A 50,893-nucleotide genomic window follows, 5' to 3' on the forward strand; every position below is an offset into this window, starting at 1 on the left:
TTCGAAGCCGAAGGCAGCATCGAGCTCGACCACAACCTGCGCACCCGCGAGCAGCCGTTCGGGGCCAAAGCGCCCACCGGCCCGGCCAAGCCCCCCGTGGGCGACGGAAGCATCAGCGACAACTAAAGGCTACCCAATGAATTTCTAGGTTCCATGCCACAGCGGGACCGGGCGCTAGCGGTACATAGTAGCCGCTAGCGCCTGGTCCCGCTGTGGCGTATTGTCCTTCCATTTGGCACAGCGAATTAGGTGTGAAATTAATGGAGACATACCACCGGTTTTGCCCTCGCACACTAACCCTTGATACTGGGGGTGAGGGGCTAAGCAGCGGAAAACGAGCTTTCTGCCGGCTAGCTTCCAAGGTGTAGCAGCAAGCTGGGCGCAGGTACCGGAAAGACGAATATTTGGCGGCTTCCCGTTCCGGAACCCTGTTTGCCTCGGCGGCCAAACAAAAAAAACAAGCAGGGTACGGATAACGCGGCAAAGGCTTAACTTGCGGGCCTTGTTGGAATAGCAGGCTAATGCGTAGCCTATTTCGATTGCCTTTAAACTCTTCATTAAATCCCCTTCAATAAAGTCAAATTATGAATCCTGAAAATCTACAAAAAAACGAAGAACAACCCTACGACCCCAACTTTGAGGCCCAGGATGAAGAGGTAATGTCGGGTGGCAACAATCGTTTGCTGTACATACTGGTTGGGTTGGTAGTGGCCCTGGTGATTGGCTACGTGGCCCTGCCCAAAGGCGAGGGCGACGGAATGGCTTCGGTAACCCCCACCTTTATGCTGGACGATGCCGCCGTAACGGGCGTAACCCCAACTTCGGCCGACAGCATCGCGGCGGGTCTGAAAGCTGCCCCCGTGGCCAAAGTAGACGAAGAGGAGGAAAAAACGACCGCCAAGCCCGGCGACAAAGCGGCTGCTGCTGCCAAAACCACCGCTGCCGCGCCTGGTACGGTGGCCGCGTCGGCCCCGGTTGTGGCCGCGGCCGAACCTGCTCCCGAACCAGAGCCTGAAGTAGCCGCCCCCGCGCCCGCTCCGGAACCCGCCGCGCCCGCCTTCGTCACGATGTCGGGTAAGATTGCCGATGAAAACGGCCGTCCCATGGTAGGTGCCACCGTGTTGCTGAAAGGCAGCAGCAAAGGCACCAGCACCGACGCCAACGGTAACTACTCTTTCGAAGTCCCCAATAACAAGGACCATACCCTCGTTTTTGGCTACGGCGGCTACGAAGACGAAATCGTGCGCAGCGCCGGCAGCCGGCCCGTGAACGTAACCCTAACGCCGCGGGCCAAAACCAAACGGGGCCGGCGCTAGCCACTACCGTTTCCGTTAGAGCACGCGTAAATCCACAAAAAAGGCCTCCCATCGGGAGGCCTTTTTTGTGGGCAACTATGATAGTTATCAGACAAGTATTCTAACAACCTAAGCGGTACGGTTACCGAAGCGGCGGCCAAAAATAAAGTAGACGGGTATTCCCACTGCCATCAGGGCCAGGCCGCGGCGCGAAAACTCGGCCGTGTCGGGCGCGAAAAGCAGGATGATGCAGAAGGCGGAGGCCAGCAGCACGTACAGGCCCGGCACCAGCGGATAGCCCCAGGCCCGGTAGGGGCGGGGCGCGTCGGGCCGGGTGCGGCGCAGCACAAAAATGCCGATGATGGTGACAACGTAAAACAGAATAACCGAGAACATCACGTAGTCCAGGAGCTGTCCGTACTTGCCGCTCAGGCAGAGCAGGCAGGCCCACAGGCATTGGGCCCACAGCGCCCGGCTGGGCACGCCCGCCCCGTTGAGGCGCGCCAGGCTGGGGAAAAACAGCCCGTCCTTGGCCATCGCAAAATAAGCGCGCGCTCCGCTGAGAATAATGCCGTTGTTGGCGCCAAAGGTGCTCAGCATAATGAGCACGGCCATAACGTAGGCGCCCGTGCGGCCCAGCACCGATTCGGCCACGGCCGTGGCCACCCGGTCGTCGGTGGCGTACATGATGCCGCGGCCGGCGATGGTAGTTGCTTCCGGTAAGCCGTTGATGGGCAGCACCAGCAGGTACACCACGTTGATGAGAATGTAGAGGGCCGTGACAATGGCCGTGCCGATGGCCATGCTGCGAACCAGCGTGCGTTCGGGATTCTGGATTTCCTCACCGGCAAACCCGATGTTGTTCCACGAATCCGACGAAAACAGCGAGCCCGTCATGGCCATGCCGATGGCCACTACCAGCGTGGTGCCGCTGATGGGCACGGTGGGGGCCGAAACGCCCGGTGCCGCGTGCCGGCTGGCCGACCATAAATCCGCGAAATTGGCCGCTATGGCTTCGGAGTTCAAGCCCAGGGCCACGCCCAGCACGATGAGCAGACCCAGCGCCACCAGCTTGGTGCTGCCCAGCACGTTTTGGATGAGCTTGCCGGTGCGCACGCCCTGCGCATTGAGCGCGGTGATGCCCACGATGAGAATAATGGCCAGCAGCTGCACCGAGCTGAACCCAAACGAGCCCACCGAAAACAGGATATTCTGCACGCTGAAATAAGGCACCAGCACGCCCGTGAATTTGGCGAAGGCCACGGCCACGGCCGCAATTACCCCGGTCTGGATGACGAGGAACAGCGTCCAGCCGTACAAAAAGGCGGTGAGGCGCCCGAAGGCTTCGCGCAGGTACACGTACTGCCCGCCTACTTTGGGAAACATGCTGGCCAGCTCGCCATAGCTAATGGCACCGGCCATGGTGATGACGCCCGTGAGCAGCCACACCACCAGCAGCCAGCCAGAGGAGCCCACCTTACGGGCAATATCGGCCGAAACGATGAAGATGCCCGAGCCTATCATGCTGCCCGTGACCAGCATAATGGCATCGAAGAGGGTGATGGCCCGTTGAAAATGGGGTTGTGAGGGTTGAGGTTCGTTCATATAAAAGCGGAGATTTTTGCCAAAGAAAACGAAAAGGCCCGCCGTGAACGGCGAGCCTGGGTAAATGAACCCGGAAATACCTTAAAATTCGCTGCGGTCGTACCAGCTGCGCATGCGCCACGGGTCGGTGCGGTTCTTGCGCACGAGCACCAGCCGGGCCGTACCCGAACCCGAAAACCGCTCGTTGTCGCGCTGCTCGATGGTGAGCAGAAAGGAGCGTTCCACATACGCCAGCGTGTCGGTGGCCAGCGTGTCGGAGCTGGGCAGGTACTGCGTCCACTGCAGGTTGGTGGAGCGGGCGGCCCGGAACAGGCGGTAGGTGGTATTCGCGTCCACGTCGCGCGTCCAGGAGCGGTCGAGGTTGGCGGCGAAGTCGCGGTAGGTGAAGCGGAAGTCCGGGGCCAGCAGCTGCCCGTAGAGCGTGGAGTCGCGCAGCTGGTAGGCGGCCCGAAACCGGTCGAAGAAGCCGCGCACCGTAACGGGGTTGCCCAGCAGGTCGTTTTCGTTGGCGGGCACCTCGTCCAGGGCCGGTGCAAAGGGATTGCAGCCAGGAACCGTCAGCATCAGCAGGATGCCAGTCAGCCACCCAACCGGAAAAAACGGACGCGACAACACCTTCATAAGTCGAAATATAGGCATAGCGGCGCCAAAAATGCAGCGCGGCCGGATTCGTCGATTGGCAACCGGCGCGGCGGCAGTTCTGCGGGCCAAATAAACGGATTGGGCAGCTTCGTACTAATACTGCTCAGCGCAACTGCGTCAGGAATTAAGAATTAAAAATGAAGGATTAAAAATTTGATAACTGGATTTTTAATCCTTCATTTTTAATTCCCAATTCAATCTGCTGTCGTTAGCGCGTGCTGAAATACTTTTTCAAATCCGTCCAGCACAGGCCCGGCCCGGTGCGTTGGTCGCGCCAGGCCACGATGCGCCACTCGTTGTTGCGGCGGCGCAGGATGAGGCGGATGTTGCCTTGCAGCAGCCCGGCGCGAAAGGCGGTGTCCTGCTGGCTGATGCGCAGCTCGTACAAGGCCGAAACCTCGACCGAATCCGTGGTGTAAAGCTGGTCGCGCCGGTCGCTCAGCACTAGGGAGTTGATGGTGCCCGTGGGCGTGCGGCGGCGCAGGCTGGTGAAGTACGTGACTTCTTCGGGCACGCTCCAGTTGGCGAAGAGGGCCGGCGTGGAGCCGGCGCTGGTGGGGTCGGGCACGAAGCGAAAATCGGGCCCGCTGAAGCTGCGCTCGTAGTTGGCCGCGTTCACGCGCTGCACGGCGGTGGCAAAGTTGGCCAGCAGCAGGTCCACCTGCGTGGGCTGAATCCATTCGCTGGAAGCCGCCGCCGGCTCGGGCTCCCGCAACTGAAAGCAGCCTGGCAGCAGTAGTCCGCCCACCACCACAGCCAGACCCGTAAATACCTGCCGCGGCCAGCGGTACAAGGCGGGCAGCCAGCGGGAGCGCAGCATACGGGGCGGGGGCAGCAACATGCTGAAAGGTACGGCTGCATTTGGGTGCCGCGCCAAAAGTGATATTCAGCAGCGCGGCCATTCAGCCAGCGAAGCGGATGCTGGTGCTGATTTAACCCGTGGCCGCCCCAATCCGCCGGCCGGCCGTACTTTCGTCGCCCGTCATCCGCTTCCCTTCGCATGTCCCGAAAGCTCCTGGCGTTACTCACGGCGCTCCTGCTGCTGCTCACGCTGGCCACCTACGTCTACTACCGGCGCACGCTGGCGGCCGTACCCGTCGACCCCTACACGCTGGTGCCCAACGATGCCGTGCTGGTGCTCACCACCCAGGACCATCCCACGCTGGTGCGCCGGCTGCAGGAAACCGGCCTATGGGACAACCTTACGGCCATGCGCTACTTCCAGCACTCGGCCGGACACCTGGCCCTGGCCGACAGCCTGACCGGCGGCACCTCGCGGCGGCGTGTGGGCCTGTTGGGCTTGCTGGGCCGCAAGCTGGTGGTTACCTCCGTGCACATCACCGGGCCGGCGGTGTTCGACGTGCTCTACCAGGTGCCGCTGACCCGCGTGAGCGAATACCGGCAGGTGCGGGGCCTGCTCGAAACCCTGGGCCGCGACCCGCGCTACCGCCTCAGCACGCGGGAATACGAAGACCACGAATTCAGCGTGCTCACCGAGCGCCGCAGCGAAACCAGTCTCACGGTTCTCAACTACCGCAACCATCTGCTTATTAGCACCAACCCGGCGTTGGTGGAAGCTGCCGTGCGCCGGGTGGCGCACCCCAAAGAGCCCACGGTGCTGACGCCCTTCGGGACGACGGATTTGCTGCGGGTGCGCGGCATGGACGCGACGCTCATGGTGAACTACCGCCGCCTGCCGCAGTTTCTGGATGTGCTGTTCCGGCCCGAAGCCCACGGGCAGTTCGACCAGCTGACGGGGCTGGTTTCGGAAGGCTTGCTGGGCCTGAAAGTAGCGGGCGGCCGGGTGCAGCTCCATGGCTTCTCCAACCCGGAAACGGCTAAGGGGGCCCTGCAACAACGGCTGCTCGGCCAACGGGCCCAGCCGCTGGGGCTCACGCCTATTCTGAGTACGCGCACGGCGCTGCTGCTGCACCTCGCGGCCAACCCCACCCGGACCTGGCCCCGCCCGACCGGGGCCGCGGCCGGCACCGATTCGCTGGGCAGCGGCGCGGCCCTCGATAGCCTGCGGGCCACGTTCGGGGGCGAAATGGCCCTGGCCTACCTGGCGGCCCCGGCTGCCAGCAGCCGGCCGGGGCGCCTCGCCCTGGTGCAGTGCCCCACACCGGCGCGCACCGAGCAATGGCTGGCCCGGCTGCGCCGCCTCAACAATAATTCGCCCTCTTTCACCAAAACAGGCCCGTACCAGGTGTACGCGGTTGGTTTTGCTGAGGGGGCCGTGCTGGGGCCCTTGCTAAACCCCGCCCCGCCCACGGCGACGGAGGCCCGTTTTGGGGTAATGGTAGGCAATTACCTGGTGCTCTCCGACCAGTCGACGCTGAACGCCTACCTGGCCGACGTGGTGGCCGGCCGCACCTGGGCAAAAAGCCCGGCCCAGATTGCTTTTTTGCAGGAAACTCTATCCAGGGCGCGGCTGAGCATTCTGGTGGACACGCGCAACAGCTGGAACGCGCTGCTGGGCGTGCTTACCGAGGAGCGCCGGGCGGGCCTGCTGCGCAACGAGGCCTTGTTCAAGCGCTTTCCGCAGATGGCCCTGCAGCTGGTGCCGGCCGATAACGAGGACGCCCCCGATGCCCAGTATTTTACCCAGCTGCTGCTGCGCCACCCCGACCTGGGCCCGGCCACGGCGCAGTCTGGCGGGGCCGCTGCCAACGGACGGGTGCTCACGTTTACGCATCAGCTCATGGGAGTGCCCACGCTGCTGCCCGCCCTCGGCACCCGCATCCCGGCCGTGGTGGTGCAGGATTCGGTGGGCGCGCTGCACTACGTAACCGCCGATAACGCGGTGCTCTGGTCCGACACCCTGGCCGGGCCGGCGGTGGGCGTGCGGCTGCTGCCGGGTGGTGGCGGCGCGCCGGGCGGGCTACTGGCCGGCGCCGGCAACCGGCTGCATCTGCTCGGCAACGACGGCGCCGACCTGCTGCCGTTTCCGCTGTACCTGCCCGATACCGTGCGGGCCGCGGCGCTGCTGGCCGGCGCGGCCACCGGCCCCAAAGACCCCGCCCGCCTGCTGGTCGTCACGGCCGGCAACGAATTGCTGCTGCTCGATGCTCAGGGCCGGCAGTTTCCCGGCTGGCAGCCCAAGCGGCTGGATTTCCCCCTGGCGGGCTTGCCGGCCATTTTCAGCGTCAACAACCGGGATGTGGTGTTGGTACCGCTGCAAAATGGTTACGTGTATGCTTATGACCAGCAGGGTAATCTGTTCCCCGGGTTCCCGCTGAGCATGGGGGCGCGGCTGGCGGGCGGGGTGCTGGTGCAGCCGGGCGCCACGCTGGGCCGCACCCGGCTCACGCTGGTCAACCAACACGGCGAGCTGATAATCTTCACCCTGAGCGGCGACATCATCAGCCGCAAGCGGGTAGCTACCTGGAGCCGAACGGCTCGATTTCAGCTCGTGCCGGCGCAGCGCGGCAACACCTTTGTGGTGACGCGGGAAGATGGCAACCAGCTCGACGCCTATTCGCCCAGCCAGTCGGCGCCCCTCTTCACGCAGCGCTTCGTAACCTCCGGCCCCAAGCCCGTGCAGTTTTTCGACTTTGGGAAAGGGCAGCAGCTGGTGGCCGTGACCGAGCCGGGGCCGGACCAGGCGTTTCTCTACGATGCCGAAGGCCGCCTGCTGGGCGGCGCGCCCGTACCCAGTACCGGCAGCGGCGTGGGCCTGAGCTACGATGCCACGTCGGATTCTTACCATCTGGTGCGCATTGTGGGCCGCGAGCTGCGCCGCACCGAACTCAAAGTTGCGCGTTAATCCCGCCGCCCTGCTTCTCGTCAACTACCTCATTTCATGGCTGATTCCACTCGTACAGGCTTGGTGGTTGGTAAATTCTGGCCCCCGCACCGAGGCCACCAGCTGTTGCTTGAAACCGCCGCCGCCCAGGTAACGGACCTGGTGGTGCTGGTGTATGCCAATCCTGATTCGGCCACGATGCCCGCCGCGCTACGCGCCCGCTGGATTCAGGAATTGTATCGGGGTGATGATGTGGCGCAGGGGCCGCGCGTGGGCGCTACGCCGCTGCGGATTTTTGCCCTTTCTGCCGAAGCCGACGGCGTGCCGCCCGATGCCGCCGCCGACGCGGTGCAACGCGAATTTGTGCGCCAGTGGCTGGCGCGGCAAGGCATTTCGGCCGACGTGGTATTCAGCAGCGAAGCGTACGGTCCCGGTTTTGCCGCGCACCTGGGCGTGGCGCACCTGGCCGTGGACGAGCCGCGCGGGCAGGTGCCGGTTTCGGGCACGAAAGTGCGCGCCGACGTGGCCGAAAACGCGTGGTATCTGCATCCGCTGGTGGCTGCGCAGCTCGGCGTGGTGCCGCCGGCAGCGGTGGCGCGCGTGGTGTTTCTCGGGGCCGAAAGTAGTGGCAAGTCTACGCTGTGCGCGGCGCTGGCCGAGGCCTGTGGCACGGTGTGGGTGCCGGAATACGGCCGCACGCTGCACGAGCAGAAGCAGGGCAATCTGGACTACGAAGACCTGCTCTACATTGCCCGGCGCCACGTCGAGCTGGAGGACGAAGCCCTGGCTCAGGCCCAGAACGTGCTTTTTTGTGATACCAACGCGGCTACCACGGCGCTGTATTCCTACTACTATTTCCACCGCTGCGACCCCGTGCTGCGGGCGCTGGCGGCGGTGTGCGGGCAGCGCTACGCCCACACGTTTGTGTGCGCGCCCACGGTGCCCTTCGAGCAGGACGGCTGGCGCGGGCCCGAGGCGCTGCGCAGCTTTCAGCACGGCGCCATCATCATGCAGCTCGACTTCTACGGCATTCCCTACACCCTCGTGGAAGGCACCGTGGCGGAGCGGGTGCGCCAGGTGCGGCAGCAGCTTCAGGCCGCCGGAATAGGGACCTGAGTTCTCAGCGTTGTTTCGTAAGCCAGCCTTTGCGCCAGAAATAATACAGCTGGCCAATCACCATCAGGCCCATGAGGGCGAGCACGGCGGGGTAGCCCCAGGGCTGATACAGCTCGGGCATGTTGAGCGGGTTGGCGCCGGCGGGCGGGGCCTCGCGCTGAAAGTTCATGCCGTACACGCCGGCCACGAAGCTCAGCGGAATGAAGATGGCGCTGATGATGGTGAGCACCTTCATCACCTCGTTCATGCGGTTGCTCTGGTCCGAAAGAAACAGCTCGGTGAGGCTGCTGATGTTTTCGCGGTAGCTCTCGGCCAGGTCCAGGGCCTGCATGGAATGGTCGTAGGCATCCTTGAAATACACCTTGATATCCTCGGGCATCACCTCGTCGGGCAGGCGCAGGATTTCGCTGATTTTGTCGCGCTCCGGGTACACCAGGCGCCGAAACCGCACAATGTCTTTTTTGATGCGCAAAATGCGGTTGAGCATGCGGCGCTCCCGGCGCTCCGAAAAAATCCGGTCCTCCAGGCTTTCGAGGTAGTCCCCGATGGCGGCCATGGTGGGGAAATAATGGTCGATGACGACGTCGGTGAGGGCGTAGGCCAGGTAGAGCGAGGGCTTGCGCTTGGTGGTGCTGAAATTGCCGCGCAGGCGGTTGCGCAGCGCCTCCAGGCAGTCGTCGTAGTCGTCCTGAAAAGTGATGACGTAGTTGGGGCCGGTGAAAACTGAGAGCTGGTCGTCGTCGATTTCCAGCTCGTCGGTAAAGTCCGTCATCCGCGAAACCAGAAACAGCCGGTTATCGCCAAATACGTCCACTTTGGCCCGTTGGTAGTCGCCCAGCACGTCTTCCATCTGCAGCGGGTGCAGGTCAAAATCCAGCATCAGGCGCTCCATCAGGGCCAGGTCGCCGTAGCCGCGCACATCAATCCAGTGCTTCAGTTCGGGATGGGTCCGGAAGGCCTCCCACAAGTCGTCGTAGCGTTCGTATTGGGCTTCCGCAAACGTTGTGTCGTCGTAGGAATACAGGTACAGGCGGGGCTTGAGGGCGCCCTGCCGAATGACGAGGGAGCCGGGCCGCTGGCCGAGGGTTTCGGTTTGGTGGCGGGCCTGCAGCGTGGCCTCCCGGTCCGTGATGCCGTAGTCGGTGCCGTGGTCGTCGTCGTGCTCATCCTGGTCCACGTCGGGAGGGTGCGCTGGTTTGGGGGCGTGGGGTATCGAAGTCATGGCGGGAAAGCGAATAGGGGCCGAAGGTAGCAAGGTGCCGGCCTGGTGCCGTACTTTGCCGGCCGCGTCCCACAATTGCCATTTGAAAATTACCGCACCCCTGGCTGAAGCCGAAACGCCGTTGCCCCGCGCCGCCGCCCGGCTGCGGGTTTGGCTGGCCGAGAGCGGGGCCGAAGGTCCCGCCGCGCCGCGCCTGCCGCTGGCCTTCGACTCTTTCCTGTACTTGCGGCCCGCGCACCAGGCGTTGCAGCCCGCCGCCGGGGTCGTGCTCAGTGCCTACCTGGAAGACCCGGCCGCCGGCCGCACTGTGGCCCAGCTGCACCTGGCCCTGGATGCGGTGCCGGGCCGGGCGCAGAGCCCGGCGCAGGCCCCTTTTGGCGGCGTACAGCTGGCGGCCGGCGTCTCAGTCGCGGACTTGCACGGCCTGCTGGAAGCGGTAGAAGCGGCCCTGGTGCAGCGGGGAATCCGGGAAGTTGCCCTGCGCGGCTACCCCTTCGCCTACGACCCCTCCGGGGCCGCCGTGCTGGCCGAAACCCTGCGCCAGCGCCGCTACCGCGTGGTACTGGCCGAGCAGAACTATCACCTCGACCCCGCCCGCCCTTACGAAGCGGGCCTGCACCCGTCGGAGCGCCGCCGCCTGCACAAATGCCAGCGCGCGGGCCTGCACTTCGAGCAGGAGCCGCCCTTCCTGCTGCCGGCCGCCTACGCTTTTATTCAGGCGTGCCGGCAGGAGCGGGGGCAGGCCTTGTCGCTGCCGCTGGAGCGGGTGCAGGAGCTATTCCAGCAATTTCCACGGGAGCATTTCCTGTTCTCCGTCCGCCAGCCCGACGGTGGTTGGGCGGCCCTCACCATTGCCATTCGGGTGAGCGAGCAGGTGCTCTACAATTTTTATCCGGCTAGTCCCCTACGCTGCAACTCCCTGAGCCCGGTGGTGCTGCTCAACGAAGGCCTGCACGCTTTCGCCAAAGCCAGTGATATCCGCGTGCTCGACCTCGGCACCTCCACCCTGGACACCGGCCCTAATGCCTCGCTGCTGCGCTTCAAGCGGCACCTGGGCGGCGTGGCCGGCCTGCGCCTGAGCTGGCGTAATTTTTAGTTGTTGGTTGTTAGTTGTCGGTTGCTAGTGCTGGCGCAATTCCCTAATAACCGACAACTAACAATCAACAACTAATAACACACTACCCTCGTGCCGCACGTTTCTACCACTTCATCAGCTCCGCGTCGCGCCATTTGGCGGGGCTTTGTGCGGGGCTCGCTGGGGGCGGGCGTGGCCGTGGTGGCGCGGGGCGCGGGGGCGCTTATTCTGAACAAGCTTTTCGCCGTGTACGCCCCGGTGGGCGGCCTCACCCTGCTGGCCCAGTTCCAGAACCTGATGGCCCTGCTCACCACCTTGCCCAACGACGGCGTGCACGTAGGCCTGGTAAAATACCTCGCGCCCCTGCGGCCGGGCAGCCTGCGTTACCGCGCTTGGTTGGGGGCGGCGGCGGGGCTCAATGCGGCGGCGCTGTTGGTTGGTGCCGTCGTACTGGCCAGCCGGGGGTTGCTGGGGTGGGGGTGGCCCAGCCTGGCCGCGTTTCTGCTCGGCATTGCGCTGCTCACGGGGCAGAGCCTACTGGGCGCGGCCCTGCTGGCGGCCGGGCGGCTGCGCGCCTACGTGAGCCTGACGGTGGTGCTGGCCGCGCTGGGCACCGGGGCGGCGGCGGCGGCGCTGTGGCGCAACTTGCCGCTGCCAGTGGTGCTGCTGGCCTATCTGCTGGCCCAGGGCCTCACGCTGCTGCCCGCGCTGGGGCTGGCGTCCCGGGCCGGCCTGCTCCGGCACTTGAAACTTTCATCTGCCATCAGCCGCGGGGCGGTGCGGGGGCTGAGCCAGTTTCTGCTCATGGCCGGAAGCTCGCTGCTCTTTGGCAAGGCGGTGGATTACGTGCTGCGCGACTACTTGCTAAGCACGTTTGGCCCGGCGCGCACCGATTTGTGGCAGACCGTGGCCAAGCTGTCGGACAACTACACGATGGTGTTTGCGGCGGTGATGGGCAGCGTCTTTTACCCCCGGCTGGCCGCGTTGGCGCCCGACCCGCGTGCGGCGCGGGCTTACCTGCGGGGCGTCCTGGGGCTGGTGGCGCCGGTGCTGGGCCTGGGCCTGGGGCTGATTTTTGCCTGTCGCGACTGGCTTTTGCCGCTGTTGTTTTCGCCGCAGCTGCTGGAGGCCCGGCAGTTTCTCGCGCCGCAGCTGCTGGGCGATTGGGCCAAGTTTTTGAGCTGGCTGTTCATTTTTCAGCTTAGCGCCAGGGCGCGCACCGGGCCGTACATCGCGGTGCAGGCCGGCTCGGCGGTGGTGTTTGGGGGCTTGCTGGTGGCGCTGCTGCCGCGGCTGGGTTTGCACGGGGCGGTGTGGGCCCACGCCGGGCGCTACGGGCTGTTGCTCGGGGCTTGCGTCGTCGCGCATGCGCTGGGCCCGAAGCGGGGATAAGGCTTTTCCGCCGTTCATTTGCGGCCCCTACGCCATGCCTGGTTCGTCCGTTTCTCTTTCTTCCACAAGTGAGCTGCCTTTGGTGAGCATCGTGGCGCTGTGCCACAACCACGCGCCATTCGTGCGCGAGGCGCTGGACTCTATCCGAAGCCAAACCTATCCGAACCTGGAAGTGTGGCTGGTTGATGATGCCAGCACCGACGGCAGCCCGGTTATTTTGCAGGAATACGCGGCCCAGAATCCCACTTGGCACTTGCTGCTGCTACCCGAAAACGTGGGCAACTGCCGCGCCTTCAATGCCGCTTTTTGGCAGAGCACTGGGCTGTTCGTTATCGATTTTGCCACCGATGACGTGCTGTTGCCGGAGCGGGTAGCCGAGCAGGTGGCCGTATTTGCGGCGGCGGCGCTCACTGTGGGCGTGGTGTACTCCAATGCCGAGCTGATGGCCGAGGATGGCCGCCTGCTGGGCCGGCATCACCGGCCCGACGGCCCCGGCCAACTGAAACCCCGGCCGGCCAGCGGCTGGGTATTTGCCGAGGTGCTGCGGCGGTATTTTATCAGCACGCCCACCATGATGATGCGCCGCGCCTGCCTCGAATCCCTGGGCGGCTACGACGAAACGCTGGCCTACGAAGACTTCGATTTCTGGGTGCGGGCCAGCCGCGACTGGCAGTTCCTCTACCTCGATGCCGTGACCACCCGCAAGCGCAAGCACCCGCGCAGCATGAGCAGCCGCGCCTATCAGCCGCACGACCCGTATTTGGCCTCCACCATTCGGGTCTGCGAAAAAGCCCTGGCCTTGCAGCGAACCCCCGACGAGCGTGCCGCCCTAGCCACGCGCCTGCGCTGGGAAATGCGCCAGGCCCTGCGCCGCGGCCGCTTCCCCGAAGCGCTGGCGCTGTTCGCCCTGCTGCGCCACACCACCAGGCCGACTGTACTGGACTTAGCTTTGGCCCTCGGAAGTAGGTTGGCCCGCTTGGGTTAGTTGCTGAATTGTTAATGCGCGCGCCAGCCACGCTTTTCACTGCGCACTAACAACGAATAACGAATAACCAGCAACTAAATAAAGCACCCGTGCCAAGTCATTTCCGATTAGCTGTTTTTGGCCGTGTGGTACTGTTGCCGGTGGCGCTGGTGCTGGCAACAGTAGTGGGGTTGGGTAGCTACTACGAAACCAGTGACGACGGCATCCTGGCCTGGCTTTTTTCGGGGGTGCTGGCGCTGGAGCCGGTTGCCGCCGTGCCGCTGTATTTCCACGGGTATGGGCACGTGCTGGCGGCGGCGTACGCGGCGGTGCCGGGGGTGGCGTGGCTGGGGTGGCTTACGGCGGCTTTGCTGTTGCTGGCTACGGTGCTCACATTCGCGGTGCTGGATGCGGTTTTTCGTGCGCGCTTCCGGCTGGGCGGGCGGGCGTTGGTGCTGGCGCTGGTGGTGTTTTTTGGCGTTGCGTGGCTGGAGCACTGGCTGTGGTTCAGCCACGTGCGGGTGGGCGTGCTGCTGGCGGGCGCGGGGGTGCTGTTTGCGGCCCAGCGGCCAAAGAATGGGGGCGCGCTGTTGGTCGGGCTGACTAGTTTGCTGGCGGCGTGGAGCATCCGGCCCAGTCTGGCAGTTTTGGGGTTTGGCGTGGCGCTGCCGGCAGCTTTTTGGCTGGCGGGTTCCTGGCGCCGGGCGGGGCCCGTGGTAGCGGGTGGCGGCCTGACGCTGGCGCTGGCCTTTGGCGTAGCGGCCGCAGTGGCCACCCCCGCCGAAAGCCGGGCGCAGCGCCAGTACCAGTCCCTGGCCCGTATTCTCGACTTCAACCAGCTGGCGCCCCGGCCCCGCACGCCCGCCGATAGCCTCGGCACGGCGGCGGTTAACCTTTGGTTACTCGGCGATACGACCGTGGTAAATGAGGGCCTGATTGACCGGGCCTATGTTTTCAACGCCCGAATTTTTGTGGGTAGCGTGGTGCTGGCCAAGCTGGTTTTGCGCGCCGGATTGTTGGGGCGCGACTATTTCCCCCTGCTTCTGGCGCTGGCCGTTACGGCGCTGATGGTGGCCCGCTGCCGTGCGAAACAACGCGCGTTTTGGCTCGTGCAAATCGGGTTTTTCGGGGTGGTTACTTTATTCGCCGGCTTGCTCAAATTGCCCCCGCGAATTGCCTTGCCCATCCTCGATTTCTGGGTGCTGGCCAATCTGATTTTTCTGGCGGGCACCGCGCGGCCTGCGGTTTCCAGGTCGTCGCATCCGGGCCAAGAAAACGAAGTGCCAATTACCGTTTTCCGGCCGTTGTGGCCCCCGCATTGGCGCCGGCTGGCCTGGGGCTTGAGCGTGCTGATACTGACGCTCTACGCAATCAAAACCACCCACCGCCGCTACGTGCTGAGCGCCGAGCGGCACCGCCACGAAACGGCGCTGCGGCAGCTCAGGCAACAGGCCCAGGGCGCCGTGCTGGTACTGGGCGGCACCACCGATTTCCTCAAAAGTCTCTCCCCGTTTCATACCTGGTATCCGGGCGCAACGGCCACGCTGCTGCTCACCGGCTGGCAATCGCAGGACCCCTCACAGGTTCGGCTGCGGCAACGGCTGCTGGGCCCGGCCGACCCCACCAACGCCCTGCGCCGTTTGGCCGGCGCCGCGCCGCCCGCCCAGTGGCTGCTTACCGCCGAAACGGCGCAGTGGCTGAACCGTCGTTTTCGATATGAAGCCGAATCAGATTCAATAGTTGAGCTGCGGCCCCTGGCGACATTGCCCGCTGATACTTCCTTCCGGTTTTACCAGCCGGTACTGCGCTGATGCGGCCCCGGAGTAGCCGGGTTTGACCGCTGATTTGGAGTAGCGCACGGTAATTGCCGGTCAGCAGGGCACCAATGCCATAATTTTATACCCGGCCCGGCGTCCCCACAGCGGACCTTTGCTCCGCCAAAAGCGTTTCATTACTTATTACCCACGTTTTCGTGCCTCCTTTTATGCTCTCCTCCACCATGACTTCCCGCGCCGAAGTTCTCCAGCATATGGAGGGCTTTTTGAAAGCCAATATGAACACCTTCCTCAAGAGTGTGGAAGACAGCTGGCAGCCTGCCGACTATCTGCCGGACTCACGGAAGGATACTTTTTTTGATGAGGTGAAGGAGCTGCGCGAGCGGGCCGGTAACCTCAGCTACGACCTGCTGGCCGTGCTCATCGGCGACACCATCACCGAGGAAGCGCTGCCCAACTACGAAGCCTGGTTCCACGAGCTCGACGACCTGAACCGCGACCCCGACAACGGCTGGGCCGAGTGGATTCGGGGCTGGACCGCCGAGGAAAACCGCCACGGCGACCTACTCAACCGCTACCTCTACCTCAGCGGGCGCGTGAACATGCGCGAGTTTGAGGTATCCACCCAGTACCTCATCAACGACGGCTTCGACCTGGGCACGGCCCACGACCCGTACCGCGCGTTTGTGTACACCAGCTATCAGGAGCAGGCCACCAACATCTCGCACCGCCGCGTGGGCCAGCTTGCCCGCACCGCCGGCGACGACCAACTCTCCAAAATCTGCGGTATGATTGCCGGCGACGAGAACCGCCACGCCCGCGTCTACAAAACCTTTGTGGAGAAAATCTTCGAAGTGGACCCCAGCGAAATGATGCTGGCCTTCGAGGACATGATGCGCAAGAAAATTGTGATGCCCGCCCACTACATGCGCGAAATGGGCGTTGAAATGGGCAAGACCTTCGGCCACTTCACCGACGCTGCCCAGCGCATCGGCGTGTACACCAGCGCCGACTACACCGACATCCTGGACTCGCTCATTCACGACTGGAAAATCGAGCACATCACCGACCTCAACGGCCCCGCCGAAAAGGCCCGCGACTACATCATGGCCCTGCCCAACCGCCTGCGCCGCGTGGCCGACCGCATGCCCGTGCCCAAGCTGGAATACAAATTCAAATGGATTTCGTAAGTACTGCGTGGAAATGAAAAAAAGCGGCCGGCCCTCGTAGTGAGGGTCGGCCGCTTTTTTCGTCATGTTGCTCAGTCAAGTTGTTCAGCCGACGTATTGCTTACCGGTTTCGGCCGGAGCTACTTCTCCACTTTCACGCCTTTCCAGAACGCCACGCGGCCTTTGATTTCCTTGGCGGCGTCCTTGGGCTCGGGGTAATACCAAGCGGCGTCCTTGTTCTTTTCGCCGTTCACACTCAGCGAATAGTAGCTGGCGCGGCCTTTCCAGGGGCAGGAAGTCTGGGCTACGCTGTCCTCAAAAAACTCCTTCTTGATAGAATCGGCGGGGAAGTAGTGGTTGTTTTCTACCACCACGGTTTCATCGCTCTCGGCAATGACGGTATTGTTCCAAATGGCTTTCATAAATTGTGAGGTAAGCTTTAGCTTGCCGTTCTGCAAAAGTGCAGCCGGGGTTAGACAACTGACGGCAAGCTAAAGCTTACCGTACGACACTGAACATAACCTGCGCCGGTGTTGTTTTCCGGGCCTATCCTGAAAGAAAATATATATGGCCGTTGGCTTCCGATTCCGCGATTTTGTGCCCGAAGACCAGCCCGAAAAGGGGTTTGAGTCGTTGTTTAAGCTGTTTATGCAGCTCGTTACCATCACTTCCGGCGATGTGGGCGAGGCGCTGCAATGGCTCAACGAGCTGGATAAGCAATACGGCCTCACCGACGACAACTACGGCATGGGCAACTTCATCGACGACCTGAAGAAAAAGGGCTATATCGATGAGAATGAGCAGCAAAAGGGCGAATTTAAGATTACGCCCAAAACCGAGCAGGGCATCCGCAAAAGCGCGCTGGAGGAGATTTTCGGCAAGCTGAAAAAGAGCAGCACTGGCAACCACCGCACCCCGCACACTGGCCAGGGCGACGAGCAGAGCACCGACCTGCGCGAATTCCGCTTCGGCGACTCGATGGAATCCATCCAGATGACCGAATCTATCCGCAACGCCCAGCTCAACCACGGCATGGAAAGCGGCGAATTCATGTTGACCGAGGGCGACCTGGAAGTGCGCGAAAACGAGCACAAGTCCCAGACCAGCACCGTGCTGATGATAGACATCTCGCACTCCATGATTCTCTACGGCGAAGACCGCATCACGCCCGCCAAAAAGGTGGCCATGGCTCTGGCCGAGCTGGTGAAGCAGAAGTACCCCAAGGATTTCCTCGACGTCATCGTGTTCGGTAACGACGCCTGGCAGATTGAAATCAAGGATTTGCCCTACCTGCAAGTGGGCCCGTACCACACCAACACCGTGGCCGGCCTGGAGCTGGCCATGGACCTGCTCCGCAAGCGCAAAACGCCCAACAAGCAGATATTTATGATTACCGACGGCAAGCCGACCTGCCTGAAAGAAGGCAACGGCTACTACAAAAATGCCTTCGGTCTCGACCGTAAAGTGGTGAACAAGACCCTGAACCTGGCCGCCGCCGCCCGCCGCATTCACATTCCCATCACCACCTTCATGATTACCTCCGACCCGTACCTGCAGAAATTTGTGGAGGAATTCACAGAGGTGAACCAGGGCAAAGCCTACTATTCGGGCCTCAAGGGCCTGGGGCATCTGGTGTTCGAGGACTACAAGAAAAACCGCCGCAAGACGCTGTAACTAACCGAAAAAAGCGGTGCCACTCGGCGCCGCTTTTTTTAGGCCTGGTTTCCTGCTTAAGGAACGTCTGGTTTACCGCGAAAGCTCCTCCAACTGGCGTTTTTCGCGGGCACTCAGGCTTTCCAAGCCCTTGTGGTTGATTTTATCGAGCAGCTTGTCCAGGTCGGCTTCCTGCTGGCTGATGCTGGTTTGGTAACGGTCGTCTACCGTCTGGTAGCCGGGCGCGGGCGCTAAGGCGTTGTTCAGCATCAGCGCGCCCGGCTTTTTGATGAGCAGGACGAAGAACGCAACCGCCGGCACCAGGATGGCGGCAATAGTGAGGTAGTTGGTTTTCAGTAGTTCGGGATAAAGCATGAGGACGCCCAGCAGGCCCACCAGCCCGCCGCCCAGGTGGGCATCGTGCCCAATGTTGCCGAGCCGCTTGCTGATGCCGTAGGCGCAGAACAGCACGTAGAGCAGGCCATAAAGCCAGCCGGGCACGTACACGCCCAGTAGGCCCACCTCCACATCAGGAATCAGGGTGATGGTGGCAAACACGAGGCCGCTGATGGCCCCGGAGGCGCCCACGGCCGTGTAGTCGTTTTCGCGGCGGTGCAGCAGCAGGGCCAGCAGGTTGCCACCCAGCAGGCTGGCCCCGTACAGCAAAAGGTAGTTGCGGTAGCCCAGCAACAGTTCGACCACGCTGCTGAAACAGTAGAACGTGACCACGTTGAACAGCAGGTGCACCCAGCCGGCGTGCAGCAGCCCCGAGGTGAATAACCGGTAGTACTGCCGGCCGTAGCGAATGTCCTTCACCCGAAACGCATACTGGTCGAGGTATTCCGGCTTTTTAAAACCCTGGTAGGAAACCAGCAGGGTGATAATCAGGACGGCCAGGCCGGCAATGCCAAAATCATTCATGGGAGGGCAGCGAGCAGCCGAAAGGCAAGAAGTGAAGCAGGGAAACCGGCCGGTGGCGGTCCGGCCTGGTTCGGGCCGCGAAAGGTAAAGCCGGTCCGTTACTTTTCAACCCCAACCAGCCCGGCCCGGCTGCGGATGCCAACTTCCGGGTCGCTCCTGAACCTCAGCCCGCCTTTCCCGGTTAAGCCCCCTGGGAAGTCCCTTTCCCGCCAACTTCTTCTATGAATCACTCCGAACATATCACCACCCTCGGCCAGCTTAAAAAGTCCGGCTACAAATCCCGCTCGGTGAAAGCCGAGCTTCGTGAAAACCTCATTCGCAAGCTGCGCCTGAAAGAGGACGTGTTTCCCGGCATCTTCGGCTACGAGGAAACCGTGATTCCGGAGCTGCAGCGCGCCATTCTGGCCGGGCACCACATCAACCTGCTGGGTTTGCGCGGCCAGGCCAAAACCCGCATTGCCCGCCTGCTCATCAACCTACTCGATGAGTACATGCCCGTGGTGGCCGGCGCCGAGCTGAACGACGACCCGCTACAGCCGCTATCGGTGTTTGCCAAAAACCTGATTGCCGAGCACGGCGACGACACGCCCGTGACCTGGATGCACCGCAACGACCGCTACACCGAGAAGCTGGCGACGCCCGACGTGTCGGTGGCCGACCTCATCGGCGACGCCGACCCCATCAAAGCCGCCACGCTGAAACTGCCGTATTCCGATGAGCGGGTGATTCACTTCGGCCTGATTCCGCGGGCGCACCGGGGCATTTTCGTGATTAACGAGCTGCCCGATTTGCAGGCCCGCATTCAGGTGTCGCTGTTCAATATTTTGCAGGAAGGCGACATTCAGATTCGTGGTTTCAAGGTGCGGCTGCCGCTCGATATCCAGTTCGTGTTCACGGCCAACCCCGAGGACTACACCAACCGCGGCAGCATCGTGACGCCGCTCAAGGACCGGATTGACGCCCAGATTATCACGCACTATCCCAAGTCTATCGAAATCGGCAAGCGCATCACCAAGCAGGAAGCCCGTATCAAAGACGAGCAGAAGGGCATGGTGACCAGCAACGAAGTCATCCACGACCTGGTGGAGCAGGTGGCCGTGGAGGCGCGCGGCTCCGAGTTTGTGGATGCCAAGTCGGGTGTGTCGGCCCGCCTCACCATCTCGGCCTACGAGCAGGTCATTGCCGGGGCCGAGCGCCGGGCGCTGCTCAACGGCGAAGAACAGACGTACGTGCGCCTGGGCGACTTCATTTCGGCCGTGCCTGCCGTGACTGGCAAGGTGGAGCTGGTGTACGAAGGTGAGCAGGAGGGAGCCGGCATCGTGGCCGAGAAGCTGATGGGTAAGGCCATCCGCACGCTCTTCCTCCAGTATTTTCCTGACCCCGATAAGAGCAAGAAGCTCAAGAACCGTGTGTCGCCCTACAAGGCCATTCAGGAGTGGTTTGGCAACGGCAATACGCTGGACCTGCTGCACGACGCCGATGCCGCCACCTACCGCAAGGCCCTCGACGACGTGCCCGGCCTGCGCGACATCGTGACCGAGCTGCACCCCAAGGAAACCCCCGAGCACACGTACTTCCTCATGGAATTCCTGCTCCACGGCCTGGCCGAGCACAGCCTGATTTCGCGCAACCGCCTCACCGCCGGCGCGCAGTTCAAGGACCTGCTGTCGTCCATGTTCACCATGCCCACCTTCGGCGATGATGACGACGAGGATGAGGACGAAGAGGAAAAGCCGCGCCGCCGCCGCTAAGTAGCGGCACCTCACCCCCAGCCCCTCTCCTCAGGGAGAGGGGAGTCAGACGATTGGCAAAAACGCCCCGCGTACCGATTGGTGCGCGGGGCGTTTCACGTTCATGCCAGGAGGAGGGTGTAGAATTCTTATATTGCCTGAAAACCCCGCCTTTATGCGTCGTCTCCTGTTAGCGTTGCTGTCGAGTGCCGGCGTGTTTGCCTGGGCTCCCACGTCTGCCCAAACCCTCGCGCCCAAGCCCGCCGTGCCGGGCAAAACCGTGGCCCAGACCCTGGCCCTGCTAGGCCTGGCCTCCAAATTCTACGCGGCCACCAAAGCCGCCCGGCTCGACTCGCTGCTGAACCAGCCCACGGTGCCCACCACCGTATTCGTGCCCACCAACGCCGCGTTTTCCCGCCTCGAAGCCACGGGCCTGGGGCGGGCCAGCACCACCGGCCAGGGCCTCGACCCCCACCAGTTGGAGCTGCTGCTGCGCTTCCACGTAGTGCCCGGCCGCTACCCCACCGAGGCCCTGAAAGCCGGCCAGACCCTGCGCACGCTCAACCCCGCGTTTGCGGTCAAAATCACGGCCCAGGGCCCCCGGCTCTTCGTGAGCGGCACCAACACCGCCCCGGTCGAGCTGGCCAATGCCTACATCGTGTGCAACAATGGCGTCATCCACCTCATCGAGGAGGTGATGATACCGTTTAAGCGGGCTGCTTCCGTGGGCTCGGGTAGCCATTAGTCACGCTACCTGTTAGTTGGTAAAAGCAAAAAGGCGACCCCATCGTGGGGTCGCCTTTTTTACGATTGGCCTGTTGCAGCGGCCCGGATGGCCTGAGCTATTGCCAGGTGTCGGTGCGCGTCTGGCTGGTGCCGCTGGGGGTGAAGGTTCGGTTGGCGCCGCCTTCCCACAGCACAGTACCGCCCGCGTCCTTACGAATGTATTTGTAGCTCACCACCGTGCCGCTGGTCAGGTTGATGGTGCCTTTCCACACCGGCCACGTCGCGCCGCTGAGCTTGATGGCGTTGGCCGTGTTCCAGGAGCCAAGCTGGGCGGTGCTGCCCACCACGTACACGTCCTGGCCGCTCACGGTGTTCGAGTAGTTCACGTTGAATGCCACGGCCGTGGTGCCCGTGCCGCCGCCGGTGGGCGGAGGGGTGGTGGTAGTGCCGCCGGTGGGCACCCACACGGCGTAGGAGCGGGCCCCCACCGGGAACACCGCGTAGCCGCTGGCGTTGGTGCTGATGGTGCCGCCGTTGTTGCCGGTGGCATCCGTCAGTGATACGCTTTTGAAGGGCGTGGTGATGCCCTTGCTGGCCGCGCCGCCGCCGTCGTTCAGCAGCATCAGCAGGCCCTTGTGGGTGGCGTCGCCGGCGCGGGAATAGGCATACACGTTGGCGTCGTTCACGCTGGTGTACTCCGAAGCCGCGCCGTAGCCATTGGCCTTGCGAATGGCGATGAGCTTCTTGATTTGCCCGCCCAGGCCGTACTCGTAGTAGTCGCGGTAGAACACGCAGGGGTAGCCCTTGTCGCGGGTCAGAATGTAGGCGTAAGCCAGCATCTTGAGGTTGGCAACCGGTGAAAACAGCGCGCCGGTGCTGTGGTCGGTGTCGTGGTTGTCCACGAAGCTCACCGACAGCGCGCCGTTGGCCTCGGTGAAGCCGGCAAATTGCAGGCCGCGCATGTCCCAGCTGCCGTTGCCGTTGCTCATGTCGTTGAACAGGTAGTGCAGCGGCACGTCGAAGAGGCTGGTGCGGCCCCCGGTGGCGGCGGCGTAGTTGTTCAGGTCGCCCAGGTTGCGGTACCAGGCCTCGCTCACGGCAAAGCGGCCGCTGGTGCCCTTCACGGCATCGAGCCACTGGTTCACGAAGGGCGTGTACATGTGCTTGGTAGCGTCGAGGCGGTAGCCGTCGAGCTGGAGCTTATTGGTAATCCAGTTGCCCCAGCCAATGGTTTCGTTAACGTTCGAGGAGTTGTTGTTGTACTGAATTTCGGAGCCCAGCAGGTTGTCGTAGGCATCGCCGTTGGCGTAGGGCTGAAAGTCGTAGGCTTTCCACTGGTACCAGCCGTTGTTGGGCGCCTGCTGGGTAGCGGTGAAGTTTTGCCAGTGCCACTGGTAGCTGCTGTAGGTATTGTTGCGGCCGGGGTAGGTGAAGCTCGTGTACACGTTGTACTGCCCGTTGGCTATCTCCTGGTTATCGGCCGAGGTGAAGTGGTTCATTACCATGTCTTCGTACACCTGCACGCCCTGGCCGTGCAGCGCCCCAATGGCGCTCTGCAGCTGCCCAATGGTGCCGTAGCGCGTAGCCACGGTGCCCTTCTGGTTGAACTCGCCCAGGTCGTAGCGGTCGTACACCCCGTAGCCCACGTCCAGTCTGCCCGAGCCCTTGTAGGCCGGTGGCAGCCACAGGGCCGTGATACCGGCCTGGCTCAGCTCAGTGGCTTTGCTGCCCAGGTTCTGCCACCAGCTGCCGGCCGGCGTGTTGGTGGGCACGTCCCAGTAAAAGCCCTGCATCATTACCCCGTTGGCCACGGTGGCATTGGCAGCGGTGGGGGCAACCGGCACCGGCGCGCTGGCCGTGGGGTTGAGGTTTTCTTTGGCGCAGCCGCCCAGCGTGAGCAGGGCAGCAGCCAAAGCGGCGCGGATGGTGCCGCGAAGCAATGTTTCCATAATGGGTGGGAATTTTAGTGAGAACGATTGCAAGGTATAGGGCCGAACTACCTGGTCAAAAGTTCAAAATTCGGGCAATTATGGGAATCGTAATTTGTAAGAGTAAATAGTGAATTTTATTGAAAAAAGCAAATTACCCAAACGTTTGGGATTATATTTTTAATAAAATAGGCTTAAAAAATAAATTTCTTCAAAATATAGTAGCTTGTATATGCAGCTCTATAACGTCTCGGCCGCCCGAAATAACACCAAATCCGGCCCGGCCGATTAGTCGCCTATGCGGCCCGTGCCCAGCCACCGCGCCACGGGGTAGCGGTTGTGGCCCGCCTCGTGGTAAGCCGAGTTTTGGTACACCCATTCGAGTTGGGCCGGGCCGTTGGCGGCAAAGGCGGGGTTGTCCTGCTTCAGCTTTTCCAGTCGCGCGCGCAGCGGGGCATTGGCCCGGAGCAGGTCGGCGGCTACGTCCTCAAACACGTAGTCGGAGAAGTGTTCTTTCTGCTGGAGTATGCTGTCGAAAAAGCCCCATGCAAAAAAGGAATCGGTGGCCTGCGGCTCCAGCGTCTCCAGCAGGTAGCGCACGGGCACGTTGCCTTCGAGGTACACCACGTAGTCGCCCGGCTGGTAGGTGGCGGTTTCGGTGGCCGTGCGCAGCCTCACTTGGCTGTGCAGGTAGTGCCCCTCGTAGGGCCGGGGCGTGGACTTGAAATCCTCCACATAGTACACCTCCACGGGCACGCGCACTTCCTTGGTGAGTGGCGTCAGGCTCGCGCCGTTGCGGCGCAGCAGGTCCGCCACTTCGCCCCAGGCCTGGGGAATGAGGTAGGCCGTGGGCCGGCGGGCGGTGGCGGTGGGCTGGTAGGTGTTGAAGTAGGGCACGGGCCGGGTAAAGGGCGCGGCGCGGTCGTAGTAGAGGCGGGGCTGCCCGCTCACGTCGCTGGGCTTCGTGCGGCCCTCGTAGCCGCGGAACTGCACCGTTTCGGTCTGGCTTTCGTCCAGGGTCCAGGCCAGGGGGAAAGTGGTTTGGGTGGCCAAGTCGGCGGTAGCCTGGGCGCGGGCGGCGGCGAGCGACCCGGCCTGCGCGGCCACGGTTTCGAGCATGGTTTTCAGGAAGTCGTAGGTGGCATGCACGCGGGGCGCGTACGCCTTGAGCATGTGCGTCTCGGGCATGAAGCCGATGGTGTTGAACAGGGCCGCGTAGCCGGTGGAGTAGCGCGGCGATTCCAGAAAAGCCCGCAGGCCGCTCTCGGGCGTCGGTCCCTCAAAGTCCACGTAGGGCGTCATGGGCCATTTTTTTTGCGCCATGCCCTTGTACAGGGCCGGCAGCAGCTGGCCTTGCAGGTAGCGCCCCAGCGCCGGCGCCAGCTTGCTGTGCTGGGTGGCGATGAGCGTCATCGTGTACTGGTAGTCGGCCCCGTTGGAGGTGTGGGTTTCCACGAATACATCGGGCTGCCACTTCTGAAACAGCGCCGCAAACGAGCGGGCATTGCGCGAGTCCTGCTTGATGTAGTCGCGGTTCAAATCGAGGTGGCGGGCGTTGCCCCGAAAGCCGTAAGAAGCCGGGCCGTTCTGGTTCACGCGCGTGGTGCTGTTGCGGTTCAGGGCGCCGCCCACATTGTAGATGGGCACGATAACCACGGTCACCAAATCCAGCAGCTTTTGCAGCTTGGGCTGCTGCATCAGGTCGCGGGCCAGCATCATGCTGGCGTCGATGCCCTCCGGCTCGCCAGGATGAATGCCGTTTTGGATGAACAGGACGGGCTTGCGTGCGGTAAGCTTTAGCTTGCCGTCCAGGTTCCGGGTTTCTGCTGACGGCAAGCTAAAGCTTACCGCACTGCTCAGCACCACCTCGTGCAGGGGCTGGCCCGAGTCGGTGGGCCCGGCCTCGGCCAGGTGCATTTGCTTCGGGTAGGCCGCGGCCAGCTTCTTATAGTAGGCCACGCATTCGGCGTGGGTGGCCGTGGTGTTGCCGGCCGGGTCGTTTTCAAACGGCGTGCGCCAGGCCGGCGCCGGGGCCGGAAGGAGGGAAGTAGTCATGAGCGCGGCCGCGAGTAAAAGAGTAAGCATGCCGCAAAAGAACGAACTCCCCTCCTTACCAAGGAGGGGACGCTGGCGCGAAGCGCCAGCTGGGGTGGTTGTAGGCGTTGGCCCGCGCATTGGGGCGGCGTTGGCCCGCGCATTGGGGCGGCGTTGGCCCGCGCATTGGGGCGGCGTTGGCCCGCGCATTGGGGCGGCGTTGGCCCGCGCATTGGGGCGGCGTTGGCCCGCGCATTGGGGCGGCGTTGGCCCGCGCATTGGGGCGGCGTTGGCCCGCGCATTGGGGCGGCGTTGGCCCGCGCATTGGGGCGGCGTTGGCCCGCGCATTGGGGCGGCGTTGGTTCGCGCGTTGGCGCTGGCGTTGGTTCGCGCATTTAGTCGTCAACCAACGTCAGCCTGACGCCCACAACCACCCCAGTTCAAACCAAAGGTTTGAACATCCCCTCCTTGGTAAGGAGGGGAGTTCATTACTTCCTTACCAGCCTACCGCACGCGGCTGCCAAACAGCCGCTCATCCAAACTGTAGCGCCCTGGCCCGGCCAGCAGCAGGCCCAAAAACACAAACGCCGATTCCAGCGCGTGCGCGTAGCCGCCGAAGCCGTCGCCCTTGCTCAGGTGCATCACCGTGGCCATTATCATGGTGACGAGTAGGCCGAAGCAGGCCAGCCGGAACCAGAGGCCCACGGCTAGCAGCAGCCCGCCGCCAAATTCCGCCAGGGCCGCCAGAAAACCCCAGAACGTGGGTGCGAAGCCCAGCCCCACGCTGCCCATCACCCCGCCGAGGCTAGCCCAGGCCTCCGGGCCGCCGGCCAGCTTGGGAAAGCCGTGCACCATAAACATGACGCCCAGCCCGACGCGTAGCAGCAGTAAACCCAGGTCGTGAAAGCGGTAACGGTTGTTGAAAATCATTGGGATGTAAAGTGAAGTGAGCGTTTCAAACCGCTAATTACGACGGCTACGCTATAACGTGCTGCGTTTGGCTTCAAAACATTTTTCAACCGGCGGCGGTAGGCGAGGGGCCTACCTTTGCAGCCGGCCCGGCCGGGCTTTACCCTTTTACTCCTGATTTTATGGCAGCTTCCCGCCCCCTTATTCTTGTTTCCAACGACGACGGCATCACGGCACCCGGCATCCGCTGCCTGGTCGAAACCATGCAGGCCCTCGGGGCCGAAGTGGTGGTCGTCGCCCCCGATTCCCCGCAGTCCGGCATGGGCCACGCCATCACCATCGGCCACCCGCTGCGCCTGTCCAAAAACCCGATTTTTGGCTCCGATGTCGAAGCCTACGAATGCTCCGGCACCCCGGCCGACTGCGTAAAAATCGCCAAGCATTATGTGCTGAAGGACCGCACGCCCGACCTCGTGGTTTCCGGCATCAACCACGGCTCCAACGCCTCGGTGAACGTGCTGTACTCCGGCACTATGTCGGCCGCCATCGAAGCCGCCATTGAGGGCCTGCCCGCCGTGGGCTTCTCGCTGTGCGAGTACGGCCCGAACGCCGACTTCTCGCACGCCGCCGAGTGGGTGAGCCAGGTGTGCCGCCACGCGCTGGAGCACGGCATTCCCGCCGGTACGGCCCTGAACGTTAACATTCCCAAAAACTCGGATACGCCCATTGCCGGCCTGCGGCTGGCCCGGCAGGCCCGCGCCAAGTGGCAGGAGGAGTTCGACCGCCGCCTCGACCCCTATCAGCGGCCCTACTACTGGCTCATCGGCTCCTTCGTCAACCTCGACCACGGTACCGATACCGACGAGTGGGCCCTGGCCAACAACTACGTTTCCGTGGTGCCCTGCCAGTTCGACCTCACCGCCTACGCCGGGCTTCAGCAGCTTAGCACCGCGTGGCAGCTGCCCCTGCCCGTGGGTGCCGAAGTGGCCGCCCCGCCGCAGCCCGTGCCCTCCGGCGACTACGGCCCCGCCTCGCTGGGCTAGCCGGTTGGGCGGCCCGTTGCCGCCGCTTCCGACAGCGGTGGCAACGGGCTTACCCGATAATGAGTTAATTTGTGGACCAGTCCCAATCCGCTTCCTCCAAAACCTGTTCCATGACGGTACGTCACTTTCTCTGTTTTTTATTACTGGCCGGTCTGGCCCTCTTCGGCGGCGCTGCGGCCCAGGCGCAGCGCCGGTCGCAGGGCAAGGTAAAGCCGCTGGTAACCACCATCTACCTGGTGCGCCACGCCGAAAAAGACACCATCGGCAACCCCAAAGACCCGGCGCTGACGGCCGTGGGCGAGGTCCGCGCCCTGGCTTTGCGCAAAGAGCTGGCCCCCCGCAAGCCCGAGATATTGTTCACCACCGACACCAGGCGGACGCGCGCCACGCTGGCGCCCCTGGCCGCCGCCCTGAACCTGGAGCCCCAGGTTTACAGCGGGCGCGAGACCACGGCCCTGGCCCAACGTCTGCGCCGCGAGTTTATGGGCAAAACCGTGGTAGTGGTCGGCCACTCCAATACGCTCATTCCGCTGATTGAATCCCTGGGCGGCACCTCGCCGGTCGAGCAAATCGGTGACGATGAGTACGATTACCTGTTCACCGTCCGCATCACCGAAGGGGCGTTGCCCAAAGTAGGGGTGCAGGGCTACGGCCCCGAGCGCCGGCTGCTGCCCACCGACAAGGCCGCCGACCAGCGCTAGGCGCACCGAGCCGTGTACTTTAGTGCCGGGCGCCGGTTTCGGGGCCCTCTATTTTCTTTTATGAACAAGATGAATTCTGCCGCCTGGTACCGGCGCCTGGCCCTGGCTGCGGCCTTGCTGACCGGCCTGGCCCCCGCGCACGCCCAACGGGCTTCCAAAAAAGCCAAAGCCACCCAGGCCACCGCTCAGGCCAGCCGCGTCGACCCTACCGATTCGCTGGCCCTGCGCAAAATATTTGATGAAGCCCTGCTGCGTGGGCAGAGCTACGAAAACCTGCGCTACCTCACCGGTACCATTGGGGCCCGGCTTTCGGGCTCGCCCCAGGCCCAGCAGGCCGTGGAGTGGGGCAAGCTCACCATGGAAAAAGCGGGGTTCGACCGCGTTTACCTGCAGGAAGTGATGGTGCCGCACTGGGTGCGCGGCAACAAGGAGCGGGGCGAAATCGTGGGCAACAAGGGCAAGGAAATTAAAGTGGCCCTGTGCGCCCTGGGCGGCTCGGTGGGTACCAATGGCAAGCTCAAGGCCGGCGTGGTGGAAGTGCGCAGCTTTGAGGAGCTGCGCAACTTGCCCGAAGCCGACGTGAAAGGCAAGTTCGTGTTCTTCAACCGGCCATTCGATGATGCCCTTATTGAGTCCGGTACGGCTTATGGCCGGGCCGGCGACCAGCGCCGTAGCGGTGCCAGCGAGGCCGCCAAGCGCGGTGCAGTGGGCGCCCTGGTGCGCTCCCTCACCAGCGCCCGCGACGATAACCCGCACACGGGAACCATGAGCTACGACCCCGCCGTGACCAAAGTGCCGGCCGCCGCCCTCAGCACCCTGGCCGCCGACCAGCTGAGCCTGCTGCTCAAAGCCAACCGCGACCTGGAGTTTGAGCTGCAGATGGAATGCCAGACCCTCCCCGATGAGAAAAGCTACAACGTGGTGGGCGAAATCAAAGGCTCCAAATATCCCGAGCAAATCATCACCGTAGGCGGCCACCTCGACTCCTGGGACCTGGGCCAGGGCGCCCACGACGACGGCACCGGCGTGGTGCAGAGCATCGAGGCGCTGCGCCTGCTGCGCGCCACCGGCTTCCGGCCCGAACGCACCGTGCGGGCCGTGCTCTTTATGAATGAGGAAAACGGCAACCGGGGCGGCATCGAGTACGCCCGCCTGGCGGCCCTGAACAAGGAAAACCACCTCGTCGCCATTGAGTCGGATGGTGGCGGTTTCACGCCCCGCGGTTTCAACGTGGAAGCGGAGCCGGCCATGCTGGCTAAGCTGGCCGTGTGGGGGCCGCTGCTGGAACCCTATCACGCCAGCAGCCTCAAGGCCGGCCACGGCGGCACCGACATCGGCCCCCTGAAAGCGGCCGTCAATCCCAAAGCCCTCATCGGCTACGACGGCGACTCGCAGCGCTACTTCGACATCCACCACACCGCCGCCGATACCTTTGATAAGGTGCACAAGCGCGAGCTGGAGCTGGGCGGTGCCAGCATGGCCTCGCTCATTTATTTGCTGAGTAAATACGGTTTGTAGGGGCTTGGTGCTGTATTGCTTGGTCCGTTGTAATCTGGTGTCAACTCCAGGCCAGGGGGTGAGGTCCACACCAGATTACGACTGACCCAAAAGAAAGGAAATTACTGGCCCGGTAACGCCGGAATTAACAGCGTGTGAAAAAAAACTGGGTGTGCCTGTGGGTGAGTTTGGGACTGCTGGCTGGGGCGGAAGGGGCCTGTGCGCAACGCCCGGCTGCGGCCCCGGCTACGCGCTACTGGGTAACGCTGAGCGACAAAAAAGGCGTTTCCTTCGACCCCAGGCGCTACTTTTCGCCGCAGGCCCAGGCGCGGCGGCAACGGCAGCAGCTGCCTGCTTTTGAGGCCAGCGACCTGCCCGTGCGGCCCGACTACCTCGCCGGCATCACCGCCGTTGCCGACACAGTGACGCTGGTAAGCCGCTGGTTTAATGCCGTGGCTTGTCGGGCCACGCCCCGTCAGGCCGCCGCCTTGCAGCACCTGCCCGGCGTAGCCAGCGTGGTGGCCTGGCCCCAGGCCGCCGGCGCAATAGCCGCCCGCCAAGCCGGTGCTTCGCTCGAAGGGGAACCGACCACGCCACTCAAACCCATCTCGGCCAACGACTACCTGCTGGCCCGCCGCCAGACGGCCCACCTCGACGGCCCCGCCCTGCGAGCCGCGGGCCTGGAAGGTCACGGCGTCCGGATTGCCGTGTTCGACGTAGGTTTCCGGGGATTGCTGGCGCATCCGGCCTTTCAGGAGCTGGTCAAAAACAAGCAGATTATCGCCACCCGCGACTTCCTTCGCAACCGCGACGACGTGTACCAGAGCGGCAGCCACGGCACCGAAGTAATGGGCTGCCTGGCCGGCCGGCTCCCGGCGGCTGCTGGCGGCGCGCCGGGCCCGGCCCTGGGTTTGGCGCCGGCTGCCGGCTACCTGCTGGCCCGCACCGAGCAGCTGGGCCGCGAGCGCTACGCCGAGGAAGAAGCCTGGCTGGCCGCCGCCGAATGGGCCGACCGCCTGGGGGCGGACATCATCAGCTCCTCGCTGGCGTACACCGAGCAGCGGTATTTTCCGGAGCAGATGAACGGCCGCCGCAGCCTGGTGTCGCGCGCGGCCAACCTGGCGGCCCGCAAGGGCATGCTGGTGGTGAGTGCCGCCGGCAACGACGGCGACAACGACTGGGTGCGCATTGGCACGCCGGCCGATGCTGACTCGGTGCTGGCCGTGGGCGGCCTCGACCCCGAAACCGGGCTGCACGTGGATTTTAGCTCCTACGGCCCCACGGCCGACCGCCGCCCCAAACCCAACCTGGCCGCCTTTGGCATTGTGCTCACCACCACGCCCAGGGGTTATGAGCGGCTGGAGGGTACCTCGTTTTCGGCGCCGCTGCTGGCGGGGTTCGCGGCCTGCCTGCGGCAGCAGAACAAGGAAGCTACCGCCATGGAGCTGTTCCGAACCCTGGAAAAATCCGGCGAGCTGTTCCCTTATTTCGACTACGCCCACGGCTACGGGCGGCCCCGCTACCAGTACACCAGCTCGCCTGGCCGCCCCGTTACTGCGGCAGCGCCGGGCCCCACGTTCGATTTTATTGCTCACGACAGCCTCGTGGCGGTGGTTATCCGGCCGGAGGCCGCCCTGCGCCCCGCCGATCTGCTGCCCATGCTGGTGGAGCAAAGCGGCATAGCCGTGCAAGTGGCTTTTGAGGGGCTGGCCGAGTCCCAAATCCCGGCCCGTGCGCTGCCGCTGCCGGTGGGGCAGCCAGTACCGCTACCGTTGCCGGAACCCAACTACCCGCCCTATCTCTACTGGAACCTGGCCGACCGGCGCGGGGTGCTGCATCGCTACGAAACCCGCGCCGTAACCCAGCGGCTGGTAGTGCAGGTGCCGCGCCGCCTGCTGCAGAATGGCGAAGTGCTCAAGGTTCATTTCAAAGGATATACCGGCACGTATTCGGAATGATAAACCTCTCTACCACAACTTACGCCCATATTTTCGACATGCCGCCGCGCTGGGGATGGCGCCTGGCCCTGGCGACGCTTCTGCTGGCCGGCGCTACCCGGCCGGCGCGGGCCCAGCAAGTGCTGGTGCAGGCCAACGTAGCCGATGACACCATAAAAACCGTGTTTGGGGCCAATAGACGCTATTTTGGTCATTTCTATGCGGGCTACGGGCTGGTGGCGGGCCCGGCCGGCCGGGGCGCGGCGCTTCGCTACGGACTGGGTTCATCGGAAGGGCGGCTGGGCGGGCGGCTCAAGTTTCGGCTGAGCCAGGCGCTGGCCGTCAACCTGGACCTGGGCTATGCTTACCTGCGGTATGAGCTGGCCCAGAACGCGCAGAAAACCGTGCCCAATGCTGCCTTGCATCGGCACGAGAAGCTGGGTCAGCACCAGATTTTTTCCGAAGCCAGCCTGCGGTTTAATGCGGGCCGACGCGGCAACTCCGTGGGCCGCTACCTCGACTTGCTGGCCGGCGGCGGCTGGCTGGCGGGCACCAACCACGTCACCCAAGGCGAGCCGGCGCCCGGCATCGGCGCCGTGGAAACCACCGAATCGGGCCTGCCGTACCTGCGCCGCTGGACCGGCGGCGTGGGCGCCCGGCTGGGCATCGACCGCTACGCCCTGGTGGGCCGCTACCGCTTGTCCAGCGCTTTTGGCGATGATTATGCCGGCTGGCCGGAGCTGCCGCGGTGGGTGGTGGGCATCGAGCTGGGTTTGTTTTGAGCGAATTAGTGGCGTTAAAAACCTTGATATACAGCCTGTAGTCTAAGATAAAAGGTTGGTTTTAGGATTGCAGCGGCTTCTCCTTGCCGGGATAAGCGTCCGGTTAGGGCAGTTCAAATGGTAAAAGAGGTTGCTTGGGGCAGCAAGTTCTGGAAAAAGCAAACCCATCCTGCGGCCTTTGTCGTAAAATCCCCGCCTAGCGGTTTGGGCTTTGTTTTTGCTCTTGTATTTACGCCTGCGTTTTCGGTCCCTATCTTCGTGCAGCAACAGCCGTTCTTTGCCCGGCAATCCCCATTTTTTATGAAAACCCCTTCTTTTAAAATTGCCGCCCTCGCTTTCGTTGCCGGAGGGCTTGCCTTGCAGCTCACGTCCTGCGTGAGTACCGAGCGCGAAGTGAGCAGCTCTACCGTGGACCCGCGCGCGACGTACACGCCGCCGGCGGCCGGCGACCGTACCCGCGTAAATGGCCGAACGGTTTTGAACACCGTGAGCCGGACCCACAGCTTCTCCCGGCCCGATACCAAAGACAATTTTATTCTGCAGTTGCGCGGCCCGCGGGTACTCACCGCCCAGGCCCACCTCATTGTTACGAGCAGCACCGGCGACACCCTGCGCCACGAGGTGCTGCCCGCCCGCGCCCTCATCAGCGAGCGCGCCCTGATTGACCCGCAGGCCTCAACTGTGCGCGAAAAGGAAATTGCGATTTTGCAAGGCATGAACAGCTTCTTCGCCGATGGCCGCTTTTCGCAGCCGGCGTTGATGCCCGATGCCCGGCAGCCCGCCGAGATGGATTCCAAAACCTGGGCCGCGCTGCGTGAAGACCCCTCCATCGTGGGTTTCGACTACGTGGGCGCCGGCGGCTCCGAGCGCCGGATGGCCTACGTGCCCAAGCTGCAAAAGGCGGTGGTTATCAATCAGTAGCAGCGGGCTTGGTTCTGATTTCCTTCGCTGAACCTGACTTAATTCAATCAACTCATGAAATTTATTCTCGCTTTTGCTGCCTTATTGGTAGCCATTCTGCTCTTCATCCGCTTCGTACCGTCGGCCCCCATCAACCCGGTGCTGCCCGTAGAAGGGGCCCAGAAGGAAGTGAACGGCCACAACGCCGAAGTGCCGCCCGGCGATGAAGATTCGCCAACTACCGAAGAAGAAGCCGAGCAGGGCGCTAGCAGCAACGTAGTGCCCGCCGCCGCCGGTCAAACCTTCGGGGCGGCCATTACCCCGGCCGGCGCCCTGCCCATGAGCGCCATCGCCACCGCCCTCGGCACCCGCGACTCGGCCCAGGTGAAGCTGACGGGCAGAGCCAGCGCCGTGTGCCAGGCCAAAGGCTGCTGGATGACACTAGCCACTGCCGACGGCAAGCAAATGCGCGTTCGGTTTAAGGATTACGCGTTTTTTGTGCCCAAAGACCTCACCGGCCGCAACGTGGTGGTGAGCGGCTGGGCCCACCGCAGCACCGTTACCAAGGCCGATTTGCAGCACTACGCCCGGGACGCCGGCAAATCGAGTCAGGAAATTGCCGCCATCACTCAGGACGAGCAGCAGCTCACTTTTATGGCCGATGGCGTGCTAATACAGGACTAAGCATTAGATGCTGATAATAAGAGTACTAGAAAGGCCGCCCGTGAGGTGGCCTTTTCTCGTTTATGGCCCGTTTTGAACCGTTGGCGTAGCTTGCATCATTAGTTGAAATGAACCGTTTGGCCGCGTCTGGCCCCCTGCTCATGTCCGATTCTTCCGCTGTACAGCAACGCATCCTGGCGCTCTCCGAGCGGCTTCACCACCTCAACCATCAGTATTACCAGCTCGACATTTCGGAGATTCCCGACCAGGAATTCGACCAGCTGCTGGCCGAGCTGCAGCAGCTCGAAACTGAGCATCCTGGCCTGGCCCTGGCCAATTCGCCCACCCAGCGCGTGGGCGGCACCATCACCAAGCAGTTTCCCACGGCCGAGCACCGCTACCCCATGCTGAGCCTCGGCAACACGTATTCGGAGGACGACCTGCGGGAGTTTGACGAGCGGGTGCAGCGCGGCCTCGAAGGCGCGCCCTACACCTACGTCTGCGAGCTGAAGATTGACGGGGTGGCCATGAGCCTGCGCTACGAGCACGGCCAGCTCACCCAGGGCGTGACCCGCGGCGACGGCACCCGCGGCGACGTGGTGACGGCCAACGTGCGCACCATTCGCACGCTGCCGCTGGCCCTGCGCCCCGGCCCCAACCAGCCCGAGGACTTTGAAGTGCGTGGCGAGGTGTTCATGCCCCTGCCGGTTTTTGCCGAGCTGAACGCCGAGCGTGAGCAGAACGGCGACGCCCTGCTCGCCAACCCGCGCAACGCCGCCAGTGGGGCGCTCAAGCTGCAAAACTCTGCCCAGGTGGCGGCCCGCAAGCTGCGTTTCTATGCCTACTCGCTGCTGACGCCGGGCCGCCATTTCGCCTGCCACAGCGCGGCGCTGGAAGCGTTGGGTAGCTACGGCCTGCCGGTTTCGGATACCTGGCGTCGCTGTGCTACCATTACCGAAGTACTGGATTTCGTGCATCAGTGGGCCACACAGCGCTTCGATTTCCCGGTGGCTACCGACGGCATCGTCATCAAGGTGGATGATTTGCGGCAGCAGGACCAGCTGGGCTACACGGCTAAAAGCCCGCGCTGGGCCATTGCCTACAAGTACCCGGCCGAGGCGGCCCGCACCCGCCTCAACGAGGTGCTCTACAACGTGGGCCGCACGGGGGCCGTGACGCCAGTGGCCGTGCTTACGCCCGTGGCGCTGGCCGGCACCGTGGTGAAGCGCGCCACCCTGCACAACGCGAACCAGATTGAGCTGCTCGACCTGCGCCTCGGCGACCTGGTGTACGTGGAGAAAGGTGGCGAAATTATTCCCAAAATCACGGGGGTGGACCTAAGCGCCCGACCCGCCGAAGCCGTGCCCATTGTGTACCCCACGGCGTGCCCGGCCTGCGGCACGGCCCTGGTGCGGCCCGAGGGCGAAGCGCATTTCCGCTGCCCCAACGAGCGGGGCTGCCCGCCCCAGCTCAAGGCTCGGCTGGAGCATTACATCTCCCGCAAGGCGCTGAACATCGATGGTCTGGGTGCCGAAACGGTGGGCCGTTTCTTCGATTTGGGCCTGGTGACGACGCCCGCCGACATTTATGAGCTGCCCGCCCGCCGCGCCGAGTTGGTGACGATGGAACGCATGGGCCAAAAAAGCATCGATAACCTGCTTGCGGGCATCGAAGCCAGCCAGCAGGTGCCGTTTCCGCGCGTGCTGTTCGGGCTGGGAATTCGGTACGTGGGCGAAACCGTGGCCCAGAAGCTAGCGGCCCATTACCGCACCATTGACGCGCTGCGGGCCGCTTCGGCCGAAGAAATGGCCGCCGTGCCCGAAGTGGGCAGCGTAATTGCCGTGGCCGCCAGCGAGTGGTTTCAGCAACCCGAAAATCAGCGCGAGCTGGAGCGCCTGCGCCAGGCCGGCGTGCAGCTGGAAGTGACTGGCGAAGCGCCCGTGCCCGCTTCCGACCGCCTCGTGGGCCTCACGTTTGTGCTTTCCGGGGTGTTTGAGCAGCACAGCCGCGACGAGCTGCAGCAGCTCATTATTTCGAACGGCGGGAAAATTACCGGGTCCATCAGTAAAAAACTGAGCTACCTGGTGGCCGGCGAAAACATGGGCCCCGCGAAGCGTGAGAAGGCGCTGGGTTTTAAAGTGCCCATCATTTCTGAAACGGAGCTGATGGTGCTGCTGCCCGGCCCTGGCGAAGCCCCGGCCGTAGGCTCTGCTATGGCCGCCCCGTTGCCCGGTCCGGGCCAGCAGAGTTTGTTATTGTAGTTTAATTATCTGATTTTCAATATGATGTGACCTTAATGACTTATCAAGCCAAGACGTGCGTAGTATCAGCAACTAAGCAGCTGTGCAAAAGCAACCGCACTTTGAAGAGCTAGCAACCAGTTGATAATCATAATGTAAAGATTGCGGCTTGCAGCTTAAAGCTCACTGCTAAACAGGACCGGGAAGGCTGATTTCCACATAAACAGGAATTTTCAGCCAGGAAACAGGGGAAAAGTTATTTCGGCTGAATTATTGTCCTGCGATTTAACGTACCGATATTGTACCTCCATTATCCCACCCATGCGAATCATTACTTTACTGCTGTTGCTGCTCGGCCTGGGAGGCGTGGCCTCCCCGTTGCGGGCGCAATGTCTCGCGCTTGATGAGCTGCTGCGCATTGGCGCGGCTCCCACGGCCCTGGTGACGCCCCAGGTCGTGACCCAGCAATTGGCAGCTGACTGGGTTTATACCGCCCCCGGCGCATCTTCGCGGGAAGCATTCTGGACCTTTCCGGCTCCGGACGGTACCGCGGCTTCCCGGCTCAACGTGCGGGCGCAGCGCCCCGGCCAGGACGTGGTGTTCAAAACCACCCAAGCCTCCTGCGTGCGCCAGCTGCGCAGCGAGCTCAAAAGCCAGAAACTCGAAGCCCAGCCCGTGACCTGCGCCGGCTGCGAGGCCGTTCGGTATAAAAGCCCCGATTTTGAAGCGACCATCTATAGCGAGATGAAGGGCGACTTCCCGTTTGTAGTGGTCATTCACCAGGCCGGAACCGTGATTCAGGACCCCGCCGCCAAGCGCGGTGCGCAGGTTGCCGCGCCGCTGCCAGCAGTGGAAATTGCCCTCGCCACCCAATTGCTGGCCGACCCCCGCTCCAAAATTCTGGACGTGCGCACGCCCGAAGAATTTGCGCAGGGCCACCTGCAAGGTGCCCAAAATGTGGACTTTCGGGCCTCCGACTTTAAGCAGCAGTTGAGCCTGCTGGACCCCGCCGGTCGATACGTACTCTACTGCGCCACGGGCAACCGCAGCGGTCGGGCGGCAGTAGTGATGAAGGAGCAGGGCTTTGAGTCCGTCATCAACGCGGGTGCTTACGACGCCTTGCAGGCTGCGGGCGCCAAGTAGGCCAATATGGTCCCGCCTGGCGGGCAAACCGCGGCTAAGCGGGTCGGGATTTTGGTTTTTAAGCCTTTCTGCCTGCTGCCGTTACAGCGCGGCTGGTAACCCGGACCGCATTCCGGCGTATTTCTGTAAAGACCCGGCAGGTGGCTGCCGGGTCTTTTTGGTGAGTGCGTTCCCATTCGGGCCACTTCATATTACGCCTTTTTGTATGACAAATGAAACCCTGACGCCGGAAGCCCTGCCGACGAAACACCTGTATGAAATGGGGCTGATTGGCAACTGCGCTTTTCTGGCCCTGGTTAATAAGGATACTTCCGTGGCGTGGCTTTGCTGGCCGCGCTTCGACAGCAGCTTTGTGTTTGGCAGCCTGCTCGATTCCAAAAAAGGGGGCGAGTTTAGCGTCCGGCCCGCGCAGGGCGGCAGCTTCAGTTCGGAGCAGTATTACGTGGAAAACACCAACGTGCTGCGCACGGAAATCACCACGGCCGACGGGCGCTACCGCGTCACGGACTTCGCGCCACGCTTCGCGCAATACGAGCGCTACTACAAGCCCCTCATGCTCATTCGCAAACTGGAGCCGCTCGAGGGCGCGCCCCGCGTGCGCGTAGTCTGCGACCCGGTGGGCGAGTACGGCAGCAAAACCCTGAGCCGGCGGCGCAGCTCCAACCACATTGCCTATCTGGGTTTGGAAGAGGAGATTCGCCTCACCACCAACATCCCGCTCACCTACATTCTGGATGAGGAAGATTTTGCCCTCAACGAGCCCAAGTACTTGGTGCTTACGTATGGGGCGCCCCTGGAGGCCCCGGTAGAGAGTACTTCTGAGCGGTTTTTGAGCAGCACGCTGGAGTACTGGCGGAAGTGGGTGAAGAGCATGAGCATCGGCAATTTTCATCAGGAGCAGGTCATTCGCTCGGCGTTGGCCCTCAAGGTGCACCAGTACGAAGACACCGGCGCCATCATCGCGGCCAGCACCACCAGCCTGCCCGAAGCGCCCGGCAGCACCCGCAACTGGGACTACCGCTACTGCTGGATGCGTGACACCTACTACATCCTGACGGCCTTCAACAACATCGGCCACTTTGAGGAGATGGAGCGGTATTTCCACTACATCGCCAATATTTCGACCAAGGTGAAGGGCAAGTATCAGCCCCTTTACGGCATCAGCGGGGCGTCGGAGCTGGTGGAGCAGGAGCTGGATTTGGAGGGCTACATGGGCAACCAGCCGGTGCGTATTGGCAACGATGCCTACACTCACGTGCAGAACGACGTGTACGGCCAGGTGCTGGTGGCACTGCTGCCGCTCTACGTCGACCAGCGCTTCGTGAACCCGGACCGTACCAACCCCGAAGCCCTCATGTACGAGGCCCTGGGCCTGATTAAGACCACGATGGATGTGCCCGACGCGGGCCTGTGGGAATTCCGCAACCTGGCGCAGTACCACTGCTACACCTACCTGTTTCACTGGGCCGGCAGCCACGCGGCCCGCAAAGTAGCCCGCACGCTCGGCAACACAGCTATGGAGGCGCTGGCAACCGAGCTGAACGAAGAAGCGGCTCGCCGCATCGAACAGTGCTACAGCCCGGAGCTGGGCGCCTACACCAACGCCATTGGCTCGCCACACCTCGACGCCAGCACCTTGCAGCTTATCCTGATGGGCTACCTCGACCCGAATTCGGACCGGGCGCGGAAGCACCTCGAAGCCCTGGAAAAGGAGCTGAAAACGGCCGAAGGATTGTTTTACCGCTACCGGCACGCCGACGACTTCGGTACCCCGGAGACCACCTTCCTCATCTGCTCGTTCTGGTACGTGGAGGCCCTGGCCGTGGTGGGCCGTACCGACGACGCCATCCGCGAGTTTGAAAAACTCATCGGCTACACCAACCACCTGGGCTTGCTCAGCGAGGACGTGGACGCCAAAACGGGTTCGCAGTGGGGCAATTTCCCGCAGGCTTACAGCCACGTCGGGCTCATGAACGCCGCCTACCGCATTGCCAAGAAGCTGGACCAACCTGGCTTCATATAAACGGTTTCCTGATTGCATAAAAAGAGCCCCTGACGCACGTTGCGTCAGGGGCTCTTTTTATGCAATCAGGAAACCCAATGGGCCTATGAGTTGGCTGCTACAGCAGCTGGCGCAGCAGGTTGCGGACTTCCGTAGTGCTGGCTACGCGGAAGCGGGCCAGCGACCGGGGCGCGCTGCCCACTTTCACGGTGTAGGCGTCGGAAGGCAGCGCCCGGAAGGTGTCTTCATCGGTCCGGTCATCGCCGAGGGCCAGGATAAAGTCGGGTTCGTGCACGCTCACCCAGCGGGCGGCCGCCGTGCCTTTATGGATGCCTGCGGTTTTAATCTCGACTACTTTATTGCCTTCCAGCACCTGCAAATCGGTGTTTGAAGCCAAGAACGTGAGGTGACTCATCATCTCGCGGGCGCGGCCGGCAGCCAACTCGGCATCGGCCCGGCGGAAGTGCCAGACCAGCGAATAGTCCTTTTCCTCAATAAAGGAGCCCGTCGTACGGTTCACGTACAAGTCCAGCACGGGGCGGATGTCGCGCTTCCAGTCGGCGCGTAGCTCCTGAAACAGCGTCCATTCCTGGCCGGCCCGACGCAGCCACACGCCGTGCTCGGCAATGAAATCGAGCGGCAGATGCCCCAGCCAGCTCTCCAGCGTCGCCCGGTCGCGTCCACTGATGATAACCACTTGGTTATTGGGGTTGTCGGTGAGGGCGCGCAGCAGCAGGCGCAGCTCCTGGTCGGGCTGGGCGCGCTGGGGGTTGTTGTGGAAAGGCGTGAGGGTGCCGTCGTAATCCAGCAGCAAGAGCCGGCGCTTGGCCCCCTGGTATTCGCTCACCAGCCGCTGCGCTACTTTCGTTGTGAGCATGGTGGTAGCCAAGGTGAGCTGCTGCTCTTTGGCATACTGCAGGCGGTCCATAAACAGCTTGGTCCAGGAAAAAATATCGTACTGCTGCACCAGGGCCTGCATGTTGGCCATGCGGGTAATTTGTTCGTCCTCAGGCATTACCAGCGCCTCGTGCAGGGCCTCCACCAGCTTTCCCGTATCGGTGGGGTTGATGATGAGGGCGTCGGACAGCTCGCGGGCGGCACCGGCCCGCTCGCTCAGGATAAGCACACCGCGCTGGTCGGTTTTGCTGGCCACGAACTCCTTGGCCACCAGGTTCATACCGTCGCGCATGGGCGTCACCAGGGCTACTTCGGCCATCTTGTAGAGCGCAGCCAGTTCCTCCAGCGGAAACGAGCGGTAGAAGTAGTGCACCGGATTCCAGCTAATGGTGCGGTACTGCGCGTTGATGCGGCCCACCAGCTCATCAATTTCCTCCTTGAGGGACGCATATTGCGCCACTTGGTCCCGTGAGGGCACCACCACCATGAGCAGGCTCACCTGGCTGCGCCATTCGGGGTAGCGCTGGAGCAGCAAATCGAAGGCCCGCAGCCGCTGGGCGATGCCTTTGGTATAGTCGAGCCGGTCGATGGAAAGGATGACGCGCACTTCGCGCAGGGCCTCGCGGTATTCCCGCACGTGGTTCTGGGCCTGCGGTGATACTGCCGCCTCGGCGTAGCGGGCGTAGTCGATACCCATGGGAAAGGCATCGACCAGCACCGTCCGCGTGGCGGTTTCCACCTGGCCGTTCTGGCTGGGCAGGCCCAGCAGCTGCGACACTGAGTTGAGGAAGTGGCGCATGTCGCCGAAGGTATGGAAGCCGATGAGGTCGGCGCCGAGCACGCCGCGCAGCAGCTCCTCGCGCCAGGGCAGCACCCGAAACAGCTCGTGCGACGGAAACGGAATGTGCAGGAAAAAGCCAATCGTGGCATCCGGCCGGGCCTTGCGCAGCATCTCGGGCAGCAGCAGCAGCTGATAGTCGTGCACCCAAATGGTGTCGTTGGGGCCGGTTTGGGCCAGCACGGCCTGGCAAAACTTCTCATTCACCGCCTTATAGGCTTCCCAGAGGACGTCGTCGTAGCGGGCGAGCTGGGCGAAGTAATGGAAGGTGGGCCAAAGCGTGCCGTTGCTGAAGCCCTCGTAATAGTCCCGGATTTCGGCTTCGGTGAGGAATACCGGGGCCATGCTGTCCTCGGCCAGTTGCTGCCGCACGTACTCTTCCTCCGACTCGTCCTGCACGTACAGCCCCGGCCAGCCCACCCACAGGTTGCCATCGGCCCGGTAAATAGAGCCCAGGCCGGTAGCCAGACCGCCCTCACTGGGCTGGAAAGTAAGGTTGTCCTCGGTACGTTGGATTTTTATGGGCAGGCGGTTGGAAACAATTATAGTTCTAGGCATAGCACGCGGTGCGGTTGGTTAATCCAGGGGTTTACGGAAAAACAAGCCATTTGACCGGGTTTTAGTGAGAATAGGTTCTCACCGTTTGGGCTTAAAAACTGCTCAAAAGCATGGTTTTTAAGCAATGAGACCTATTTGTGCTGACTCTAAATTCTCCGCTTAGAAGCTATATAGGCAGTTACCTGCTCCCACAAAAAAGCCCCGACCTTGCTAGGTCAGGGCTGTATTCAAAAGCAACACTGAGGAGGGCATCAGGCCTCATATTGCAAAAGTAATGGGGTTGTCAACTACCTGTTTTTGGATGTTAGTCAGGTCACCAGGAATTGCCAAGAGCTGATAACTAATAGCTGGCAGCTTAAAACGACTGCACGATGTTGTTACGTAGCGTCTTGGGCGTCCAGTAGCCGCTGGCGATGATGCGGCGGATGGTGAAGAGCGGGTCGTTCTGGTCGCGCTTTTCGGCCAGGCTGAAGGCGGCCACGAAGCCCCGGGACTTCAGCTCCGGGAACGCCTGGGGGTTCCAGAGGCCAAAGGGATAGGCGAAGTAGCTGATTTTTTTGCCCGTGATTTCCTCCAGCGTTTTGGTCGGCTTCTCAATTTGCGTTACCCAATCCTGGCCCTGGTATTTTTTCACATTGTGGTGGTCCCAGGTGTGCGAGCCGATGACGTTGCCCTCGTCGGAAAGCTGTTTGATGTTGGCCTTGGTCATGTAGCGCGGGCGGCCGATGCTCACCGTCATAACGAAATAAACCCCCTTAAAGCCGTACTGCTCCAGGGTGGGGCGGGCCACCGTGAACTGGTCAAGGTCGGTGTCGTCGAAGGTGAGCATGATGGGCTTGCTCGGCAGTTTGGCCCCCATGGTCATGTAGGCGTAAAGTTGGTCGGGGAGCACGGTGTGGTAGCCGGAGTCGGCCAGCATCTTCATCTGAGCTTTGAACTGCGCCACCGGAATGATGTAGTCCTTAGCACCTTTCGAGTCGCGGGCCGTCCAGTCGCGCACCTGGTGGTAGCACAGAATAGGCACTTGGGGCCGGGCCAGAATGGCGGCGGCATTGCCGGTGGCGCTGGCCGGAATAGTTTTGGGGTCGGGGGCGGGCGTGGCGTTGGCCTCGTCGGTGGCAGTGGCGCGGGTACCGGAAGTACCGGCTTCGGCCGGGGCGCCGGCAATGGCTTCAACGGTGGCGGAGCTGGTGCCGGCCTCGCCCAATGTGGCGGTTTTAGAGTCGCAGGCGGCTACGGCAAGGGCCACCAGCAGGAGGGATGCGGAAGGGAGTTTCATGGAGACTGAGCCGCGTCGCACGCGCCCGCCGGGTGGGGCAGGTTTGAAAAATGAGGGAGATAGTCGGGGTCGCGTGCGACGCGCCCCTACCTTTGTACTGTACAAAACTAACCCCGAACCCTGCGCATGAACAACTCCGGCACCCGTCTTCCTGCATTTCATGGTACGGGCGTGGCCCTGGTCACCCCCTTCACTGCTGACTTGGCCGTAGATTATGCCGGCTGGCGCCGGCTGCTGGATTTCTGCATTGAAGGCGGCGTGGAATACCTGGTGGTGAACGGCACTACCGGCGAATCGCCCACGACCACTACCGACGAGCGGGCCGAGCTGCTGCGCGTGGCCAAAGAGCAGGTGGCCGGCCGCGTCCCACTCGTCTACGGCATCGGCAGCAACGACACTGCCGCCGCCGCAGACCTGTTCCGCACCACCGACCTTACGGGCATTGCCGCCGTGCTCTCGGCCAGTCCGGCCTATAATAAGCCCACGCAGGCCGGCCTGCTGGCCCACTATCAGCGCCTAGCCGATGCCAGCCCCGTGCCCGTGATTCTCTACAATGTGCCTGGCCGTACGGCTTCCAACATCAGCGCCGAAACTACGCTGCGCCTGGCCCAGCACCCCAACATCATCGGCATCAAGGAAGCCAGCGGCAACATGGAGCAGTGCCTGAACATTGCGGCCAGCAAGCCGGCAGATTTTCTGCTGCTCTCGGGCGACGACATGCTCACGCCCGCCCTCATTGCCTGCGGTGCCGAGGGCGTGATTTCGGTGTTGGCCAACGCCTTCCCACAGCGCTTTTCCGACATGACCCGCGCGGCCCTGGCCAGTGACTTTGCCGCCGCCCGTACGGGCCTGTTTCAGCTGCTCCCGCTGAACCCGCTGATGTATGAGGAGAGTAACCCCGTGGGCGTAAAAGCTGCTCTGGAAAGCCTGGGCGTGTGCGGCGCGGCCGTGCGCCTGCCCCTCCTGGAAGCCACCAACGGCCTGAAAGAGCGGATTCGGAGAGTGCTTTAGGGGGCTTAAGCAGTGGTGCAAAAGTAACCGTAGCAAAAAAGCGGGTCATGCTGAGCTTGTCGAAGCATCTCTACCGCACCGTTGAAACTGCCCAATGGTGCGGTAGAGATGCTTCGACAAGCTCAGCATGACGGTCAAAACTCAATACGATTACTTATGCGTACCTGCTTAGTTATCGGTTGTCGAAGTAATAATGCACTAACAACTGCCAACTAGCAACCGACAACTAAAAAGTTACCAGCCGCTGGCCAGCACATCGGCAACGTGCAGGCACTTGAGCGGGAGCTTTTCCTTTTTGATGTACGCCTCCAGGTGCATCAGGCAGCTTACGTCGGTGCTCACGATAAAGTCGGCGCCGGTAGCCAGAGCGTACTCTACTTTTTGCTGGGCCATGGCCACGGAAATGGCTTCAAACTTCACGGCAAAAGTGCCGCCGAAGCCGCAGCAGGTGGTGGTTTCGGCCATTTCGAGGCGTTCTAGCCCGGCCACGCCGTCGAGCAGCTGGCGCGGCGCGGCCCGAATACCGCACTCGCGCAACGCGGCACAAGAGTCGTGATACGTGTATTTGCCCGCCAGTTGGGCGCCGGGAATAGCCGTGATTCCTAGCACATCCACCAGAAATTCGGTGAGCTCATACGTGCGGCCCTGCACGCCCCGGCAGGCTGCCTGCTGCGGCCGGTCCGCAAACAGCTCGGTATAGCTGTTGCGCACCATGCCCACACAGGAGGCCGAAGGGCTCACAATGTAGCGCAAAGGCGCGTTCTGGCCGGTTGGTGCTGCTGGAGCGGCAAAATCATTCAGGAACTTCTCCGCTACGGCGCGGCTCTCTGGGTGATGGCCGGCATTGTAAGCGGGCTGCCCGCAGCAGGTCTGCTCCGCGTTATAGTTCACCTGCACCCCAACCCGCTCCAACACTTTCACCATGTTCAGGGCGGTGGTGGGGTAAAGCTGGTCAACGAAGCAGGGAATGAAGATGTCAACGTGAACGTTTGGCATGGCGGGAAGGCTTTCGAGGGGTGGACTTACTGACAAGGAGCTGTTTGCGCCTAAAATAAACTATAAGCAACAGCATGAGTAGGCAAAACAAGCTTCCAATGCGGTTCAATAGCGTATTCTGGCGCAGTCCAACCAGCACCGTGCCATCGGCTTCAAGCTGGTATATAAACGCCTCATCTGCGGCCAAATCCAAGTCGTAGTAAGCCGTGACAACTGCGGCATTTCGCAATTGCTGTTCCCATTTAAATGGCATTGAAACCATCGTATCTGTCGCTCGGGTACCGACATTGAGCTTAAGCGTAACCGGGGTCGCGCGAAGCCGGAGCAACATCATGATTGTCTGGTTGCGGCTGCCTTCCAATTGGTAATGAACTTGCTGTACCTGTCCGCTGGCCTTGGTCAAATTCTCCAACGAACGACTGCTACGGTAGCCTAATAGCGCCGTGCAATACAGGAATACCATTATTACCATTACCAAGACCCACCGTGGCTGCTGCTTATTCACTAAAAGCTTATTGGAATTAATGGAAGTCGAACACCCCGGCCGCTTCATTGCGGGCCCGGGCCAACGCCTGCAGGTCCAGCCCGGTCATTTCGCCTTGTTCGTCCGCAAAAACCAGTAGATTCTCGGTGGCCATGTTGCCCGTTAGCTCGTCGGCCGCCATGGGGCAGCCGCCAATGCCGCCAATGGCGCCATCGAAACGGCGGCATCCGGCTTCGTAGGCCGCGGCCACCTTCTCGTGCCAGCTGGTGGGCGTGGTGTGCAGGTGCGCCCCAAATTCAATTTGCGGAAAGGCTGGAATCAAAGCCGAAAACAGCGGCGTAATGGTGGCCGCCGTGGAGGCCCCGATGGTATCGGACAGCGCCACGATGCGAACCCCCAGCGCCGCCAGCTGCCGCGTGAAATCAGTGACAATTTCCGGGCTCCAGGCATCGCCATACGGGTTGCCGAAGCCCATGGAAAGGTAGGTAACCAGGGTTTTGCCGGTGCGCTCGCACAGCTCTTGCATGGCGGCTACTTCGGCCAGGGCCTCGGCGGTGGTTTTGTTGGTGTTGCGCTGCTGGAAGGTTTCGGACACCGAGAGCGGGAAGCCGAGGTAGCTGATTTCGGGGTATTGGGCGGCCGTTTCGGCACCGCGCAGGTTGGCCACGATGGCCAGCAGCTTGGTGCGCGTAGCCGCCAGGTCGAGGCCGGCCAGCACCTCGGCGGTGTCGCGCAGCTGCGGAATGGCTTTCGGCGACACGAAGGAGCCAAAGTCCAGGGTATCAAACCCCACCTTCAGCAAGGCGTTGAGGTAGGCGGTTTTGGTGGCGGTCGGAATAAAATCGGGCAGCCCCTGCATGGCGTCGCGCGGGCATTCAATTAGCTTCATGGCGGAGAAATAGGGGAGGAACGGGCCCCTAAAGGTAGCAGTCCGTAGCAAGCAGGCCCTCGCTCCGCCCTGGCGCCGTACCCGGCACGGTAGGCCCGTGCTACCGAACTACACAAAGCCGGCGGGTGTTTGAAGGGCATGCTCAATAGGATGGATACCACAACGCTACGGCTGATGAAGCGGCCGAATACACGTTTTTTAATGCCCCTGCTGCTCAGCACGGCGCTGCTAATCAGCAGCTGTAGCAAGCAGCAAAGCCTTCAGGCCCTGTTTCAAAAATCGACCCCCCACCAGGCCTATGCCCGGCAGCTGGCGCAGGCCGGCCTGGCCCAGCGCCCCGGCGGCCGTGCCTGGCTGGCTGCGGCCGGGCAAGCCCTGCGCGACTCGCTGGTAGTGGCGCTGCCGTTTGCCGAAACCGGGTATTTCCGCCCCGGCAACCCCGGCGCGGCCAGCTACCGCTACGCCGTGCGGGCCGGGGAGCAGGTGCACATAAGCCTTTCCCTGGGCGCGGGGGCGTCGGCGCGGGTCTTTCTGGATGCTTTTGAAGTAGTGCCCGGCGCGGTCCCCGCGCCCCTGGCCAGTGCTGACACCCTGGCGTTGGACTTCCGCTACCAGGCCGATGCCGATGGCCAGCACCTGCTGCGGGTGCAGCCCGAGTTGCTGGCCGCCGGCCGCTACACCCTGCGCGTGAATCGGGAGCCGGGCCTGAGCGTGTTTCCGGTGTCGGGGCGCACCGATGCCGCTGTGGGCAGCTTCTGGGGTGCCGACCGCGACGGCGGTGCCCGGCGTCACGAGGGTATTGATATTTTTGCCAGCCGGGGCACGCCGGTGGTCGCCGCTACGGCGGGCGTCATCACCCGCACCGGCGAAACCCCGATTGGCGGCCGCGTGGTGTGGCTGGCCGATGAGGCCGGGCGCGGAAACCACATTTACTACGCTCACCTCGACAAGCAGCTGGTGCGCCCCGGCCAGCGCGTGAATGCCGGCGATACGCTGGGCCTGGTGGGCAACACCGGCAATGCCCGGACCACGACGCCGCACCTACACTTCGGCATCTACCGCAGCGGGCAGGGTGCCGTCGACCCGTTTCCCTTCGTGCAGCGCCCCGGCGCCGCCGCCCCGCTGCCCAAAGGCCCCGACCGTCGGGGCGAATTTGTGCGGCTGCGGGCCGACGCAACCCTGCGGCCCGGACCTGAGCCTGGCAAGAGCAAGGGCAAGGGCAAAAATGCACCCCGTGCCATTGCGCTGAGCAAGCAGCTGCCGCTTCTGGTGGTGGGCCAGCACGGGGCCGCGCTACGGGTGCAGACGCCCACCGGCCAAATCGGTTATGTGTTAGCGCAGGCAGTGCTGGTCGCCACCGGCAATCCGCTGCGGCGCGTGGTGCTCCCGGCGCTAACTGAGCTGCTCACCGCGCCCGCCGCCGCTTCGTCGGCGGAGGGCGCCCTGGCCGCCCGCACTTCGGTGGCGGTACTGGGCCAGGCGGCGGGGTTTAGCCTGTTGCGCGGCCCGCGGGGCGAAACCGGCTGGGCCGATATTTAAGGAGCACCTGGTTTCAATCTAAACCCTCCAGCCTGCATCAATCGGATAATAATTGAGGTTTGCGCCTGGGCTGCGTAAGGCCAGGTAATAATTGAGTCTAACAGTTTGAACGCTAGTAGACAAGCTGATAGCTAACTGCCTAGCGAGCGTTTAGATAGTACGCGGGTTTGCATCAGCTTGCCTTTCTTATCATAGTATTCGGTTTTGACAATGCCCACGGCCGGGTCGTAGTAGTTGACTTCGCGCCCGCTGTTTCTCAGAATCAGGTCGGGGCGGGTGGTGGTGGACGCCTCGCGCTGCCCTTCCACCGCGTAACAATTGAACGTGCCAGCGGGCACCGTAACCGGGCTTGGGCCGGCCAGAATGGTGCGCTGGCTCACCAGCGTCCGCACTTTGGCGATGTCGACCATCGAGCTGCTCACCTGTGCCACCACGCCACCCGGTGCCAGCTGGCTCCCCGCCTTTGGCTGGTTGGGCCAGGCCAACGGGACGGCCGTGTACACGAGCCGGCGATTGCGAAACGACTTCATGTCGTCGTAGCTGATGGCCGCCATGCCATCGGTAAAAGTCGTGTCGTTGCGGCAGAAGTGGGTGAGGTCCTGCTGCTGAAGAACCCGGTTTTTGAGGTCATATTGCCCGCTTTTCAGTTGAATCTGAGTCGTCATGACGGGGCTCTCGTTCTTGCGGGGCAGCACCTCGGTGCTGATTTTCAGCACGCGGTAGCGCCACGTACTCGTGGCCCGGCCCTTGCTATCCAGCAGCTGGTATTCAATACTTTGCCCCTCGGTAAAGCCAAAGGGCTGGGCGCAGGGAGCCACTTTCTCAAACCGGAGCTCGGAAACCGCCGCTGGCCGCGGCAACGGCAACGAAACGGGCGTGGTCTGGGCCCGGCAGGCACCGGCCAGTAGCAGCAACCCAGCGGCCAAAGCCGCGCCAGAGGAGTGTTTCGACATAGAATGGAAGTTGAAAATAGCCATCGGGATGCAAGGTACGCAGCGGGCAACCCCCTTGGATGCAAGCACAACCTGAGCCTCGACCTTGCGTTAGCAGTCACAGGGCCGTACTTTGTGGCCAGTTGGCCCGCCCGGTGCGGGCGCCGTTTATTCACTACTTATCGATTCGTTGCAATGCCTGATTCTTCTTCCTCTAACTGGGCCGACATGGCCGCTTCCTTGCTCGGCAAGCTCTCGGGCGGCGTTGAGCTTAGCTGTGCCTTCGAGCAAATGGAGCTGCAAGTCCCCAATCCCCAAAACCCCAGCGCCCCCGCCGCCACCTGGAAACTAAATGGTTCGCTGCGCATCCGCACCCGCGGCGACCAGCCCGCCGCCCGCCCGGCCGTGCCCCAGTTGCCGCCCAGTCTCCCCGAAGCCGGTGCCTAGCACGCTCGAAATTGAGGCGCAGCTGGTCATCAATTGGAATGGCCATGCGCTGCAGCTGGTGGCGTCGGGCACTTACCTCATTCTCAATATTCCGAGCCAGCAGGTGCTCGACCTGCTCACCGCCGGCCCGCCCAAGCCGCCGGGTGCGCCCAAAGCGCCCAAGTCCTCCGGGCCCGACCCGATGCAGCAAATCAACGACCTGGCCCGGCAGCTGGGCTGGGTGCTCGACCTACGGGTGGGGGGCAAAACGTACGTCACATTCGGCGTGCAGCGCACGCCCAAAATCACGCTCAATGCCGTGCTCGGCAAAATTGGCTCGTTTTTCCGCTGAGTAGTTTCGCGGGGTCCGGCAGGTGTTTTTGCAACTAATTGTTCGTCCATTAGTTTGCTAGTGAACACTCTCTGCCGGTCCTAATGAAATCCGAACACGAACATCCCAACCAGGTCAGCGCTGGGCAAAGCGCTTCTCCCTTTAGCCGTACCGGCAGCCTCCCTCCGGTTACCGTGGCGCTGTACTTTGCCCTGCTGGGCATCACGGTAATGTTTATGGTGTTGGTGGCTGCCTACGTGGCCACGCGCCTGCGTAGTGGCGCGCCAACGGGCCTGCACGCATTGCCCCGCTACTTTTCGCTGAGTACCATCGTGCTGGTGTTTAGTAGTTTCGTGGTTGCTCAGGCGCCCCGGCTTTACCAAGAGGAAGACCTGGGAACGCTGGTCCGCTGTTTGGGCGCTACGCTATTTTTGGGTAGTGTTTTCGCGGGTTTGCAAATATTAGGCTGGCGTGAGCTTTTTGCCAATGGGGTGCCGTTTCAGGGGGACGCCAGCAACAGCAGCGGCCAGTTTATCTACCTTATTTCGGCGTTGCACGTCGCGCACTTGCTGGGCGGTATGCTGTTCTTGTTAACGCTGCTGCTGCGGGTGGTGCGGGCCAAGCGTGATGCGGTGCGCGGCCTCGTCTTCATTCGCAACCCCTACCAACGCCGGCAATTAAAGCTGCTCGGCACCTACTGGCACTTTGTTGATGTACTGTGGATTGCGCTTTTCGCCGTCTTCCTCTTCCTGTATTAAGCTACAAGCCGCTAGCTTCAAGCTCCAAGCCTGTATTTCTCCATAACAGGACTTACGCTGCCAGCAGCTGGCGCGCGTCTCTGACGCGTGACTTCCTGGCCCGGCGTTTCCAAACGCTGCCGCTCGTTCCGTCTGGTCTCGTTGGCCGCGCGCGTCAGAGACGCGAAACCAGTGGGCAACGCGTCGGAGATGCGCGCCAGCTACTGAGTACGTAAGTCCTCCATAATACTTTACGAACCCCCGCTTTCTATTTGATTTTGCGCCCGCGTTTGGTTATTCGGCGACCTAAAGCCAATGAGCTGATTGTTAACGGATAAAAGCTTGCAGCATGTAGCTTAAAGCTTGCGGCTCAACGCTTAACGCTACTTCACCACCTCCAGCCAGCCCCGGTACTTTCGGCCATCGGTGTACGTAACGAAGTAGTAGTACAGGCCCGCGCCATCCGACCCGGCCCACCGGAAATTTCGCTCTGACGACGTGAAGACCTGTTGGCCCCAGCGGGTGAAAATCCGGACGTTGGCGAACTGCATATCGCAGAAATTAGGCGGTAAATCCGGCAGTCGGAACTCGTCGTTCTGGCTGTCGTTGTTGGGCGTAATCACGTTGTAGAGTTTCACCGCCAGCGAATCTGGGTTCGTTACCCGCAGCTGGATGCGTTGAAACTGCGGCAGCGGCTTGCACGTGGCATCGAGGAGCTGGAAGGTCACGGTGAGGTTGCGGTGCAGGTTGGCGGCGGCACAGCTCACTTCCCAGCGAAAAGTGCCATTGGCAGCGCCCGTGCCATTCTGAGCTTCGAAGCGCATGCCGGCCAGGGCCAGGTCAAAGCCTTCCTTGCCATTATCGAGGCTGCCGGTAGCCGTTAGTGTGAGTCCGTCGCGGTCAGGGTCGATACCGCTGAAGGTGGCCGTGTAAACCTGGCCTAGCGGCAACTCCACGACCGGAGCCTGTTCCGCCACCGCCGTGGGCAGGGTGGAGGTGAGTACCGGCGGCCTATTGGCGTAGCGCACCACCACGGGCACGGTGATGGTTGTGGCCTGCCGAACCCCGCAGGGCGAAGTAATGGCGGTGAACTGAAAGTTGAACACCGAATCGGCTCCCACCGCCCGGCAATCGACCCGCCAGGTGAAGCGGCCCCGCTGCTGCAAA

The 50,893-nt window shown here is 62.6% G+C and carries 43 protein-coding genes (1 of these 43 running past the window's edge); 27 read left to right on the top strand and 16 right to left on the bottom strand.

The annotated features are described in order from the left end of the window. Positions 1-126: the 3' end of a hypothetical protein gene (locus GM79_RS22770; protein WP_051718541.1), read on the top strand. It extends 306 nt beyond the left edge of the window; only the last 126 of its 432 coding nucleotides appear in the window; its start codon lies off the left edge, out of view; it ends in the stop codon at positions 124-126. A gap of 458 nt (positions 127-584) precedes the next feature. Next, on the top strand, positions 585-1,316 hold the full coding sequence (locus GM79_RS05315; RefSeq protein WP_035560379.1) for a carboxypeptidase-like regulatory domain-containing protein: 732 nt from the start codon (positions 585-587) through the stop codon (positions 1,314-1,316). Between the two features lie 108 nt (positions 1,317-1,424). On the opposite strand, the gene GM79_RS05320 is transcribed toward GM79_RS05315, so the two are convergent. From GM79_RS05320 to GM79_RS05330, 3 genes are all read right to left on the bottom strand, one after another. Further along, entirely contained in the window at positions 1,425-2,900 is a 1,476-nt protein-coding gene (locus GM79_RS05320; protein ID WP_035560382.1) for an APC family permease, read from the bottom strand. A gap of 81 nt (positions 2,901-2,981) precedes the next feature. Beyond that, a complete protein-coding gene (locus GM79_RS05325; protein WP_152559850.1) occupies positions 2,982-3,539 on the bottom strand; it encodes a hypothetical protein in 558 nt (185 codons plus the stop codon). A gap of 211 nt (positions 3,540-3,750) precedes the next feature. Continuing rightward, entirely contained in the window at positions 3,751-4,362 is a 612-nt protein-coding gene (locus tag GM79_RS05330; protein ID WP_152559851.1) for a hypothetical protein, read from the bottom strand. 180 nt (positions 4,363-4,542) lie between these two features. Between GM79_RS05330 and GM79_RS05335 the strand changes: the two genes are divergently transcribed. Both GM79_RS05335 and GM79_RS05340 read left to right on the top strand, forming a co-directional pair. Continuing rightward, positions 4,543-7,308 carry a hypothetical protein gene (locus GM79_RS05335; RefSeq protein WP_035560388.1) on the top strand — a complete coding sequence of 922 codons (2,766 nt, stop codon included), beginning with the start codon at positions 4,543-4,545 and terminating at the stop codon, positions 7,306-7,308. A gap of 36 nt (positions 7,309-7,344) precedes the next feature. Beyond that, entirely contained in the window at positions 7,345-8,403 is a 1,059-nt protein-coding gene (locus GM79_RS05340) for an AAA family ATPase (RefSeq protein WP_035560391.1), read from the top strand. Positions 8,404-8,407: 4 nt separating this feature from the next. Here GM79_RS05340 and corA read toward each other — a convergent pair whose 3' ends face one another. After that, complete coding sequence (gene corA / locus GM79_RS05345) at positions 8,408-9,625, bottom strand: magnesium/cobalt transporter CorA (RefSeq protein WP_081867573.1); 1,218 nt, start codon at positions 9,623-9,625, stop codon at positions 8,408-8,410. A gap of 82 nt (positions 9,626-9,707) precedes the next feature. Between corA and GM79_RS05350 the strand changes: the two genes are divergently transcribed. The 5 genes from GM79_RS05350 to GM79_RS05370 all read left to right on the top strand — a co-directional run bounded on the left by GM79_RS05350 (position 9,708) and on the right by GM79_RS05370 (position 16,021). Then, positions 9,708-10,721 carry a hypothetical protein gene (locus GM79_RS05350; RefSeq protein WP_035560394.1) on the top strand — a complete coding sequence of 338 codons (1,014 nt, stop codon included), beginning with the start codon at positions 9,708-9,710 and terminating at the stop codon, positions 10,719-10,721. Positions 10,722-10,811: 90 nt separating this feature from the next. Further along, a complete protein-coding gene (locus GM79_RS05355) occupies positions 10,812-12,092 on the top strand; it encodes a hypothetical protein (RefSeq protein WP_152559852.1) in 1,281 nt (426 codons plus the stop codon). A 34-nt stretch (positions 12,093-12,126) separates the two neighbouring features. Further along, positions 12,127-13,077: a glycosyltransferase family 2 protein gene (locus GM79_RS05360; protein ID WP_161787122.1), complete on the top strand. Its 951-nt coding sequence runs from the start codon at positions 12,127-12,129 to the stop codon at positions 13,075-13,077. A 125-nt stretch (positions 13,078-13,202) separates the two neighbouring features. After that, positions 13,203-14,867, top strand: a complete 1,665-nt coding sequence (locus tag GM79_RS05365; protein WP_035560399.1) for a hypothetical protein — start codon at positions 13,203-13,205, stop codon at positions 14,865-14,867. Between the two features lie 188 nt (positions 14,868-15,055). Then, positions 15,056-16,021: an acyl-ACP desaturase gene (locus GM79_RS05370; protein WP_200875583.1), complete on the top strand. Its 966-nt coding sequence runs from the start codon at positions 15,056-15,058 to the stop codon at positions 16,019-16,021. 119 nt (positions 16,022-16,140) lie between these two features. Here the strand turns inward: GM79_RS05370 and GM79_RS05375 are convergent, their stop codons facing one another. Further along, on the bottom strand, positions 16,141-16,422 hold the full coding sequence (locus tag GM79_RS05375; RefSeq protein ID WP_035560405.1) for a DUF427 domain-containing protein: 282 nt from the start codon (positions 16,420-16,422) through the stop codon (positions 16,141-16,143). Positions 16,423-16,567: 145 nt separating this feature from the next. Here GM79_RS05375 and GM79_RS05380 point away from each other — a divergent pair, with 145 nt between their 5' ends. After that, on the top strand, positions 16,568-17,674 hold the full coding sequence (locus GM79_RS05380) for a vWA domain-containing protein (protein WP_035560408.1): 1,107 nt from the start codon (positions 16,568-16,570) through the stop codon (positions 17,672-17,674). A 72-nt stretch (positions 17,675-17,746) separates the two neighbouring features. Here the strand turns inward: GM79_RS05380 and GM79_RS05385 are convergent, their stop codons facing one another. Further along, a complete protein-coding gene (locus GM79_RS05385; protein ID WP_035560411.1) occupies positions 17,747-18,574 on the bottom strand; it encodes a rhomboid family intramembrane serine protease in 828 nt (275 codons plus the stop codon). A gap of 221 nt (positions 18,575-18,795) precedes the next feature. Between GM79_RS05385 and GM79_RS05390 the strand changes: the two genes are divergently transcribed. Together GM79_RS05390 and GM79_RS22775 are read left to right on the top strand one after the other, a co-directional pair. After that, entirely contained in the window at positions 18,796-20,325 is a 1,530-nt protein-coding gene (locus GM79_RS05390) for a sigma 54-interacting transcriptional regulator (RefSeq protein ID WP_035560415.1), read from the top strand. A 154-nt stretch (positions 20,326-20,479) separates the two neighbouring features. Continuing rightward, positions 20,480-21,049, top strand: coding sequence for a fasciclin domain-containing protein (locus GM79_RS22775; protein ID WP_161787123.1), 570 nt, complete (start codon positions 20,480-20,482; stop codon positions 21,047-21,049). Between the two features lie 97 nt (positions 21,050-21,146). Here GM79_RS22775 and GM79_RS05400 read toward each other — a convergent pair whose 3' ends face one another. From GM79_RS05400 to GM79_RS05410, 3 genes are all read right to left on the bottom strand, one after another. Then, positions 21,147-22,979, bottom strand: a complete 1,833-nt coding sequence (locus GM79_RS05400) for an alpha-amylase domain-containing protein (protein WP_081867568.1) — start codon at positions 22,977-22,979, stop codon at positions 21,147-21,149. 267 nt (positions 22,980-23,246) lie between these two features. Then, entirely contained in the window at positions 23,247-25,013 is a 1,767-nt protein-coding gene (locus tag GM79_RS05405; RefSeq protein ID WP_235183923.1) for a M14 family metallopeptidase, read from the bottom strand. A gap of 483 nt (positions 25,014-25,496) precedes the next feature. Further along, complete coding sequence (locus GM79_RS05410) at positions 25,497-25,922, bottom strand: DoxX family protein (protein WP_035560420.1); 426 nt, start codon at positions 25,920-25,922, stop codon at positions 25,497-25,499. Between the two features lie 161 nt (positions 25,923-26,083). Between GM79_RS05410 and surE the strand changes: the two genes are divergently transcribed. The 10 genes from surE (at position 26,084) to GM79_RS05460 (ending at position 38,830) form a co-directional block, all read left to right on the top strand. Beyond that, on the top strand, positions 26,084-26,944 hold the full coding sequence (gene surE / locus GM79_RS05415) for a 5'/3'-nucleotidase SurE (RefSeq protein ID WP_081867569.1): 861 nt from the start codon (positions 26,084-26,086) through the stop codon (positions 26,942-26,944). A 110-nt stretch (positions 26,945-27,054) separates the two neighbouring features. Then, on the top strand, positions 27,055-27,645 hold the full coding sequence (locus tag GM79_RS05420; RefSeq protein WP_051718545.1) for a histidine phosphatase family protein: 591 nt from the start codon (positions 27,055-27,057) through the stop codon (positions 27,643-27,645). 69 nt (positions 27,646-27,714) lie between these two features. Next, positions 27,715-29,163, top strand: a complete 1,449-nt coding sequence (locus GM79_RS05425; RefSeq protein WP_152559853.1) for a M20/M25/M40 family metallo-hydrolase — start codon at positions 27,715-27,717, stop codon at positions 29,161-29,163. A gap of 134 nt (positions 29,164-29,297) precedes the next feature. Continuing rightward, complete coding sequence (locus GM79_RS05430) at positions 29,298-31,100, top strand: S8 family serine peptidase (RefSeq protein WP_035560423.1); 1,803 nt, start codon at positions 29,298-29,300, stop codon at positions 31,098-31,100. Beyond that, positions 31,097-31,861 (top strand): hypothetical protein, encoded by a 765-nt coding sequence (locus tag GM79_RS05435; protein ID WP_035560425.1) that lies wholly within the window; start codon positions 31,097-31,099, stop codon positions 31,859-31,861. The genes GM79_RS05430 and GM79_RS05435 overlap by 4 nt, the downstream gene beginning before the upstream one ends. A gap of 300 nt (positions 31,862-32,161) precedes the next feature. After that, positions 32,162-32,782 (top strand): hypothetical protein, encoded by a 621-nt coding sequence (locus tag GM79_RS05440; protein ID WP_152559854.1) that lies wholly within the window; start codon positions 32,162-32,164, stop codon positions 32,780-32,782. 54 nt (positions 32,783-32,836) lie between these two features. Further along, positions 32,837-33,445, top strand: a complete 609-nt coding sequence (locus GM79_RS05445; RefSeq protein ID WP_081867570.1) for a DUF4920 domain-containing protein — start codon at positions 32,837-32,839, stop codon at positions 33,443-33,445. Positions 33,446-33,585: 140 nt separating this feature from the next. Beyond that, positions 33,586-35,685 carry an NAD-dependent DNA ligase LigA gene (gene ligA / locus GM79_RS05450; RefSeq protein WP_081867574.1) on the top strand — a complete coding sequence of 700 codons (2,100 nt, stop codon included), beginning with the start codon at positions 33,586-33,588 and terminating at the stop codon, positions 35,683-35,685. Between the two features lie 300 nt (positions 35,686-35,985). After that, positions 35,986-36,807: a rhodanese-like domain-containing protein gene (locus tag GM79_RS25725; RefSeq protein WP_200875584.1), complete on the top strand. Its 822-nt coding sequence runs from the start codon at positions 35,986-35,988 to the stop codon at positions 36,805-36,807. Between the two features lie 205 nt (positions 36,808-37,012). Next, positions 37,013-38,830 carry a glycoside hydrolase family 15 protein gene (locus GM79_RS05460; RefSeq protein ID WP_051718546.1) on the top strand — a complete coding sequence of 606 codons (1,818 nt, stop codon included), beginning with the start codon at positions 37,013-37,015 and terminating at the stop codon, positions 38,828-38,830. Positions 38,831-38,927: 97 nt separating this feature from the next. Here GM79_RS05460 and GM79_RS05465 read toward each other — a convergent pair whose 3' ends face one another. Both GM79_RS05465 and GM79_RS05470 read right to left on the bottom strand, forming a co-directional pair. Then, positions 38,928-41,102 (bottom strand): bifunctional alpha,alpha-trehalose-phosphate synthase (UDP-forming)/trehalose-phosphatase, encoded by a 2,175-nt coding sequence (locus GM79_RS05465; protein WP_035560429.1) that lies wholly within the window; start codon positions 41,100-41,102, stop codon positions 38,928-38,930. A gap of 355 nt (positions 41,103-41,457) precedes the next feature. Continuing rightward, positions 41,458-42,381, bottom strand: coding sequence for a polysaccharide deacetylase family protein (locus tag GM79_RS05470; RefSeq protein WP_035560431.1), 924 nt, complete (start codon positions 42,379-42,381; stop codon positions 41,458-41,460). Between the two features lie 126 nt (positions 42,382-42,507). Between GM79_RS05470 and dapA the strand changes: the two genes are divergently transcribed. Further along, complete coding sequence (gene dapA, locus GM79_RS05475; protein WP_035560433.1) at positions 42,508-43,392, top strand: 4-hydroxy-tetrahydrodipicolinate synthase; 885 nt, start codon at positions 42,508-42,510, stop codon at positions 43,390-43,392. A 234-nt stretch (positions 43,393-43,626) separates the two neighbouring features. On the opposite strand, the gene GM79_RS05480 is transcribed toward dapA, so the two are convergent. From GM79_RS05480 to GM79_RS05490, 3 genes are all read right to left on the bottom strand, one after another. Continuing rightward, positions 43,627-44,388 (bottom strand): (Fe-S)-binding protein, encoded by a 762-nt coding sequence (locus GM79_RS05480; RefSeq protein ID WP_035560435.1) that lies wholly within the window; start codon positions 44,386-44,388, stop codon positions 43,627-43,629. Continuing rightward, the gene (locus GM79_RS05485; protein ID WP_152559855.1) at positions 44,369-44,800 is read right to left on the bottom strand and encodes a hypothetical protein; all 432 of its coding nucleotides are present in this window, start codon (positions 44,798-44,800) and stop codon (positions 44,369-44,371) included. Before GM79_RS05485 ends, GM79_RS05480 begins: the two co-directional genes overlap by 20 nt. Before the next feature lie 109 nt (positions 44,801-44,909). Further along, the gene (locus GM79_RS05490; protein ID WP_035560439.1) at positions 44,910-45,761 is read right to left on the bottom strand and encodes a hydroxymethylglutaryl-CoA lyase; all 852 of its coding nucleotides are present in this window, start codon (positions 45,759-45,761) and stop codon (positions 44,910-44,912) included. A 201-nt stretch (positions 45,762-45,962) separates the two neighbouring features. Between GM79_RS05490 and GM79_RS05495 the strand changes: the two genes are divergently transcribed. Continuing rightward, the gene (locus GM79_RS05495; protein ID WP_051718547.1) at positions 45,963-47,300 is read left to right on the top strand and encodes a M23 family metallopeptidase; all 1,338 of its coding nucleotides are present in this window, start codon (positions 45,963-45,965) and stop codon (positions 47,298-47,300) included. A 131-nt stretch (positions 47,301-47,431) separates the two neighbouring features. Here GM79_RS05495 and GM79_RS05500 read toward each other — a convergent pair whose 3' ends face one another. Next, positions 47,432-48,253 (bottom strand): hypothetical protein, encoded by an 822-nt coding sequence (locus tag GM79_RS05500; protein ID WP_152559856.1) that lies wholly within the window; start codon positions 48,251-48,253, stop codon positions 47,432-47,434. 174 nt (positions 48,254-48,427) lie between these two features. On the opposite strand from GM79_RS05500, the gene GM79_RS05505 reads away from it, so the two are divergent. The 3 genes from GM79_RS05505 to GM79_RS05515 all read left to right on the top strand — a co-directional run bounded on the left by GM79_RS05505 (position 48,428) and on the right by GM79_RS05515 (position 49,747). Beyond that, on the top strand, positions 48,428-48,679 hold the full coding sequence (locus GM79_RS05505; RefSeq protein ID WP_072008546.1) for a hypothetical protein: 252 nt from the start codon (positions 48,428-48,430) through the stop codon (positions 48,677-48,679). Continuing rightward, positions 48,672-49,010, top strand: a complete 339-nt coding sequence (locus tag GM79_RS05510) for a hypothetical protein (protein ID WP_035560443.1) — start codon at positions 48,672-48,674, stop codon at positions 49,008-49,010. The genes GM79_RS05505 and GM79_RS05510 overlap by 8 nt, the downstream gene beginning before the upstream one ends. An 83-nt stretch (positions 49,011-49,093) precedes the next feature. After that, the gene (locus tag GM79_RS05515) at positions 49,094-49,747 is read left to right on the top strand and encodes a heme-copper oxidase subunit III (protein WP_035560447.1); all 654 of its coding nucleotides are present in this window, start codon (positions 49,094-49,096) and stop codon (positions 49,745-49,747) included. Positions 49,748-50,109: 362 nt separating this feature from the next. On the opposite strand, the gene GM79_RS05520 is transcribed toward GM79_RS05515, so the two are convergent. After that, a partial coding sequence (locus GM79_RS05520) for a gliding motility-associated C-terminal domain-containing protein (protein ID WP_161787124.1) occupies positions 50,110-50,893 on the bottom strand: 784 nt, incomplete at its 5' end.

This window comes from Hymenobacter sp. IS2118, from assembly GCF_000715495.1.
Lineage (GTDB): Bacteria > Bacteroidota > Bacteroidia > Cytophagales > Hymenobacteraceae > Hymenobacter.

Bases quoted from the DNA above. Each gene is read 5' to 3' on its own strand.
- GM79_RS05330 (WP_152559851.1), bottom strand. From the start codon at position 4,362: ATGCTGCGCTCCCGCTGGCTGCCCGCCTTGTACCGCTGGCCGCGGCAG.
- GM79_RS05405 (WP_235183923.1), bottom strand. From the start codon at position 25,013: ATGACTACTTCCCTCCTTCCGGCCCCGGCGCCGGCCTGGCGCACGCCG.
- GM79_RS22775 (WP_161787123.1), top strand. From the start codon at position 20,480: ATGCGTCGTCTCCTGTTAGCGTTGCTGTCGAGTGCCGGCGTGTTTGCC.
- GM79_RS05320 (WP_035560382.1), bottom strand. From the start codon at position 2,900: ATGAACGAACCTCAACCCTCACAACCCCATTTTCAACGGGCCATCACC.
- GM79_RS05515 (WP_035560447.1), top strand. From the start codon at position 49,094: ATGAAATCCGAACACGAACATCCCAACCAGGTCAGCGCTGGGCAAAGC.
- dapA (WP_035560433.1), top strand. From the start codon at position 42,508: ATGAACAACTCCGGCACCCGTCTTCCTGCATTTCATGGTACGGGCGTG.
- GM79_RS05325 (WP_152559850.1), bottom strand. From the start codon at position 3,539: ATGCCTATATTTCGACTTATGAAGGTGTTGTCGCGTCCGTTTTTTCCG.
- GM79_RS05335 (WP_035560388.1), top strand. From the start codon at position 4,543: ATGTCCCGAAAGCTCCTGGCGTTACTCACGGCGCTCCTGCTGCTGCTC.
- GM79_RS05470 (WP_035560431.1), bottom strand. From the start codon at position 42,381: ATGAAACTCCCTTCCGCATCCCTCCTGCTGGTGGCCCTTGCCGTAGCC.
- GM79_RS05460 (WP_051718546.1), top strand. From the start codon at position 37,013: ATGACAAATGAAACCCTGACGCCGGAAGCCCTGCCGACGAAACACCTG.
- GM79_RS05480 (WP_035560435.1), bottom strand. From the start codon at position 44,388: ATGCCAAACGTTCACGTTGACATCTTCATTCCCTGCTTCGTTGACCAG.
- GM79_RS05390 (WP_035560415.1), top strand. From the start codon at position 18,796: ATGAATCACTCCGAACATATCACCACCCTCGGCCAGCTTAAAAAGTCC.
- GM79_RS05465 (WP_035560429.1), bottom strand. From the start codon at position 41,102: ATGCCTAGAACTATAATTGTTTCCAACCGCCTGCCCATAAAAATCCAA.
- GM79_RS05360 (WP_161787122.1), top strand. From the start codon at position 12,127: ATGCCTGGTTCGTCCGTTTCTCTTTCTTCCACAAGTGAGCTGCCTTTG.
- GM79_RS05500 (WP_152559856.1), bottom strand. From the start codon at position 48,253: ATGTCGAAACACTCCTCTGGCGCGGCTTTGGCCGCTGGGTTGCTGCTA.
- corA (WP_081867573.1), bottom strand. From the start codon at position 9,625: ATGACTTCGATACCCCACGCCCCCAAACCAGCGCACCCTCCCGACGTG.
- GM79_RS05440 (WP_152559854.1), top strand. From the start codon at position 32,162: ATGAAAACCCCTTCTTTTAAAATTGCCGCCCTCGCTTTCGTTGCCGGA.
- GM79_RS05400 (WP_081867568.1), bottom strand. From the start codon at position 22,979: ATGGAAACATTGCTTCGCGGCACCATCCGCGCCGCTTTGGCTGCTGCC.
- GM79_RS05375 (WP_035560405.1), bottom strand. From the start codon at position 16,422: ATGAAAGCCATTTGGAACAATACCGTCATTGCCGAGAGCGATGAAACC.
- GM79_RS05315 (WP_035560379.1), top strand. From the start codon at position 585: ATGAATCCTGAAAATCTACAAAAAAACGAAGAACAACCCTACGACCCC.
- GM79_RS05495 (WP_051718547.1), top strand. From the start codon at position 45,963: ATGCCCCTGCTGCTCAGCACGGCGCTGCTAATCAGCAGCTGTAGCAAG.
- GM79_RS05420 (WP_051718545.1), top strand. From the start codon at position 27,055: ATGACGGTACGTCACTTTCTCTGTTTTTTATTACTGGCCGGTCTGGCC.
- GM79_RS05505 (WP_072008546.1), top strand. From the start codon at position 48,428: ATGCCTGATTCTTCTTCCTCTAACTGGGCCGACATGGCCGCTTCCTTG.
- GM79_RS05380 (WP_035560408.1), top strand. From the start codon at position 16,568: ATGGCCGTTGGCTTCCGATTCCGCGATTTTGTGCCCGAAGACCAGCCC.
- GM79_RS05435 (WP_035560425.1), top strand. From the start codon at position 31,097: ATGATAAACCTCTCTACCACAACTTACGCCCATATTTTCGACATGCCG.
- GM79_RS25725 (WP_200875584.1), top strand. From the start codon at position 35,986: ATGCGAATCATTACTTTACTGCTGTTGCTGCTCGGCCTGGGAGGCGTG.
- GM79_RS05340 (WP_035560391.1), top strand. From the start codon at position 7,345: ATGGCTGATTCCACTCGTACAGGCTTGGTGGTTGGTAAATTCTGGCCC.
- GM79_RS05410 (WP_035560420.1), bottom strand. From the start codon at position 25,922: ATGATTTTCAACAACCGTTACCGCTTTCACGACCTGGGTTTACTGCTG.
- GM79_RS05425 (WP_152559853.1), top strand. From the start codon at position 27,715: ATGAATTCTGCCGCCTGGTACCGGCGCCTGGCCCTGGCTGCGGCCTTG.
- ligA (WP_081867574.1), top strand. From the start codon at position 33,586: ATGTCCGATTCTTCCGCTGTACAGCAACGCATCCTGGCGCTCTCCGAG.
- GM79_RS05385 (WP_035560411.1), bottom strand. From the start codon at position 18,574: ATGAATGATTTTGGCATTGCCGGCCTGGCCGTCCTGATTATCACCCTG.
- GM79_RS05445 (WP_081867570.1), top strand. From the start codon at position 32,837: ATGAAATTTATTCTCGCTTTTGCTGCCTTATTGGTAGCCATTCTGCTC.
- GM79_RS05370 (WP_200875583.1), top strand. From the start codon at position 15,056: ATGACTTCCCGCGCCGAAGTTCTCCAGCATATGGAGGGCTTTTTGAAA.
- GM79_RS05490 (WP_035560439.1), bottom strand. From the start codon at position 45,761: ATGAAGCTAATTGAATGCCCGCGCGACGCCATGCAGGGGCTGCCCGAT.
- surE (WP_081867569.1), top strand. From the start codon at position 26,084: ATGGCAGCTTCCCGCCCCCTTATTCTTGTTTCCAACGACGACGGCATC.